Raw genomic sequence first — 57,671 nt, forward strand, 5'->3', positions numbered from 1 at the left:
GAATCATCGGGGCATGAATTCCTTGAAGAACCCACTGCCGAAGATTTCGTTGAGCAATTTAACTACGCTGCCCAGCTAATTTCACAAAGCGGAGACAATGTAATATTCGATAGATGTGTACTCGACATCTTAGCTTATCTGCATATTCTTGATCCAAAGAAAAATATTCAGTTCCTTTTTGAAAAAGCCTTTGCTGTATTGGCCGAAATTGATCTTTTGGTGTTTGTCCCCATTGAAGAACCCGATTTGATACCTTACCACAAGTCGGATCTACCCAAACTTAGATCTAAAGTTAATGATTTACTCCGCGATTGGATTGACGACTTTGGTATACAAGCTATTGAAGTAAACGGCCCATTATCGAGCCGTAATAACCAAATACTTGCTAAAATTAGGTCCTGAGATGTAAGACTTTTATACTATCGATGATAAACAATTAAAACCAGATTTTCCTGAAAAGGCAGGATTGGTTTTCGCTGGGCAACTTGACGAAAAAACCTTCAGCAGCCTTCAGCAAAAAGGCATAATAGCCAAGCGATTTGACTATTACGCGGATTTCAGGCTGGATACTGCTCTGATTAAACAAATTCGGCAAATTATATTAAAAAAGGGACTGAAAATGGATACTGACTTAAAGAGCTTCATCCAAATCCTTGGCATTGCAGCTGAAAAGCAACGTGGTTTAATTGCATATAGTGATTAAACATATCTTTTGCAGGAAGCGCGGTCTCTCCTTCGCTAAAACGGATCGTTTGAGCTCCCTATAAAGTTCATAAACTCAATTTTGGGCTCAACAGCAAGGTTTTTATCTCTTTGTCCCTGAAAATGGAGAAAGCTCGGTACTTTCAGCAATTGATCCTGTATCTCTTTATTCTTATACTGGGAAATATGTACAAAAGTATTGCTTTCACCACCCTGCAAAATAGTATACAGGAATTGTGTTCCATCTAACTTCCTGAAATCTTTGAGAAAGCTTTCAATCATTTTTTTATTCGTATGTACATAGTCATCATGGACACTATAGGTTACTTTAACAACGATCATTTCTTTTGTTAATTTATGTTTATAAATGCACAGCGGAATTTTCAATGCACAAAGGGAGCTTCTCGATTTCACGTAAACTGACGGTCGAAGAAAGCATTTGTGAATTGGACAGCAAGATATGAAAAATTTGGGTCATTGAATCTCGGAATGTACGCTCTATAAGAATATAAAAGCTGGCAGCTGGGTGTACCAGCAATAAAAATTGTGAATCCCCATAAACGATTCGGTACAGCACAAAAAATGAGACTAACCATCGGGATTTTGATACGATTTGATCAAATTTAAACCTGTTATTTCATTATTTTCAGCCGTTCATTCAATAACATTTATAAACAGTTAGCAAGTCCATAGACATCTTCGAAATAAAATCAGAAGCCATGAACAATAAAAACCTTTCTACAAAGGCACACTATCCCATTTTAGACGGACTACGAGGCGTCGCTGCGATTATCGTTGTAACCTTTCATCTCACGGAGCCATTGGGAACAGGACATCTCGATATCTTGGTCAACCATGGCTATTTGGCCGTTGACTTTTTCTTTCTTTTATCTGGATTTGTGATCGGCTATGCTTATGATGATCGTTGGCATAAAATGTCTATTGGTACCTTCTTTAAACGCCGTATTGAACGCCTTCAGCCGATGGTTTTATTAGGTATGACTCTTGGTGCAATAGGCTTTTATTTTACAGATTCTACAATCTGGCCACTTATTCACACCGTTCCGCTCTGGAAAATGCTTTTGGTCATGCTCATTGGTTATACTATTCTTCCCGTTCCCCTTTCTTTGGATATTCGAGGCTGGCAGGAAATGCATCCGCTCAATAGTGTCGGCTGGTCATTGTTTTTTGAATATATTGCCAATATGCTATATGCCATCGGTATTCGCAAACTATCCAAAACATCGTTAAGCATTTTGGTCTTTATTGCGGCTGTGGCACTCGCGCATTTGGCGATCACAAGTCCTACTGGAGATGTTAGCGGTGGCTGGACATTAAATACTGAACAAGTGCGCATAGGAATCACCCGCACCATGTACCCTTTTTTTGCTGGCCTCCTGCTATCCAGAATAACGAGCCCGAGCCGTATCCGACATGCATTTTTATACTGTAGTATTTTAATCGCCATTGTGTTTTATATGCCTCGTATAGGTGGAGCAGAACAGCTCTGGATGAACGGGATATATGAGTCGGTATGCATTATCATTGTATTCCCCCTGATTGTTTACCTGGGGACAGGCAGCATATCAAGCAGCAGATTAGAAAATAAGCTCTGTAAATTTTTGGGTGACATCTCTTACCCGCTATACCTCGTACACTACCCTTTCGTCTATTTTTATGTTGCCTGGATCAGCAACAATAAGGATATGACGCTTATAAAAGCTTTGCCTTATGCCCTATTGATTTTGGTGGCGAGTATTGCACTAGCCTATGTCAGCTTGAAATGGTATGACGAACCTGTCCGCAAATGGCTCAGAAAGAAACTGGGTTAATGTATAAAAAATTTGCCGGCATAAGGGGCAACCGCTAAAAATAGTGCTATTCAATACACCTGTTTAACGTCCCAGTATTCTCCGGATAGCTTGTTGCTCATGCCGTAACAATAAATTAAGCTCGTCGGGACTAACAGTCGATTTTGCAGCAATAAACAGTACATTTGGGTAGTCAATGAGTTTTTCTTGCAATAATTTCGCTCGCCTCATGTGAAAATCAGAGGTAATCACGATGAAGAGATCTGGAGAGATCCTTTTGATGATCTCTTTTGATAGCATAAAATCTTCGTAAGTATTTGTGGATAGTACACATGGAAGTAAATCTTTCTCTGCAACACCTCTTTCCATAAGATAAGCTTGAGCATAAGCGCCATGCGGCTTTTCTGTCCGATTGAAATGTTCACCCATGCCGCCGGTACACAAAATTGTAGTCCCTTCATTATGACAATAGAAATTAAAGGCACATTCATTTCTATCTAATGCCATAACGCTGAGATTCCCCTGCTCATCATTGGGTGCGCCCAACAATAATATCAGGTTTTTAATTTTTTCCATACGATTTAAATATTCATACAATCAAATGTAATAAGACCTGGATGAAAAGCAAGTAAGAAGTCGGTTAAATTTTATCCAGCCATTATTAACTCTCAATCATTTCATGCTCAAATAAATTAAAATGTTACAAAACATTTTTCAAAGTTGATTAATCAATCGATTGACTAAACTATTTGTGATAAAAGTTTATTTTTTTACACACCAATAAAAGATGCCTTATTTATATTTATTGATACACAATATAAACCATTATGAGAAAACTTTTAAATCTAATGCTTGCAACCCTCGCTTTAGGGGCTGCCTCCTGTAACAAGACCTTGGTAAACACCGAAGAAAGTGTCGAAACTCTAAAAGCAAAAACATCAACTAGCTCGGTAACAAATGAATGGAACAGTAATCCCTACAAGCTGAACGTCATCTATTTTGTTCCAAATGATGTTGATTCCATTCCCAACTTCAGAAAGCGTCTTAGCAAGATCCTGTTGGACGCCCAAAATATGTTTGCAAATAATATGGACCGCGAAGGCTTCGGCAGAAAATCCTTCGGATTGGATCTGCTCAATGACAGCCTGATTAATATCCATTACATCGCTGGAAAATATGGCAAAGCTACTTATCCGTACTCAGGGGGCAGCGGCGCTGTGAAAGCGGAAGTGGACAGCTATTTTAATCAAAATCCGTCAGGAAAAAAAAGCGAGCACAATCTAATCATTATTCCAACCTACAATACAGATCCAGCTAATCCGGGAGGTCCTCCATTCTATGGTACAGGTACCAGCTGCTACGCATTAGATTATGTAAATCTGGACGCCAAAAACTTAGGAATAGGCGGTGATATTGGATGGAAAGCAACTGTATGGATAGGTGGAATGATTCACGAACTGGGCCATGGCTTAAATGCCAGCCACAACAGAATGAATAAAACGTTAGCGCCAACTTTAGGTACGGCATTGATGGGTTCGGGCAATTCGACCTATGGAATCTCTACAACTTCTTTGACCAGTACCACAGCAGCAACATTTAACAATAGCCAAGTATTCAGCCCTGTGGTAAGAACTGACTGGTACGCGTCCGCATCTGCAGAAATAACATCCCTGTCATCAAGCTTTGTGAACAATAAGATTATCGTTTCCGGGAAATTTACAACAACAAAACCAGTCAATGATATTGTTGTTTGGCATGATAAAGAACCTTTCGGCGTGAACAACGATTATGATGCTGTACAATGGGCTACAAAAATAATTGGCCAAGATAGTTTTCGATTTGAGTGCCCATTAGCTGATTTTTATGATCTGACAGGGAATTACGAAATGAGAATAGGATTTCTCCATGTCAATGGAAGCCGTACAACCCTAGGATACACTTATAACTTCGTTAACAATGTCCCCGATTTATCCAAGGTTGTGACCTATAAATTGTTACCAACCACAGGTTGGTCAATTGTAGCTAGCGATAGTAATGAGCCTGGATCACCGGCAAGCAATGTATTGGATATGAATAGAAGTACAGTCTGGCATACCCCCTGGTCTTCCACTCAAACTCCGCAGCCACATTTCTTCTCCGTCAATATGGGCGCATTACGTACGATAAAAGGACTTGCTTTCCGTAACCGCGACAATTTAAATGGAGCGATGAAAGATGTCAATATTTACGTAAGTACAAATGGTGTAAGCTGGACACTGATCAAAACGACGCAGTTGAGCAAAGTTGCTGGTTCCTGGATCAATGTCGATCTTAATACATCCGTTAGTACCCAATACCTTAAAATAGAATCGACAAGTTCTTGGGGCGATTTCTTCTATTCGCATCTCGCTGATTTTGGAGTTTATTAAAACGAGTACAAACCTTTATGGATGGGTAGAACATCTCTTAAATAAGTGAAATAATAGGCCGGTATAGCAATGAATACCGGCCGTTTTTAGCTCTGATTGGCTCCGAATAAGTGAGATTCATAACTGAGTTTTGCAAATAATTTTATATTTTTAGTACATCATATTAACTTATCAATAAGCTAAAAAAAACGATCGAAATAATCCATTAATACTAAAAATAAGATGAATAGACAAGAATTGATCAAAACCTTTTCTGACAACCACCATACCGTTATTGCCTATATCGAGGTATTACCTGATCCCCACTTTTCATATCGTAATCATGAAAAATGGACGGCTGGTCAGCAGCTAAAACATATTCTCTTAACACTTCTACCCTTTCCAAAGGTACTTCAATCAAAAGATTTCATAGCCCAAAAATTCGGGTCTCTACAACGTACAACCTGGGATTACGATACAGTGCGTAACAATTATCTCAAAACAAGCCGACAGGCCCCAAGTCAATTTTTGCCTGAAGAAATCCTACCCGCACAGAAAGAGGATCTGATAGCGCAGCTGGAAGAAGTATTAGCAACAATCAATCAACTATTTGCACAGTACAATGAAGAGGAGCTAGATAGCCTGGTTTTGCCGCATCCTCTGCTCGGAAAACTCAGTATTCGCGAAATGTTTTATCTGATGAGCTATCATCCCCTACATCACCTGAATCAAATCAAGGAAAACTTGATCGTATTCAATCAATGAACTACATATTATTCGCCAGCTTGTCACCCGAATTAATGCTGCTATCTATTCCCTTGTATGGACCATATCATATAAATCAAAACCTTCAGCCCAATAGTCTTTATGGATTTCTCTTAGTATAAACCCATTTTTTTTATAGAATCCGAATGTAAATTGGGAGGTTCCAACTTCTATTTTTTCAACCTGATGATGGCTGTATAGAAAGCCAATGCGATAATTCAATAAGGCTTTACCAAAACCAAATCCATGATATTTTGGATTTAAAAAACTCCAACTTAAAAATCCTGTTTGCTCATCATCCGAAAATCCGACCCCACCACCACCAACAATTTGCCCATTAACCAGTGCGACAAAATAGGCTTCCACCTCCTTGTCAAGATATTCTTCGAAGTCGGCGACCTCACTCTCCGCAAAGTACTTCGGTATATTCATATAAAGAATATCAATCAGTTTATTTCTGTCCCGAGCATCATATTCTCTAATTTCCAAATACTTGTCCATAGTTGGTACGATTACAAATTCCTAGTTATTCCTTAACTTACAATCTCCCGTGAAGTTTATTAAATATAATCATATTTTGTTTTTTATTGAGTTTAAATAATGCGAAAAAAATTGGCACCTTGAATCGACCATTAGTCCTTAACTCATCTGTACCATTTATAGCTATTGTCTACAACCAAAACGTAACTTCAAATAACAACAAGAAATGCAAAAAAGCTAAATATTGGCTTGATCTTTGCGTATTTTTACCTTATTACTGTGGTAATAAACACTCATTCGCTCCAATATGCAAAAACCTCAAAAGAATGTTCCGATTTTCTTTGAAGCACTAAGTCAGATGCCTATTGCAACTGCCATTTATGATAACTCAAACCTCAATATCGCATTTGCTAATTCGCGTATGCTAAACATATGGCGTAGTGAGAATGAAATCTTTGGACATTCCTTTGCAGAGGTTTTTCCTGTATTTACTGAGGAAGGATTTACAGATATACTCCGTAATGTTTGGGATAGCGGTGTCACCTATAGGGCCTTTGATACACCAGCAACCATCATAGACCGTGATTTCAAAATGAAGCGCTATTTTGATTTTGAATATAAGCCTTTGTTTGATAAGCGGGGTCGAACTTATTCTATCCTACATACAGCCACAGATGTTACCCATAAAATACATAAAGATAAACCCACAGATCAAGAAAATATAACAATCAATCCGGCAACGAACCTTCGAATGATATCGTACACTCTTTCTCATGACGCCAAGAATCCTTTAGCGCTTGCTAAATTAGGAATAGGTGTACTGAAAGAACATTTAGATATGCAATCGAGCCGCCGGGTAGAACTCTATGATGTGATTGATCAATCTCTTGAGAACATCGCAGATATTATTGACAAAACAGTAGAGCTGAGTCTTGCTCCAATTAATAGCCTAAGGAAGCAGTACATTCGCTTGGATCTTACCCTTCCAAATTGGTGCCGAGAAGCTAAACTATTATATCGCAGTCATCATACAGAGCTTATCTTTGGTGATCTTTTCCCATTAAATAGTGATCAAAATGGAATATACCAAGTCTTCACCAACCTGATCAACAATGCCATTAAATACTCATCAGCCAATAAAAAGGCACAAGTATATATTTATAGTGAAAAAGTAACAAATGGCGTATTGTATTTTATCAAAGATAACGGTATTGGCATTCCACAGCATGAACTCGAAAATATCCGCATGGAAAGACAACGCGGATCCAACTCGACGGACTACAATGGTAAAGGCATAGGATTATTTATTGTCCAGGAACTCCTTGAAAGACTCAAAGCACAGATGGCCATCTTTAGCCGCGAAAACCAAGGGACCGAGGTGCGCTTATTTTTCCCCAATTAATACAGCTGCCCTAACGCAATTGTTATTCTTTCCATTTCCTCGTTTTCACAAGATATTCAATTCTTGAAAAATGATTGTTGGACTCCCGATTTATGGCTAATTTTGAATATTCAGACACTATTAGCAAATCAGATCTGTCGTTATGAATCAATTCCGTAAATATTGGATTTATTTTTCCCATATTGGTGCGCATACCGACATGTCGTACATCGATTTCAAGCGCGTGTATATGATAAACCTGATTGCATTATTATGTTTGTTTCCCACAATTTTCTTTTCAATTCTCAATCTTATTGACCACCGTTATATTTTATCAGCGATTAATTTCTCCAATTCAATATGTGCGATTACCGTACTTTTTCTTCAATATAATGGAAAGTATAACAGTGCAAAGGCAACATTATTGACAAGCAATTCTGTATTTTTCTTCGCCGGAGCTTTACTCTATAAAAATGGTGGTGAATACTTTTTATTATGTACACTTATCGTTTCGATGTTGATGTATGACAACCGACGGGTCCATATTATACTTTGTATTATAGTGGCTTTCCTAATTTCACTACTATATTTACTTCCAGATATACTTCCTCAGAGCCAACAGGTCCCGCGATCTCGATCTGTTTTCAACATTATCAATGCACTTATTTTTATGGTTGTTGCTGTAAATTTTTTCTTGGACATCATCTACAAGAATATGAAGAAGATCGAGCATCAGCGCCATAACTTGGAATCCATGAATCGCGACAAAGAAAAAATATTCTCAATTATAGCTCACGACATCAAAAGCCCATTTGCCAACCTGGAGGCTTTGGTATTTATGTTTCGTAACCAAATGCTCAATAATACTACTTCACAGGAATACATTCAACAAATCTATCAACAGATTACTCAGCAGAATCAGGCATTGGATGACCTTTTGCAATGGGGTAGCAGCAATATGCAGGGAATGGATACAAATGCCTCAACTTTATTGATCAAACCCATGATTCAACAAATAATTAAAGGCTTTAAAGACAACACGCTATCTAAACAGCTAAAAATCAATATAGATATACCTGATAACACTCAATTAATTGCCAATAGAGACCATACCATAATCATTTTACGCAACTTGATCAGCAATGCGATCAAATTCAGTTATGTTAATGGAAATATCAATATCTATTCAAGTATGGATGAGCTATATACGCATATTCATATTCAAGATGAAGGAATTGGTATTAACCCTTCGAAGTCTGCCGCTCTATTCAATGAAATTCAACAAAAGTCATTTGGTACAGAAGAAGAGCCAGGATCGGGTGTAGGCTTAGTTCTATGTAAAGATCTCATTGAACGAAACAAAGGCATTGTAAACATCCAAAGCACGCCCAATAAAGGATCAATTTTTACTGTGGGGCTACCTTCCTGTGCTGACCAACTCTCCCAACACAAGGAAAAAGTTCCCTCTTGCTGTTAGGACAAAACATGGGGTCAGAATTTAAAGGAAAGAAGCAAAGCCTTATGATCTGTCGGCCAAATACCTTTGGGCAGCAAAAAATGATCCTCGCTATCTCTTTCTTCTTTTTGTCCATATTTTATAGTTTCCACCGGTCCCACAATCTGTATTTCAGAAACTACCAAAGGTAATTTACTGCGAAAATATATGTAGTCTATCCGATCCCGATCATCGGCAGTTGGTGCCCACGCTAATTTACTAAGAGGCACATCTTTGTTGTATGTAGGATACGTAAAACCTGGATGACTGACCGGATTTGGATACTTTTGACGAAAACTGTCCATGAATCCGGCTCGCTGTAGAAGCACTGAACAATCCCAAGGGACCACGGCGCCCCTATGATCAAAAAGATCTTTTGTTTCATCAGTCCAATCCAGATGCGAAGGTTCATTGAAATCTCCAGCGATAACGAAAGATTGTAATTGGTCTTCCTTTTCTACATCTTTGATAACATCGCGAATCGCTTCGTCGCGTTTGCTTTTCCGATTTGCAGTAGTTATCGCTAATACATCTGTAATCGGACTCTCCAATTTCTCCCAGGTTACGCCATCATAGCCCCGCGGCAGATAGCAAGCATAATTCGTATAATCGAGATGCAAAGCGTAAAATACAAAATGGCGCTTTCCGACTTCTATCTTACTCTTAAGTACACCTCCCATATCACTGTTTCTTTCGTAGAGTGCGTGTTGCTCTTTTATAGGATATTTCGAAATAAAGCCTACATCCAACTTCTCATCATTTGACTCTCCAAAAAACTTTGCTCCTTTCCTACGTAGTTCGACCAATATACGCTGTATAAAATCTGTATTCTTATAATTTCGAACTTCACTAAATAAGACCACATCGGCCTGTTTTGCGATAATCTCTTCAGCAATAGCTGTAAAACCTTTAGGAACTACTGTACCTTCCTGCCAGATATTGATCTGTAAGATTTTAAGTTCATTTGTCCGTTTAGCAAACAAGCTTTCGCAAAAAATAGTCATCAGTAGCAGGATAAAAAGTTTTTTCATATTCAATAATATAGATCCGGTATAAAAATAGTAAAAAATCTATCTCAGTTGAGCTTGAACGGTAAAAATGAACGTCGATATAATTTGAAGCGTAAAATAGAAAAAATTTTGCGTCGCCGCTTTTGTAATTAATACTTTATCTTTATAAAAAGAATTTATACTGTCCAGATATGATTGAGAATACGTTTGGAATCGATATTTTACCTGAAAATGAACATGACCGACTAAATGCGCTCAGACGCTATAAAATTACTGGTACCCCTTCAGAAGCAAGCTTCGATGGGATAGCTAAATTAGCCACGCAAATATTCAATGCTCCTATTGCGTTACTATCGTTAGTTGATGCTGAATCTGTTTATTTCAAGGCAAATATTGGTATGGGTGCCACAAAAGAAATGAATCGAGGCAAAAGCCTATGTAGCCTTGCTATTTTAGACGAGAAAGTAACTGTGTTTGAAGATGCACTTCGGGAAGAGATATTACTCGCCAACCCAAATGTTATCGGTGATTTCGGCTTACAATTTTACGCAGGCGCGCCCCTTACTACGCACGACGGCTTCATGATCGGATCGCTATGTATTATCGATAAGCATCCGCGCACTTTCACCAACATTGACCGGAAGATACTGGAAGGGCTCGCACAAACGGCTATGGATCAAATTGAACTTCGGAGTTCCTCAATAGATAAAATTGATGAGCTTGAAGGGCTGAATATTACAATGGCAACGATGCAACAACGCCTACTCGAACTTAATGACGAGATGGAACTTGCCAATGACGAACTTTATCGTACCAATAGCCAATTAAACAAATCATATGATTTGACAGTCTTACTAAATAAAAATCTAAAAAAGAGCGAACGTCGGTTTAGGTCTTTTATCGATAAGGCTCCAATAGCGTTTGCGATTTTAACTGGCCGTAATTTATTCATAGAAGTAGCAAACGATATGATGCTCAAGCTTTGGCGAAAGACCGAAACTATCATCGGCAAGCCGCTTGCGCAAGCACTCCCCGAACTCCAAGGGCAGCCCTATCTCGGGATATTGGATAATGTCTTTACAACAGGCGAAAACTATATTGGAGACACCGTGCACGCTAGGCTTGAATCCAAAGGTATTTTAGGCGATCATTATTTCGATTTTACCTATGAACCTTTGAGAAATGATGAAGGTGAAGTAGAGTCTATTATTGTCATTGCCAACGAAGTTACCGAGCGTATCAAAAGAAACGAGCATCTCGAAGCGCTCAATAACCAGTTGGAAATCGCATTAAAGGCTGGTGAACTGGGTTCTTACAATCGCGATATCAGAACCGGGAAAATGGACTGTTCTGAAACTTGTAAACTAAATTTCGGACTCAGTAAAAAAGACCGATTTGACTACGAAGACCTTATGCAAAGCATCGTCCCTGAACATCGCGAAATGGTCTACAGAAAAGTTCAGGAGGCAATTCAAAACAAGACTACTTATCATGCTGAATATCTTATCTGTTGGCCAGATGGATCATTACATTGGATCAATGCCTCGGGTCTGCCGAAATACGACGCGGAAGGTAATGCCACCCACCTCATCGGCGTGGTAGTAGATATTACAAAACGAAAGAACTACGAATCTCAAAAAGATGACTTCTTGGGTATTGCCAGTCATGAACTAAAAACACCGGTTACCGGTCTAAAAGGTACCATTCAATTGCTGGAGCGATTCAAAGACAAAACAGGAAGCGACATCATTTCGAGACTTATTGATCAGTCCGCGGTCAATATCAAAAAAATTGTTACACTTGTTGATGATCTGCTTAACATGCATCGAATCAGTGAAGGCCAGCTACATTTAGAAAAGACAAGCTTCAAAGCATCAAAGATACTTACGTCCAGCTGTCACAACATTATATCGCAGGGTAACCATCAGGTTAACATGACTGGTGATCTTGATGCCGATCTCTTTGCCGACGAACAACGGTTAGAACAAGTTCTTGTCAATTTTGTGAATAATGCCGTTAAGTATGCTCCGGAATCGAAAGAAATCAATATTGTTGTTGAACAACAGCAGGATCATGTAAAAATAACTGTCACAGATAAAGGCGAAGGTATAAATCCAGAAGTACAACCTTTTATTTTCGATAGATATTATAGGGCCAATCATGAAGGCAAATCTTATTCAGGTCTTGGACTAGGTCTCTATATCTCTTCTGAAATCATAAAAAAACACAACGGTCAAATTGGAGTTGATAGTACTTTAGGTCAGGGAAGCAGTTTTTGGTTTTCTATTCCGGTTCCAACAGTAAAACAATAGTTCGAAAAGAGCCGAATAAAAACGCGGCTCTTTTACTATCAAATCCTATCCTACACTTCAGCAGATTACTCATATTTAGCAATCTGTAATTTCAGAGTAAGGTTAAGCAATTTCCTCAACTGGAGCATCGGGTGCGTTCTTTTTAACGGACTCAATACCATTCTCCATCCCACTTGCACTTTCATACATCTCGCTAGTTCCAATAATTTGGCCGTTGGTAGCCTTGAGATTGAAGTAGTGCTTACCATTCGTTGACGTTTTACGGTCAAATTTATTATCATCCTGAGCATTCTTTTTCACAGATTCAACGCCATTCAAACAGTTAGCTTTAGTTGTATAACCTTCACTGCTCAAAATTACCTGTCCGTTTCCAGCTTTTAAATTGAACTGGAATTCTCCATTTTTTGTTGTTTTTACTTCAAATTTACCCATTTTCTCAATTAATTAAATAAATACGTGGTTATTGGAATTAACTTCCATACTAAAGATAATAATTTCCAATGTTTTTATTGTAAAACAACGATTAATTTTTTTTAGCAACAAAAATAGAGCTTACAGTAGTTTTATATCCTATTTTTGCTATTTCCAGTTAAACTATGTCCTACTTATAAGAAAGTGAGTTTAAAAAACAAATAAGCGCTTTATTTATCCTCACGTATAGGTGCTAGATGTCATTCGAACTAAGTATACAGATTCATCCTGATTTAATCAAATTGTATTTCTTATCGAAAACAAGACAATTGCTCTTTTTTGTGGAATGCATGTGACGATGCAGAAATTATTAAGTTCCCTCCTTCTTTAAAATCAACTTGTATCTATTTTGCTTGGCAACTGATTATACTTTCTTTGAGCACCAAAACTGAACTGAAGTCAACTATAACCTAAGGTTATAACAACCCCTTTTACAAATTAAATATTTAATATAAATAACATTTATAAGACACTATATAACAAAGAACAATAGTCGAAAAAACAAAAGAAAATAACGCGCAGAATTTTAGTGTAAATCTAGATTTTGAGCAGGCTATTTTCTATCTATTATTCGTTCTCAGGTTTTCCCAACATGAGTCGGTTGAGCGTCAGTTTTACTTCTATCCATCACAAAAAATTATAATTTTAAAAAGCGAATCATTAATTTCGAAAACTACATTACGAAATCAAAGCGCTAACTTTGATTATATTCAATATGATTGACTAAACACCTAACCAAACTATGATACCGGATAGGACAGCAATTGAAAGCGACTACATTAAAACATGAAAAACAACATAGAAGAACAAAAAGAAACGTTGAATCAATTGGATCAAAATCCAACTTTGCTAGCTGAGCACCCAATTCTAGTGGAATTTAAAAACCTCATCCACCAATATCCTCAGAATCATTGGAATCTTCAATTCTACCTGAAAAAGTTAAACGTATCCAGAATAGCCTTGCATCGATTGACGGTTACCTGCAACGAAGCTTCCCCTACCATGATCGTCAAAGAAATTGTAGCAAGTGAAATTGCAAAAAAGCTAGCTTCTACCGAAATTCCGATTAAGGAATTAACCTCTCGGTATGGTTTCAGTTCATCAGCTTCCTTAACAAGATTTATAAAAAAACATACCGGATTAAGTCCGCGCAGATTTAGGGCATTAAACTCGCTAGATTATATTTAATCTAAACTGTTCATAACAGTTTAGATTAAGCTATACTATTTTTTAATTAATTTATAATTATTCAACAATTCATCTTTTTGTACGGTGTATTGATCTTTGAGTTTCCAATACCCACCCCGCTCCTTCTATTCTTACTCACTCAACTTTTGTGGGCATACGAACTGTTATCTTATCCCAATTGGGACTCATGAGTGCTCCACATTTGACTTCCAGAATTCTTCAATTATCGGTGTCCCTAATAATCGAATAGGCAGTCCCCAATCTAAACACTGGAAAACTATTGATTTTCTCATTATTATACACTTTTAAAAATTATATAAGGATCTTCTTCTCAATCACTCAAATTACAACCTTCAATAGTAAGAGTCCTATTTAAACAAAAAAGACCGGAATCAGTGTGCTTTTTTATTACATCTGAGTTTCCACACCACCTCTAGTTGACCTTAAGATAATATGCTGATTCTAATGGTACTCCGTCAAATTGGCTAATCTCCTGTTGTTTTATGAACCCTTTTTGTTCAAAAATTTCAATAAAGGAACTCCCTATAGGTTCATTGATCCAAATGATTTCATAAGAACTACACACCGCAAGACATTTATCCATTAATGATGCCTCTATTTGTGGTTGAACTTCATGTGGGCAAACACCAAAATCCGCAATTCGTATGGCACGTTTACCCCCTAGATTTGCTGGCTTTTGTCCTTTTGACGTTATTCTCGCATACCCCATCGGTTGATCGTCAACATAGGTCACCAACCATTGATTTGACATACTGTTTATTTCGTTCACAAGGGTATTGATGTTAAAATTTTCAACAATATAACGATCTAATTCAGCCGGTTTCAATAACTGAGCGAATTTTTCTACAGCCAATGCTTTGGTAAGCATGGATAGCACTTCAATGCCTTGTTCTGTAGCAACTGTAAATTTTGTGATTATATTCATTATTTGCATCTACATTTAAATACACAAATGTAAATGCTATAAATTGGGATTTTCGATACACATCGCATAATTACAACCGATACAGATGTTACGGGGCCTCACATACATATCGACCTACCTGCTGAATTGCCTCAATCCGTTTTTCAGTAAATTTATCGGCAATTACCAATCTAAAATAACGCCCAAAGTTATTTGAAAAAGAAAAGGTATATCCGGGAGTAAACCTTGCTCCTATTCTTTCACACTGTATGTAGAAATCATGCATATTGATTCCTTCAGGTATTTTCACCCAGAGATTATATCCCCCTTGAGGTGTAACAACTTCAGTTTTTTCAGGGAAACTGGAAGCAATAAGATTGATTGCCATATACGCATTTTTTGCCAATTGCATCTTCAAGGAGCGAATATGCCGATCGTAACTACTACTGCCAATCAAACGGTTCACAGTTTCTTGATTTAATGGTGAAACTGTGCTCCCTAATGCAAACTTAATCCGTTCAGCATCTTTTAGAAATTTTCCTGTACTTAGCCATCCCAGCCGAATACCAGGTGCAAGTGTTTTTGAATAGGATGAAAATGTCATCACTAAGCCACTTTTATCATATTCTTTTATTGTCGAAGGTCTACTTCCCTGAAAGTTCAGGTCGCCATAGACATCATTCTCAATAACAGCTATATTATATTGATAAGCAATTGCCAATAAAGTAATTTTCTGTTCGTTTGAAAGTAAAATGCCTGTTGGGTTATGAAAGTTGGGCGTAAGAACCACTGCTTTTACTGCATTTCCTTTACATGCCTGTCTAAAAATATCTATATCAAATCCCTCATTCTTACCAACTGGAATCTCGATAACACGCAATTTTAACACCCTAATGACTTCCAATACAGAAAATACACATGGGCTTTCTACCGCAATCACATCCCCGCATTTACATACAGCTGTTAAGGCAATATACAATGCCTGTAAAGCACCATCTGTTATCAATAATTCTTCGGTGTTTAACAGCGTCCGCTGCGACGCCGCTCGGCTAACAATATTGTCTCTCAGCAGTATTGAGCCATTTGTTGGATAATACCGTAATAATCCAGCTCCCTTTTCCCGAATAACTTGTTGCATCGTTCTAAGCAAAAGCTTTTGAGGAACAAAAAGATCGCCGGGAGCTGCAACATTAAATTCCGAAAAATGTCGATTTAATCGTGAGGAGGTTGTTAACCCAATGCCCTGCTCAAAGACCGCATCCCGCACGACCGGCGGACGTATGACCTGATTGGACTCTATTACTTTTTCATTTTTCACGCCAACATAATAACCCGATTTTGGAACACTTTCTACTACCCCCTTAATCATGAGATAATCATATCCTGCCTGTATTGTAGTCATGCTGAATCCATAATAATCCTTCAACTCACGTACCGAAGGAAGTTTTTGACCTGGCTTATAGATTCCTGATTTTATATTCTTCTCTATAATTTGTGTAAAGATTTCAAACTTGTAACTCTTCATCTGTATTGATCATTTTTACATATACTGTACCTGTACTACAAATCTAATCAATCTAAATTTGTGTAAAAAAGAAATGACAGGCAATTACCAAATCAACACCCCAACATACTTGCGAGATCTTCCGCAAGATGTTTTACCCGAATTGACTCATGAACTAAGAACTTTCTTAATTGACCATATCGCTAATAATGGTGGCCATTTTAGTTCAAGCCTTGGTGTCGTAGAACTTACCATAGCACTGCATTACGTATTTAACACTCCTATAGACAAACTCATTTGGGATGTTGGGCATCAGGCTTATGTGCATAAGTTACTCACTGGAAGAGCTCACCTCTTTCATTCAAACCGACGTTTAGGAGGTATAAGTGGATTTCCTTCCATGGAAGAAAATGAATTTGATGCCTTTGGTACCGGTCATTCCTCAACCTCGTTATCCGCAATTCTCGGTATGGCAACCGCTGCCAAATATAAGGGTGATCACGTTCGTCAGCATATTGCTGTGATTGGCGATGGTGCTATTACAGCCGGTTTAGCATTTGAAGCGCTAAATAACATTGGTTTCGAACAGGCAAACGTACTCATTATATTAAATGACAACAATATGTCTATCGATGCCAATACAGGAGCTTTACAAAATTATCTTACCGATCTGACGTCAGGGCAATCATATAATAGGCTAAGGTCTGTTGTTAAAAAGATTTTATCTACCAATAGACGCAGAGTCGGCTGGTCAATTGCTGCTATGCGGAAAGTCGAAAAATTGATAAAATCGGGACTAATCACTTCAAGTAATTTTTTCGAAGCCTTAAATATTCGGTACTTTGGTCCAGTAGACGGTCACAACCTGCACAAGCTTATCAAGGTATTTGAAAAGCTCAAACATATTCCTGGTCCTAAAATATTACATTGTATAACAGAGAAAGGAAAAGGTTTTGCACCTGCCATGCTAAATAAGTCACAATGGCATGCCACGGGAAAATTCGACAAGGAGACTGGTGCAGGTTTAGAAAACAATGTAACTCCAGCACAAAATGAAAGTTACCAGGAGGTGCTCGGCAAGACTTTGATACAGCTGGCGCGAAGCAATAGTCGCATTATGGCGATTAGCCCAGCAATGCTTTCAGGTAGCAAACTGACCGCTATGAAACGGGAAATGCCTAATCGCGTTTTCGACGTTGGTATTTGCGAACAGCATGCAGTCACATTTTCGGCTGGACTTGCGGCTGACGGACTCCTTCCATTTTGTGTGATCTATTCGACATTTCTTCAGCGCGCTTATGACCAACTCATTCACGATGTTGCTTTACAGAAATTAAAAGTAGTTTTTTGCATTGACCGATCCGGTGTTGTCGGCCCAGATGGTCCGACCCATCAAGGTGCATTTGACGTTGCTTTTCTCCGCTGCATTCCGAATATCATTGGAGCATCTCCAATGGATTTAAAAGATTTTAAAAATTTACTATTTACCGCTCAGCACGACACTACTGAAGGACCATTTGCAATCCGTTACCCAAAGGGTTCGGGTACAAAGGATCAACATTCCGACAAATTTACCAAGCTTCAAATCGGAAAAGGCAGAAAACTCCGTTCAGGTGAGGAAATTGCGATACTTTCCCTCGGCCCGGTCGGCCTATATGCGCAGAAGGCATGTTGCGAGCTATTCGATATGGGAATACATATCGCCCATTACGACCTACGGTTCTTTAAACCCCTCGATGAAGAACTATTACACGAAATATTCCAAACATATCCTCATGTTATTACTCTCGAAGACGGATGTATTACAGGGGGAGCTGGAACCGCTGTTATGGAATTTATGGCCGACCATGGTTATAAAGCTAGCGTGAAAAGACTTGGTCTACCTGATTCTTTTGCGATTCAGGGTAGCCAGGAAGAACTTCACAGGCTCTACAATTATGATAAGGACGCGATCATTAACACGATTAAGGAGTTATATGCTACTATTCACCCGTCAAATATCCATGTAAGATCCTATGAGAGCTAATCGCACGAATAAGCTTTCATGAGGTTAATGTGTATGGATAATTAGTTGGATTGAAAGAAATAGCCTGCCAAAAATTCCGCAGCCGATTGACTTGGTTAGTATCATTTTGTCAGGATTTTAAATTGATCCAGCTACTTGGTCTTGTAATTGTAAAAAGAATAAGTAAACACTGAGTATTTGTGTATCTAGCAACAAAACAATTTTGAAAGGTACGGTGTTTGTTGCCCAAATGATAGAAACAATTTTGTTTTATCAGATTAGCGGTACATATCATGAAACACTTAATAATTCTCCTTGCTTTAGCTACTGGACTATTTCTAATCAGTAAGGTGTGTTTTTCGCAAAAAGGAAAAGATTTAAAATCGTCAAAACAAGGAACTATGAATACTATAAATCAACAAGATCACGTTATTTATTTTGCCGGAGGTTGCTTTTGGGGAACCGAACATTTTTTCAAACAAGTACGTGGGGTCACAGCAACTGAGGTTGGTTATGCCAATGGAAACCTTCAGAACCCTTCATATACACAAGTTTCCACTGGAAAAACGGGGTTTGCTGAAACGGTAAAAGTTAGCTATGATCCTCAAATTGTGGATCTCAAACTGCTAATTGATCTTTTCTTTAAGACAATTGATCCGACTTCACTGAACAAGCAGGGTAATGACATCGGTACACAATACCGCACGGGGATTTATTTTACCAATACGGATGATGTTGCTATTATTAAAGAAAGAATCGCTGCGCTAGCAAGTCAATATAACAGCAAAATAGTCGTAGAAATAGAGCCTTTACAGAACTATTACGATGCAGAAGCTTATCATCAAAAATATTTAGACAAAAATCCAGGTGGCTACTGCCACATAAGCCCCGATTTATTTGAGCTGGCCCGAAAAGCAAATCCAGAAAAAGTGATTCAAGGGCAAGAGAAGACCTACAAAAAAGCGGACAAAGAGACGCTGAAGAAAGAGCTTACACCACTGCAATATAATGTTACACAAAATGCCGCTACTGAGCGCGCATTTGACAATGAATATAACGATGAGTTCAGAGAGGGTATCTATGTAGATATCACCACCGGAGAACCTTTATTTGTTTCTACTGATAAATTTGAATCTGGATGTGGCTGGCCCAGTTTTTCTAAGCCAATCAGCGATAGTCTGGTTCAAGAATTATCCGACAATTCTTATGGAATGCGAAGAACTGAAGTACGTAGCAGAACAGGCGATGCACATCTTGGCCACGTTTTCAATGATGGTCCAGCCGATAAAGGGGGATTAAGATATTGTATAAACAGTGCTTCACTCCGCTTTATTCCAAAGGATAAAATGAAAGCACAGGGCTATGAGAAATATCTACTATTGTTGGTAAAAAAGTAACGAAATAGCGCCTCGTAAAGAGGCGCTTATACTAAAAACTCTGGATTACAACTTCATTTATCATTACAATAACCTGTTGTTCAGCGCGATGACTAATGCTTCATTCATATTACTTACACCTAACTTTTCAAATAATTTTCGTCGGTGGAATTTCACCGTATCTATGGAAACGAAAATTCGCTCAGATGTTTCATGAATGGTAAGTCCGCGATGATAGAAACGCAATATTTCTATTTCACGTTCCGTAAGATTTACCTTACTTCGAGAAATCCATTTTCCCGTTAAGAGATCGAGCTCCCATAATAAATCAGCGTTAAGTTTTTCGATCGTCACATTTCCCGAAGACACATTGGTCGATAATGATACAATACAAATGGCTTTCCATATTTTCCCTTCTTCGGTTAAAAAGACAGGCGTCAATTTGTGATTAATCAAAATAGCTTTATTTGATGCATTCTGTATTTGAAAATCGTAAGATATAACGTATAGTTTTCTTTCTTCAATTGGTATTTTTTCATAAAAACTAAATCCCGCTTCGTTAATATTGATCAGCATCTTAAAATCATCAGGAGGAACATATTTCTCATAAAAAGTATACCCCATTTCCATCACTTCGGCAGCCGTTAAACCAGCTAAAAAAAGAGGATTATCAGACACATATTCAAAACTTTTACGCTGATAATCTATCAAGTAAATACTTTGATAAGTAATCCGTGAAAAAGCTTTTACAAACTCGAGATAGCCGTATGTTTGCAAGAGATCCTTTTCCGAAAGACGATCAACCGTATTTTTTTGTGAAAATAGTGCGTTAAAATCCATAAAGAAGTTCTAAAATTCGAAGTTAAATAAAACTACACTCAAGTGTAGCTTTTTTTAAAACAAACAGTAATATTTTTGAAAAAAATCGCGGCAAAAATAGCTGACGAAATAAAGCCGGAAAAACAAAAACTTTTTATTATACAATGCTTATAAACACCGCTTATTTTAGAAATTTCGGGATCATACTTGGAATTTTATTCTACGGAAATTGCTATGCACAGGAAAAGATAGACGTTTTAAACTTCGCGACATTCCATATGACTTATACACCAGATGCTCATAAAGTGAAGTTTGATGAAAATGATAATAAGAATAAAAATGATGCCTATCAAATAGCAAAACTATTGGCAGCGTTTAAACCTACAATCATTTGTGTCGAAATAATTCCTGCAAAAAATGAAGAATTAAACACCGACTATCACGCTTTTGTTGAGGATAAAGAATATAAAGCCAAATTTGGTGGCGAAATCGCTTTAATTGCATATGAAGTAGGTAAATTGTCAGGAGTAAAAAAGATTTACGGTATTGACGAACAGCAAACAGCTGCCTATAATTACAACATTAGCAGCGAATTAGACAATCCTATAGACAGTACTACAGCTAAAAACTATATGAAAAGAGTCATTGCAGAGTTTGCTAATATTGATAAACTATCGGTGTTAGATAAACTAAAGATATTTAATGACCGAGAGACCTTACAGAAGTTCATCAATATAAACGCTGATATATTAACCTATAGTAGTACCAAAGGTCATTTTGAAGGGGCCGATGAAGCGAGTAAATTCTATAGGAGAAACTTACGGATGTTTTCTAACATAAATCAAATCCCGGTCACAAAGGATGATCGAATCCTCATCATTTCTGGAGCTACACATGCTGCCTTTCTAGGAGAGTTTTTGGAAAGAAGTCCCAAATATAAACTTATCAACATTGATAATTACCTTAAATAGAAATCATTCATAGTAAAGCTCTTACTATTCCTCCTATCCTTTAAAAATATTGAATTTATCCCTTATTATCTCAATAAACATTTAACATGGTAAACTGTAAAAACTGCGGGACAAACATTACTTCAAAATTTTGTCCTGACTGTGGCCAGCCAGCAGCTCTTAAAAGAATAGATGCACACTACATAACACACGAAATAGAGCACGTTCTCCACTTTGAAAGAGGTATCTTTTATACAATTAAAGAATTAATCACAGCCCCGGGACAAAATGTAAAAAACTACATTTCTGATAATCGAAGTCGTCTGGTGAAACCGATCATTTTTATCATCGTGACCTCATTGTTGTACTCATTGGTCGCTCATTTTTTCCATACAGAAGAGAAATATATCAAGTCCGTCGACGCACGTACAATCGAAAATCAATTCGTTATAACATCCAAAATTTTCCAGTGGTTGCAAAATCATTATGGTTATGCCAATATTATCATGGGATTATTTATCGCTTTTTGGGCTAAACTATTTTTCAGAAAATACAATTACAATTTCTTCGAAATTCTCATTTTATTGTGTTTCATCATGGGAATGAGTATGTTAATGTATGGATTTTTTGCAATAATTGAGGGTATGACTCATACAAATTTACTCATGTATGCAACTGCATTAAATTTTTTATATTGAACTTGGGGCATGGGCCAATTTTTTGACAAGAATATAAAAATCAATTACTTCAAAGCATTTTCGTCCTACACACTAGGATTTATAACGTATTTTATTGTAATAATGACGATCGGTTTTACCATTGATTTATGCTTAAAATAATTGTCTTTTAAATACGCCTACCCTTTTAAAAATAACGAAAATATCAATTGATTCGAAAAATAGGATAAAGAAGGTGAGATCTTTCATAATAAGGTGAGTGTTTATAAATCCAGTCCAATTGTGCTCTGCCATTCTCGGCGAACTTAGGATTGCTCGTCTTTTCCCTTTCAAATGCAGTTCTTAATTCTCTATCCTCTTCTAGAAGCTTAGCTGCCGTATCCTCAAAAACATAAGCTGAATAATATTCTTTCTGTCCTAAAATTGCATCAAAGAAATTCCAATTGAAATAAGAGTCGATTGCTTCGGGTTCCAAGGTTTCCAATAGAAATTTCACTCCGTCTTGATTCATTGGTACCAAAAGATCTCCTACATTAAACTTTACTTTACTAGTTTCCCGAATAAGATCGGTATCAAAATGCAAATAATGTCCTTCATAGGGACTTGAAGTTGTCTTGAAGTCATTAATTCGATATTGCTCCACCATAATGACCGAGTCCTCCTTTAAAGGGATCATCTTAATTTGATTGAGTTTTAACAGATCAATAATTCTCCATTCGGATTGTGGGATCACATAATACTTGGGAACTGTAATTTCTTTGATTGGGATATAGGAATTATATAGTTTAACTTGCTTTGAAAACTTAGCCTCTCTATCGTACCATAACCTATCTTTCGAAGAGATGTCACTGGGTTTGTATTTAGCTTGGAAACCTTTGAAATCCATTAATTCATATTTTGAGGAATCCAGCTACCATGCAATAGCATATTTGTCCCCTATTTTATATTGATTTAGGTTTTCAGCTCTCTTCTGCTTTATCACATTGTAATTTTGTTCCATATAATCAATGTTACACAGCATATAATCATAGGTCGCTTTGACACGTTGTTTATAAGACTTTAACATATGTGTTTCCACAACCGTTCCTATTACATTAAATAGACTGGTATATCCTGTAGCGTATCTCGGCGAATCCATAAAGGTTGGAAAACCACCATCTGGTATATCGCCATGTATATTAACATATGGGACAGAAATGAATCCTTTTCCCTGAAGATCTTTTAGCAAAGTCTTTGCATTTGGTTGTTAAAATAGTTTCCTAAAATAGTTCCAAGACGTTCTTTATTTGTCGAAATATACGTGAATGTGTATTGATAATCTGCCCCATTGCTCACATGATTATCGATAAAAACATCTGGTTTGATCCATTGGAAAATCTGCTGAAAGCTTCGCGAATTTTTTGTATCTGTTTTTATAAAATCTCTATTTAAATCATAATTTCTAGCATTTCCTCGAAAACCATACTCTTCAGGGCCATTTTGATTGGCTCTTGAAAAGCTACCTCGATTCATCATTCCACTGACATTGTAACTTGCAAGCGCTACAACAATTACATTCTTAACTGGTTTAATTTTTTCCGACGCCAAATCTCGCATGAGCATCATAGTCGCATCAATGCCATCTGGTTCTCCAGGATGAATACCATTATTAACGAATAGAATACACTTCTCTTTCCTAGACTCTTCCAATGTACTTCCTGTGGGATTAAATATAACAACATCAATCGGCTTATTATTATCGTCGACTCCTTTTGTTTCATAGGTAATTGATGCATACTTCTGTGCCAATTCCCGATAATATTCACGCATTTCATCAAAAGTTGTAGACTGATTCCCATTGCCACGTTCATAAGGTGTGAGCACCTGAGCATAGCTTCTATCAACAACCAAAAAGAAAAATAAAATTAGGAGCTTTTTCATAAGATCAATTTAATAACCCAATTTACAATAAACTTATTAAAGTATATAAACCAAGCTTTCCGGTTCTCACCTATTGTTATACAGGAAGCCTATTAAAATATAAGTTTTTATATTCCTGTCAGTTTAAACAGAAAATAAAAAAATCTCCATGAAAGATGGAGATTTCAAACAATATTTTGGTATTAAAAAGAAATCATAAAATAACTACAAAATTGTCACTCATTTACTCACTTCGTCCAGCAATTCGATATCTTCCGTATCTAGTTGCAGAGACGGAGCCGCAAATAAGGTTTTCAACTGATTTTCACTAGTAGCACTTACAATCGGAGCCGTAATTAAGGGTTTGGCTAATAACCAAGCTAGCGCAACCGTCGCTTGTTTTGTTTCGTGTTTTTCGGCGACAGAATCTAACGCCTTTAAAACGGCTTTTCCTTTGTCGTCAAAATACTTCTTGATACCGCCTCCCCTTGCTGTTTTATCAAAATCAACCTCAGTACGGTATTTACCGGTCAAGAATCCTGCTGCAAGGGACCAATATGGAAATACACTCAAACCATACTTTTGAACCAATGAAGCATAGTCAGTTTCAAAACCACCACGCTCAACAAGATTATAATGTGGTTGCAGTGCAACATATTTAGGTAAACCATTTTTCTCCGCAACATTAAAACTTTCAATTAATCGTGCTGCAGACAAATTAGAGGCTGCAATATACCGAACCTTACCTGCTTTAATCAACTCATCATAAGCCGATAGTGTCTCTTCAACAGGTGTTATTTTATCATCAAAATGAGTATAGTATAAATCAATATGGTCTATTCCCAACCGTCTCAATGACTCATCAGCAGATTTCAAAATGTGTTTTCTTGAAATATCATAGCCGTGTTCCTTGGTTTCCGAACCAACTTTCGTTGCAACCACAATATCTTGACGATTACCCCGGCTTTTTAGCCACTTGCCAATAATTTCTTCAGATTGCCCTCCAATACCATTTACCCACCATGAATAAGTATCTGCGGTATCTATAAAATTAAATCCTGCGCCTACAAATTTATCTAAAATATCAAACGACTGCTGTTCGTCCAATGTCCATCCAAATACATTTCCACCAAAATTGATCGGTGCTATCTGCAAATCTGTGTGTTGTAATTCTATCTTTTTCATCGAAATTATCTATCTATTGTTCCATTGAATAAAAAACATGTATCACATAACATATGCAACAACTACACTAAAGTTACGTTATTCACGTCGAGGCAAGCCAAAGACCATCACATAAAAATGTCATAAAAAATTTAAGACGACATCACCATACCCCATTGAGCAATACTTTGGAGACGAAATGAGGATAATATGCTAAATTGCAAAACGATTTCTATTGAGGAACTTATAATATGCCCCCATCAACCAGACACAGAAGTCCTTGTTATTGGTTAATCTTAATCTGATATAACACCTAATGAAATTAAAAAGATTAAACGTTAAAACATCTTGATCATATGGCGCAAATAACATACAGAACAGCAAAGGAAAGTGATTTGAATTTTTGTTAAATCTAAGAGTAAAAACTATGAATCCGCATTTAACAGCATCTTCCCTCTCGACGTCCGTAGATTCGCACATGCAGAGAATTAAATACAAATTCGATTGCGCTTCCATCATTGAATATAATACAATATCAATTGGACTCTTAAAAATAGAGAAAAAACGGGATAGTATCGAGTTGATTCAAATTCAGATCGCCCCTTTATATCAAGGCCAAGGAATAGGAAAAAAAATCATTAAAGAGATTATAGATGGAGCAGTTTCCGAAGGGAAATCGGTTACACTAGATGTTCTAAAATCCAATAAAGCACAAAAATTATATTTAAATATCGGGTTCAACATCATAAGAGAAAATAAATACTCCTATAGAATGAAATATCAAAAAATAGTTAATTAAAAAAACAGATCGCCAAAAGTTGTCGATCTGTTTTTTAGTTACTTCTCAATAGTTGACATATCGATTACAAACCGATATTTTACATCACTATCCAATACCCGTTGATAAGCCTCATTGACATAATCAATGTCGATCATTTCAGTTTCGGGTAAAATGTTATGTTGAGCACAGAAATCAAGCATATCTTGTGTTTCCTGTATCCCTCCAATACTAGAAGCCGTTAAGATCTTATTCCCGCCCATAATCGAGCGTCCGTTAATCTGCATGGGAGCGGCTGGAATGCCAACACAAATATAAACACCTTTTGTTTTCAGTAATGCTAAATAAAGATTGTAGTCATGTGGTGCAGATACAGTATCAATAATGAAATCAAAATACGATGAAAACTCTTTTATCTCTTCTGCTTCATGAGTATTTAAGAACTTGTGCGCACCAAGCAATGCGGCATCTTCCTTTTTTCGGGGGGAATGACTGATCATGGTAACTTCTGCTCCCATTGCCACCGCAATTTTGACAGCCATATGCCCCAATCCGCCTAAGCCTAAAACCCCAACTTTATGACCTTTACTGATATTCCATCTTTTTAATGGCGAGTAAGTAGTGATCCCAGCGCAGAGAAGTGGCGCAACCTTTTTAATATCCAAAGATTCGGGTACATGAAGCACAAAATCTGCGTCTGCTACTATATTATTACTGTATCCACCAAAGGTATAGCTGTGATCATGCATAACATCTTTGCTATTATAAGTCCAAACGGTCTTCTTTTCTGAACAGAATTGTTGTTGGTCTGATTTACAGTTATCACACTGGCCGCAAGAGGCCACCATACATCCCACACCGGCGAGGTCACCTTTTTTAAACTTAGTCACTCCAGAACCAACGGCACTGATTCGACCAACAATCTCATGACCTGGAACAATCGGGTACTGTGTACCTCCCCATTCGTCATGAACTTGATGAATATCCGAATGACAGATCCCACTATACAAGATATCTATTAAAACATCGTTTGCACCAAGCTCCCGTCTTTCAAATTCCCAGTATTCAAGTGGAGAAGTACTGTCTTTTGCCGCATAACCTTTCGATTTAATCATATTATCTTTTTTTATAGACCACAATTTGGAGACGAAAATGTTTTCGATCCACAATTTAATTTGTGCTAAGTTAGCGGGTATTACCGACGGATAAAGAAGCTTAATCGTAATATTGACACTGCGCAAACAAAAAACGGGTTTCAACATATAGCGATCAACACAACACGACGTATATTTGGGTTTATATAATCATTTCAATGAAAAGAACCAGTTTAACGTTAGCAATTATTTGCCTAACATCAATGGCTTTTGCTCAAAAAGCAAGCTATAAGATCAATACCCAGACCTCCACAATCAAATGGAATGCTAAAAAAGTGGTGGGAGGACATGAGGGAACTATAAATCTGCAGGATGGTATAATCCAGATTGATAAAGGAAAAATTACTTCCGGGAATTTTACTATAGATATGAATTCCTTGGCATGTACAGATGCCCCTAAATTGACCGGACATTTAAAAAATGAGGATTTCTTTAATGTGCCAAGTTATCCGACTACGAAGTTTGTCATCAGTAAAGTTGACAACAGTAAGGGAAATCCAATCATAACAGGCAATCTTACGATCAAAAATAAAACAAAATCGATCTCTTTTCCCGCAAAAGTTACAACAACTGCAGACGGGCTCTCTGCCGAGGCGAAAGGTGTTAAAGTGAATCGGTTGGATTTTGATATACAATATCGCTCAGCGAGTTTCTTCTCTGACCTAGGTAATAAGGCCATTGAGGATGAATTTACTTTAGATATCCAGATTAGGGCAACAAAATAGCGATCCCACAGTCCTGAATCAATAATCAACTCTTCTTAGAAGTACATAAAAGACCATTTGATATAACAAGTGGTCTTTTAATATATTTATTCACCCTGTAAAGAACCAAAGGGATTTATTCGTTCTGTTTTAACAGACGGGTAACCTAATGGGTGACGTTGTCTTAATCAAGAGCTAGGCGTCCAAATAATTTGATTTCCCTTACAAATAGCGTCTTAACGCTGCAAAAATAAACTGAACAAAGATTCTGTTAAATTAGATTTGATTCAAATTGCACTTAGCCACCTCTAAGATTAACAAAAGTAAAGTTTTAAAATTATCTTTAAAGTCCCTAAAGTAAGGTTAGACAGATTATACATGGAGAAAATAAAAACTTTTCAACAGCACGAGCTTAATAGAATTAGAAAACATTGGAACGATAGTGGCCTTGCATTTGAGAAGTTGGGAAGATCTTCTAATATATCGGATTATTCTGACAGGGAAATCAACGAAATGCTATTAGGAATATATAAAGATAGTAAGCATTTGATGGTTGATGAAGGCTATTTTATTGATGTTGCGCAAGCCCAAAAAGCGAGTTGCACTTTAGTTGATGTATCCTATTCGAGACGTATTAAACCCGACCCAAACAGTGCGCTCAAGCTTCAGGATATCCGTAATTTTTATGTTGAGGATTATTTCGTAGAGACAAAGGAACCGTTCTCCGACAAACAAATACATAAAGTAACGGGTTACTTGAAGAAAATTGGCGGTATCAGTTTAGGTAAAGGACAGTACAGTCACCTGTATTCTATTCCGAACGATTTTAAAACTTTCTTCGGTGATAGCCCCGCCGATTTGTTCTACCCTATACAGCGATACATAAATGGACTATTTTTTGACGACGATTATCGAATCTCAAATTTTGAGGTCATCAGTAAGATTTCTATTGCCAAGACATAAGAGCCGGTTATTATAAATAACCAGCTCTTCAACTAAGTTGTTTTATTGTATTCAATACCTCTCAAAATGGAATTGAACGCGTATACAGTGAATAATCAAAGTTAAAAACAACTCTTAAAATACAATATTTCCTTTATGTACCAAAGAGCTTACTGTTGAAATTCGCGAGACTGCTTCAGCAGAACAACTAGCATCAACAAAAACCATGCTTGCTTCATCACCTGCTTTTGGCCATTCCTGATTCCCATTATTATCCAAAGGCAATCTATAACGTGTTGCAAAAGCTAATGTTCTTGATAAGCCAAATTCCGTTCCATAACCATACAGCTGGGCAATAAGATTTGCTTTTTGAAGCATGTTTCCAGATCCAAAAGTATTCCAGTGATCTTGGATGTTGTCGTTCCCGACCAAAACCTCCACACCATATTTCCGAAGTGTTGGAATAGGCATAATCATCGTGCCAAATGGCACCGACGAAACGATTCCCACACCCGCTTCAGCTAGGCGCGCTGAAATTTTTTCAGTTTCGGCTTTGTCAAGTCGACTCAGTGCAAAAGCGTGGCTGACAAACGCCCTCCCTTTTAATTGGGGGTTTTCTAGTGTTCGATCGATCAAGAACTCGATTGTCCTCATACCACTTTCCCCCATTTCATGGAGATGTATATCAACACCTTTATCGTTTTCGAGAGCTAAATTCGTAATTTGCTCCATGGTTCTTTCAATACTTCCATCTAAAGAATATGGATCTACCCCACCAATAAAACTAACAGCATCCAATTTTGCAACATCTTTTAAAATCGGTAAAGTATCCGTATAATAAAGGCCATGCTGTGGAAAGGCTACCAGCTCTGCTTCGACGGTATCCTTTTTTAATGCCAGCGCACTTTCTAAATTTGTTAGGGATTTTAGTCCTGATGTTGGATCAACATTGAAATGTGAGCGAATAAAATCTGTTCCATATCCCTGCAAAAAATTCAACATTTTACCAGTTCTCTCCACAGAAGTATTTAGCCAGGTTGGAATCATTTTTTGCTCATAAGCGATCATGTCCTTTACAGTATGCCGCCTTGGAGAAACAGCTTCCCAGGGCAAACCAAATAACATTTTATCCAAATGGGCATGCATATCCTTAAAAGCTGGCAACATTAAATGTCCTTTTGCATCAATAGCATTTGCTTTAGGGTCATTAGGTTTAATTCCTTTTATCTTACCGTCTTCAACTTCTATACAGAATAAAGCAGTACGTGTGCTTATCACTTCTTTTCCATCGTACTCAAATCCTATCTCAAGCAGTACGTTTTTTAAAATATATGTTTTAGCTTCCATATTTATTTTGATCATGTTCTTCTACTCAGCATGTAAAATTTACTAGACAATAGAACAGGAATTAATTCCTTACATTGTTATTGGCTAGAATTTCTAGTACAAAGGTCGCCATGATTCTTTGGGATGCTTTGCAGAATACATCTCGATATTTGAACAATTTATTACTGCCCACATTTTGCCTACAAATTAATTACACAACAGGTACAAGACGAATAATGATGACGATATAAAAAAGAAATAAGGGATTTCCCAAAATGTAAGCCTAGAATAAAATATCCAAAGAATGGAATGAAAACCACATTGTAAAAACAGCCTTAACTACTATTTTTGTATTAAACATCGAAGTTTCTACGGCTTTATCGAAAAAATTACAGCACAATAAAATGATGAAAACAACTTTAATACTCCTGATAATGATGAGCATAACAAATTCGTGCCGATCGGCATTAACAGAAAACATATATACCGAAAATTCGTCCCAGGAAGAGCTTATTAAATTGGTCGCCAAAAATGACCTACAGGGAGTGAAAAAGGCGCTCGAAAATAATGCCAACGTAAATAGTGAGGATACGAATAAACGTTCTATTCTACTTATCGCGACAAACAATGGAAATATTGAAATGGCCAAATTATTGGTAGAGTATGGTGCCGATGTCAACCTTCAGGCCGACAATATGGACAGCCCATTTTTATACGCAGGAGCAAGTGGGCAAGTTGAACTCGTCAAACTTTTCTTAGATCACGGCGCTCGCTTCGATTTATTTAATCGATATAACGGCACAGCTTTAATCCCGGCATGCGAACGTGGATATGTTGAAACGGTAAAATTATTGGCCAATACCAAAAATTTCCCTTTGGATCATGTCAATCGTTTAGGATGGACTGCTTTGATGGAAGCCATTGTACTCGGTGACGGAAGCAAAAAATATCAGGAAATTATTCAGATTCTAAAAGATGCTGGCGCAAAATTGGATATTCCTGATTTCAATGGCACAAGCCCTTTGCAACACGCAAAACAAAGAGGCTTCAAAGAAATTGTTAAGATACTAACATCAGGAATATAAAGATTCATCTTCCTTTAAATACTCAAATTTGAATATAATTTCAAGCAGTATTTCACTATGCTATCTGATTTTTCATTCTCAATGGCTAGTTTTGCAATATGCAGCATAAAATAATAGACAAAGTTGCTTTAATTAGCATTAAAGATAAGAAAATTTTGAGCACGCGTTCCAAAACTAAAACAAAATTTTACTTTCCCGGTGGTAAACGAGAGAATAATGAATCCGATATTACCTGTTTAAAAAGAGAAATACTGGAGGAGCTTTCTGTACATATCGTCGAAGAATCAATGCGCCTTTTGGTTATCTTTGAAGCAATCGCCGATGGACGAAATCAAGATACGCTCGTAAGAATGACCTGCTACTTTTCTGATTTCGAAGGAGTATTGCATCCGGCAAATGAAATCGAGACATTTGAATGGTTAACCTATAAAGACAAACATAGGACTTCTGCCGTAGATCAGATTATCTTTAGCCGGTTAAAGGAAATGAATCTTATCGATTGATAGAACAGATAAGCGTTGTTTCTCATAGCAAAATATCAGACAACGCTTTTCCGTAATGTAATAACCGTAATTTCAGGCCAAACGCCTATCCGACCTTTTAGACCGTGAAAACCAAAACCACGGTTGACATAAAGATATTTTCCTTGTTTTTGATAGAGTCCAGCCCACTGTTTATAAAAATATTGAATTGGACTCCATTTTAACCCAAATAGTTCTATCCCAAACTGCATACCATGCGTATGTCCTGCCAGGGTCAGATGAACATGTTGGTTATAGTCCAAAGTAACATGATCCCAATGTGAAGGATCATGAGACATCAAAATTTTGAAGGTATCCGCGTCCAATCCAAGGGTTGCTTTAGCAAGATCACCATATTGATGAAACCCTCCTTTCCCCCAATTTTCAACTCCAATTAACGAAATACGCTCACCTTGCTTTTCTATCGCTATCGATTCATTTAGCAGCAATTTAAATCCCATTTCATGATGAATTTGCTTAAGCCTATTCAAATTTAAGGCTTTTGATTCAACACTTTCCCATTGCACATAGTCCCCATAATCGTGATTTCCAAGGACTGAAAACTTGCCCGAAGGAGCTTCTAATCGGTTGAAGTCCGAAACCCAAGGTTCCATTTCGGAAGCTTTATTATTGACTAGATCGCCCGTAAACAATACCAGATCACTGTTTTGTGCATTGGCCAATTCGATACCTTTACGTACCCTTTTGATATCAGATAAACTACCAGAATGAATATCCGATAGCTGTGTAATTTTAAAACCGTCGAACGCCGTAGGTAGATCAGGAAAACTCAATACTTCCTCCCGCACTTTATAAAAATAACGACCTTTCGTTAATCCGAAAAAAATAACCAATAGCATGGCCCCCGCCAAAAACAATACAATCTCACTCAAAAATATACTACGTGGGGGAAAGGAACGAAAAATACGCATCAGATCTTCAACAAATAAAAAGGGAACAGCAAGCAATTTTGGTATAAAAACAATTAAAAATGCCGTGATCAGACTTGTCGCTGTCTCCTGGACATCATAACCCGCTCTCCGCAAAAAAATTAACGTAAAAACACCAAAAAACAACAGGATATCAATCCCCCAATACATGTTCTGCCAAATCGAACCACGAATAACCGTACTGAACGCCTGAAAAAAATAGATATCCCCCAAAACAAATAAGAATACTATCAGTAAAAGTCTCTTTGCCATATTAACTAAAATATTGATTTTAAATTGCTAATGATATGCCAAAAGAGATTTTTTAACTGTTACAGCCCCTATCGTCGTGAATAGTGATGTCTATGTGACAATTGCCTCTTCTTTGGCATGGATTGATAAAAGGTCTGCGTGCTTGGTTTCCATACCTGCCAATATGTCTTACTATCCTCCACAGTCTCGAAAAGACCAGGTCCATTGTGAGATTTGAGTATCTTATTATTTTTAAAAAATACGCTATTTAAATAATTAATTACCGTTTTACGGTAATTAATTGTAGCTTTACAGTATCAAACAAAATTATACATCATGAACCGAACAAAAATAATCGGCGGTGTCTTATTCTATATAACTTCATTTTTAGGGAGTTTATATTTAATCATGACGATTTATTCGTTGATATGCCTACTGACAAGCTGGAATACGGTTTCCTATAGCGATGGAATGTATCTTCATATCAACTATCCGTTTACCAAAACACCCTTAATGAGTGTGGATAATAACTTATCGTACAAAGTATTTTCATTCTTACTACCCCTGTCATGCTATGCTCTCTTTTTTTTGTTGTCTGCGCAAATATTTAAATTGTTTACCCGAAGAAAGCTTTTCACCAAATCCCACCTCCTTTTACTCAAACGGTATTACTGGTTAAACATTTTGCTACCAACCATTTGTACGGCTATTGCTACAATATTTGTTACAATTGAAGGGGGAATTGCCATACTCATTGCTGTACATTTCATTTTGGGAATTTTTGTCTTTTTTCTCGCGGAAATCTTCCGACAAGGCCTCCACTTACAGGATGAACAAGATTTATATATTTAGTATATGGCTATTGTTGTAAATATAGACGTGATGTTGGCTAAAAGAAAAATGCAAAGTAAGGAACTTGCAGAATTAATCGGCATTACACAGGGTAATCTTTCGGTATTAAAAACCGGAAAGGCAAAAGGTATACGTTTTGAAACGCTACAAGCTATATGTAATGTATTGGAATGCCAACCAGGTGATATATTGGAATTCGTACCCGATTAGCATATAAAACTAGGATTTAACCATTTATAGGGCCCACATGGTAATGCGGGGTAAAGACAAGTCTATTATGAACCAGCTACACATCCAGAATCTTTCGAAAACCTATCCTAACGGGGTGAAAGCGATTACGGAGTTTTCATTACATATCGGTCAAGGCATGTTTGGGCTGTTAGGTCCAAATGGTGCTGGAAAATCAACATTAATGAAGATAATCGCTGGCTTAGAACAGGCAGATACCGGCTCAATCGTATTGAATGAGGTCAATATTTTAAATGACCTCTCTTTTATAAAAAAACAGCTCGGTTACCTACCGCAAGATTTTGGGGTATATCCGCACCTATCCGCCTATCAGCTCATGCATCATCTTGCCGTACTTAAAGGAATTAAAAAAGAAGGACGAAAGGAGCATATATTGGATTTACTCGCACGAGTAAATCTTTACGAATTTCGGGACAAAGAAGTTCACAATTTTTCGGGAGGAATGCGGCAACGTTTTGGCATTGCACAGGCAATGTTAGGTTCGCCTCAAATCATCATTGTAGACGAGCCTACGGCTGGCCTCGATCCCCAAGAGCGCAATCGTTTCAATAATCTACTCAGTGAAATCGGCGAACAGATTATAGTAATCCTTTCAACACATTTAGTGGAAGATGTACGAAGCCTCTGTGCGCAAATGGCGATTGTCAATAACGGAAGATTAATTGTCAATGGTGCACCGAACGACTTTCTAAAATCGTTGGAAGGCAATATTTGGGCAAAAACGATCAACAAAAACGAATTACAATATTTTAGCGAAAACTTTCACATCTTATCAACACAATTACATGGAGGGCGTCTTGATGTCCATATCTATGCCGCAGTAAGTCCGGAAACTGGTTTTGAGCAAATTAAACCTGATCTGGAAGATGTCTATTTCACACATTTATCTCAAATTGTATAGCCATGTTTATCGACTACTTTCTATTGGAAGTCAGCTTTTACTTTCCAAAAAAATGGTTCCTGGCACTATTATTCAGTTTTGTAGCATTTGGTTATTGGGTTAGTATTATAGGCTCTTTTTCGCTTACCGGAGTTTACTCCAATTCGCCCTTTGTATTAACTTATACCATTGGACTTGTGTCGCTATTGAATATCTTTACCATTGTTATTTTTTCATCACAGGTATTTTTACGAGAAATAGATGCACAATTTTCATCACTCCTATATACAACGCCGGTAAATAAAAGTATTTTTCTACTAAGTCGTTTTGTGTTGGTGCTTTTAATTACAGCCCTCACATTTCTATTGTTTATTATTGGATTGATGCTCGGTCACACATTACAGGGAGGTCAACATGAAAAGTTTATGTCATTCCGTCTGCTCAATTACGTAAAGCCCTATTTCCTGCTTGTACTTCCAAATATCTTTTTCTGTACCGCAATTGTTAGCGCGATTGCTTGGAGCAGCCGAAGCAAGACACTTGTTTTTCTTTCGGGGATTTTTATCTACATTCTTTATTTCATCGTTTCTCTATTTTCAAATTCGCCATTATTTGCCAATGCATCACCCGTTTCCACCGAAACCATGAGATTGATGGCGATAATGGACCCTTTTGGTCTCGCAGCTTTCTTTGAACAATGTCAATCATGGAGTCCAGCCTTGAAAAACTCGAAATTGCTGCAGCTCAAAGGAAATTTTTTAATAAACCGCCTTGGTGTATTTGTATTTTCAGCCGCGCTTATGCTTTTTGCTATTTATCAAGCACGTTTTCAACACTCGCAAAAACAGAAGACAAAACCGCAGTTGCGAGAAACGGGACAGCGCCCCCCATCTGCTAAGGTTGAAATAAGCGTTTCAGACAAGGGTTTTTCTTATAAATGGCATACGTTTTATAGCTTCTTAAAGATGGACATTCGCTTTCTAGTGAAAGGCATACCCTTTGTCATTATCATTGCCTTATGGGTGTTTTTTCTTGGTATGGAAATATACAGTGATATCGATGCAGGAATGCGCTTGCCCCAACGTTATGCTAGTACTGGATTGATGATTCGGAACATCATCAATAGCTTTCCTTTTTTTTTGCTTTCCCTCTTATCTTTTTATGGTATGGAGACAGTCTGGCGCTCTCGAACTACGCGGATGAATGTACTCGAAGACAGCACTCCTGTACAGACCACTGTTATCTCACTGGCCAAATGGATCTCGTTATGCTGTATTGCATTATTGCTTATTACAATAAGCATACTGCAATGCATTGTTCTTCAATTTATATTCCAATATCCAAAAATTGAATGGAATCTATATATAAGTCTTTTCTATATTCTTGGTATTCCGTCATTCCTGTATGCTTCAGTTATTATCAGCATACAGTCGATTGTTGGAGTAAAATATCCAGCATTACTTTTGACGGTCTTGTTTTTTGTATTGACCAATTCATTTATTGGGATCATGCTTGGCTTAGAACATCCAGTTTTTCGTTTTGCGAAATCTCCCTTACAATATAGCGGCGACATGAATCAATTTGGTGCCTATCTGCATGCATTCAGCTTTAAGATGGTCTATTGGACATCCTTTTCAGTCCTTATAGCTATATATTCTATTCATAAACGAAACAAGGCGAAGCATATTTCTGCCGTCTTAAAATCAGATTTAAGCTTAAAGGTCTTCTCATTACTGATGTTTGCCATTCTGTCAGTTTCGGGTTATCGTATCTATCAAAAGACTCAGGTTAGCAGCTCTGAGGCGAAAATCGAATGGATGCAACATTATGAACAGAAATATAGACCCTATCAAGATATAGCTCAACCGACAATCGTCTCAGTCAAAACCGAGATAGATCTTTATCCAACATCAAATGAATATGTCATTAGCGGTCGGTATAAGCTTGTCAATAAATCAGGTGCTCCGCTGGATAGTCTACTGCTCTACACAGATCCCTCGATGGAATTAGTACAGGTCAAAATAGACCGTACTTTACAAAAAGCGAACGACAATACCTATGGCCATCGCCGATTTAAACTTACAAGCCCTTTCATGCCTGGAGATTCTATTACGATGAAATTTGCCCTAAAATACAAATGGACACCTTTCAACCGTCACGACCCCATGAATGCCATCTTAGCTAATGGATCTTTTATGCGTATTAGTCGCTATTATCCCATATTCGGTTATCAGCACCAAAATGAAATAGAAGACCCGCTTGAGCGTGAAAAACGAAAACTCGGAAAAGCAAGCGCTTTAAAAAAGTTAGATCAACCTGATGCTCTTCCTTACGATTATGGATATGTCGACCTTGAAACAATTATTTCCAGTGACCTCGACCAAACCTGTATCGCGACCGGGGAATTCATCAGAAAATGGCGGAAGGGGAATCGAAACTTTTTTCATTATAAATCAATAGGGCCGATTCCCTTTCGTTTTGGAATTTCTTCTGCTGTATATGCAGTTGAAAAATCCACTTACGACGACATATCCGTCGAGGTATATTATGACAGTAAACACCCTGAGAATGTTAAACAACTTATAAACGACTCAAAAAGAACTTTAGCCTATTGCCAAAACAACTTTGGAAAATATCCATTTAAAAGCATACGTTTCGTTGAAATATCTGGATTTGTTAGTGGATTTAATGCGACAGCTTATCCCGGTACGATTTTCATGAATGAAAACACGACTTTTCATTCAGACCTACGTCGTGAAAAAACAAGAGATGTCATTAATGAACTTGCCGGACATGAATTATCGCACCAATGGTGGGGTAACAGTCAAATCGATCCCGATGACCGGCGAGAAGGTGCTACGATGCTGACAGAAACGCTCGCTATGTATACTGAGTTGATGTGTTATAAACACAAACATGGCCCCGAAGGAATTAAGAACGTGGTCAAAATGTATCAGGATCTTTATGAAATTGGAAAAGCAAACGGTGCAGATGAAGCTTTAATGAGGGTATCTCCCGGAAATACAAATGTAGCCTATTATAAAGGCCTGCTAGCCATGTATCAATTACATGAATTAATAGGTGAAGAAAAAATAAATACTGCTTTGAGGAGATTTTTACAGCAATATGCCTTTCCACATCGGCCGCCCACAAGTGAGGATCTTATTCATGAGTTTCTCAAAATCAGTAAGCCTGCATTGCACGAGAATATCCGTAAACTATTTATGTAGAAAAAGGTCAAAATAGTTACGGATCTCTTCTATTGTCGTTGACTTTTTGCTCAACCAATGGCGATTAATTCTACATTATTTTATAATTCCAGTCTTTTGCATGCATGCTCTCATTTTTTGGTAGGTACGCTCAATGTCTTGATCTAGACCAATTGAAAACCTGATCAATCCATCGGAAATACCCATCTTCAAACGATCTTCCTCAGGAATTTCTGATGACGTAGAGCTACCTGAACAGGAGAATAGCGTCTTATAGAATCCTAGGCTGACAGCTAAATACCCTAAATTTTCAGCCTGCATCAGTTCCATTAGTTCATTGGCTTTTTCGGTTGTTTCCACATCAACTGTCATTAAGCCACCAAAACCATAGGTCTCATGCATCATAGTTTTCATTAGTTCATGATCTCGATGCGACTGTAAGCCCGGATAAGATACTTTTAATCCATCTTTCTCAAACCGTTCGGCAAGATACATTGCATTATAACTATGTTGCTTCATCCGTATATGAAGTGTTCTTAAATTCTTCAATATACTTGCCGAACGTAAGCTGTCCATCGTTGGCCCCAATAACATACAGGCACCTGTGTTCACATTTTTCGTTTCATTAATAAACTCCTGATTTCCACAATAAACCCCACCGACTGTGTCACTGCTGCCATTGATAAATTTCGTTAAACTATGAATGACAATGTCTGCTCCCAAAAGTGTTGGCGAGATGGACAATGGAGAAAACGTATTGTCGACAATCAGTTTTAGCTTGTGTTTTTTACAGATGGCCGAAAGTTTTCTTAAATCTGCGACACGCAATAAAGGGTTGCTCACACTTTCACAATACAACACTTTTGTGTTAGGTCTTATCGATCTTTCGAGTTCTTCGACATCATTAATATCCAAAAACGTCGTCTCAATCTGGAAAGGCGGGAGAAAATTTTTAAGAAAGGCGTAAGTACCACCGTAGATTGTTCGGCTGGAAATGATATGGTCACCACTTTTACATAGTTGTAAAAGAACTGTTGTAATCGCTCCCATCCCCGAAGATGTTACATTGGCCGCAGCGGTGTCCTCCATTTTTGCTAAGGCTTGTGCCAAATACAAATTCATCGGCGACGAATGCCTTGAATAGAGATAACAACCTTCCGCATTCCCTTCAAATGTGTCGAACATTTTTTTAGCCGAAAGAAAAGTATAGGTGGAGCTATCAGAAATTGACGGGTTCACTCCTCCAAACTCACCAAAGTATTGCAAATCTTGAATTTCATTTGCTGCATTAAAATTTTCCATGTTTTTATCTTTAAAATTGAGATATTTCAAATTATATTACAAGTAATTTTACTTATCTTAGAATATAAATCTATCATATAAACAATAATTAGTTAAAACATCTAGCTAATTTAAAACGAGCTAGTAAAAACCAAAAAAAAATCTATGCAATTTGACGAGATTGACCGTAAGCTATTGCGTTTTCTACAGGAAGATGCCAAACAAACGACCAAAGAACTCTCCTACAAACTGAGCTTGTCTGTAACAGCGGTCTATGAAAGAGTCCGTAAACTCGAGAATACTGGAATTATCGCTGGCTATGTCGCCATACTTGATAAAAAGAAAATAGCAAAAGATTTCCTTGTATTATGCCACGTAAAATTAACACAGCACAAAAAGGAGTATATTTTACAATTTGAAAAAGAGGTCATGAACCTTCAGGAGGTAACCGAGTGTTTCCACGTAAGTGGCGACTACGACTATATTCTAAAGATTTGTGTCCATGATATGGCAGACTATCGGAGCTTTATGTTAACGAAATTGACAAGCCTACAGCATATCGCCAGCACCCATAGCTCATTTATGATCGCCGAGGTAAAGAATACAATTGCAATAAATGTATAAGAAAATTTAAACCAAAACACCATTTTTCGATGCAATTGCTTCCGGAAGATCCTCATCTCCCACCATTTGCAACACATCAATTTCTATGGTTCGACAAATAGAAAGCATAGGCACATCAAACATGAGTCCTCCAAAAGGATTTTCGGTATAATCGCCGACCAATTCCATCACGATATAAATCCATCCAATTACCACACAAAAAGGAATACTCGTCCATATCCCCCAGTCTCCCAATTTCGCAAATTCGTTTACTAGGCCCAATGGGAGCAGAATGATGAGAATAACATTAAAGACAAATGCTGTACTGGCAAACTGTCTCGGTGAAGGAAATTTTTTGATTCTTTCCGCCTGACCTTGATAGTCGTAAAATTGATTCAGACAATTCTGCAGTTGGGTTTGGTTAAAATCCGAAATGATTTGATCATTTTTCAATGCATTAACTTCCTTTGCTTGTTTAGAAATCAAATACGTTGCAAAATTTTTATAGGTGCTCTGCAACTTAAACTCATCTGTAGAAAGGTATTTGCGTAAAAAAATCGATGTTCTACTATAATCAGGAAAGCCAGCCTTTATCAGCCTGTTCCGTTTAACATTCATTGAACCAAAGTGTTTTTTCAAACTGACATGCTCCCATTCTGTCGGGATCAACAACTGCTCACGAAAAGTATATAACCAAGCGATATGGCGATAAGCAATCCTTTTCCTCCGCTCCTCCAAATCGGTATGATCACCATCCTGGGTATCAAAGGCATATAACATTGCCGTGAAAGAACGACTTGAATTGACAATCCCACCCCAGATTTTCCGGGCTTCCCAAAGTCTATCATAGGCCTGATTATTCTTAAACCCGACGTAAAAAGCCTCAGCGGTTCCAATCAAAGCCAATGGCACCCAGGGAATTATCATCCACTGCCAATTAAAAAAATAATAAATGACCGCCACCAGAGAGCACCAAAGCGTCAGCCATATTAAATGGGCACCCGCTAAATTAAATATTTGCCGATAGTTAAAATACTTGGTTGTGATCATAAAAATTAAATATCTTCCTTTATTAAAACGTTATGAAAGTACAATTTAAATTGTAACTGTCCAATACGCTAAATTGTTTTCTGCAGAATGATATTTTATCTCGCTCATTTTTATAACAATAAACGCTGTTGCTTTAAATAGCTTATCCCTAAATTTAGCGCTTCCATCCCTAATAGTTTCCATTATCATTGCAAGCAATAAAAAAGATCTCTTATACGCGCTTTTAGGATTAAATTAGATCGATTATAGGCGATACGCATGCTGAAAACTTTGGTTGATCCCGCTATCAAAACAAGTATAAAGCACTATTGTATATTTTTACTCGTTTGATTAATTTTAATCTAGCGGACATAAACAACTGCCAAACATATAACAAGGATATGATGAAGATAAAAGCATTTACATTAAATATAGGTCTTTTCCTTTTTGCTGCAACGACTTTCGCGCAGAACAAAGCGGAGTTAAAATCATTGTTAAATAAAAACAGTGAATTTGTATTTCCCCAGACAATAGATAAAATAGCGGCTACATTAAACGTAAAAACAGTCTTCTATGAAGATGCCAACGAAGAAAAGTATGCAAAATGGATCACAAAATCCGGCTTGGAACTCTATAGCAATTATGGGGCTGATAAATCCGTCAATGAATTATTTTTTGATATCCCTGAAGACAAGTTTCTGGTTGTCGAAGGATTGCCTTTTGATCTAGCGATCAATAAAACAACAGTCAAAGAGGCGCTCTCAAAATTCAGCCGACACAATGTTAAAAAGGAAAAACTTGATGCTGGAAGCTCTTTTCCGGGCGGTACCAGACTGACGATGAAAACAGGGACACATTTTACCACTTTACTTTTCGATAGCAAAAATCTTTTAAAGTTCATAGGCTTGACAACCTCTATAATTGACCCCGCTGCCAATTAAAGACAAGGGGTCAATATACAATTTATTAGCTAGGTTGCCCAGGCATGATCACCCTTTTGATAAGGGAAATCGCCGTTATATTTTCCTGGGATTTTCACATAACGGAAAACTTCCGTGGCGCCTAATTTCGAGCTAAAGAATGTAAGGAGTGTAAGCTGTTTAAACAGTGTGAAAAAATGGGGCAGTTCATTAACTGCTTTCTTTTCATCGTAATCTTGCGCTTCCTTGTCCAAAACATCAACAAAAGCAGTTTGATCTTTTTTGTCGAGTTGCTGAAAATTACGTCCGAATTCTTTCTTGGCACGTTCGTCAATTCCGGCTGTTCCAGTCAAAAAAACCTGTTGTTCTTCAAGTTTATAGCAGTCTCGCACTAGAACGGGAATTTCAGAACCTACACCAGCTTCTTTCGCCCCTGGGGTAGTAGTTTTAGGAAGAATCGCCTCCGCGAGATCTCCCAAAAAATCGATTGATTTTGGATCAAAGAGCATTTCTATATCTTTCGAAGCCGACCTCTGGCATCCTTCCAAAAATAACGAAGCACCAATAACTGTTGCTCCCATGAGCATGGCTACACGTTGTATTGCCTCTCGTCTATTCATAATTATTGCATCATAAAATATTAAAGATTCCCTTTTTTTAACTCATTAACAGCAAAATCTACTGCTCTTGCTGTAAATGCCATATAGGTAAGCGATGGATTCACACAGGAAGACGAAGTCATAAAGGCCCCGTCTGTCACAAAAACATTTTTAGCATCCCATACTTGGTTAAATTTGTTTAATACCGAGGTTTTCGGATCATTGCCCATCCGTGCTGTTCCCATTTCATGAATTCCCTGTCCCATACTAAACCCGTTGTCATAGGTTGTTACGTCTTTGACACCAATAGATTCCAACATTTCCTTCATTTCATTGCTTGCATCAATCCGTATTTTCCGCTCATTATCCTTAATCTCTGCATCTATAGCCAATACAGGAAGCCCCCACTTATCTTTTACAGATGAATCTAAAAGGACTTTATTTTCGTGATATGGAAGTATTTCGCCAAATGAAGTAAAACCAACTCCCCAACTTCCGGGCTCGGCTATAGCATCTTTCCAAGCCCCGCCTACGCTCTTATTATCGACCTTACCTGACCATTGTCCCCTTGAAGCTCCGCCCTGATAGCCAAAACCACGTATGTAATCTCTCTTTTTGGTATCGCCGACAATATTGGCAAATCGGGGTACATATAATCCATTCGCGCGTCGTCCAAAAATATATTTATCCTCAAATCCTTCAACTCTTCCCCCAGCCCCACTATTTAACATGTGATCCATCAGATTATGTCCCAGTTCACCACTGCTGCTCCCAAGACCACCTTCCCATACATCAGTAGCTGAATTCATTAACACCCAGGTGGAATTTAAAGTCGAAGCACATACAAAAACAATCTTAGCAAAATACTCGTAGGTTTGATTCGTCTCCGCATCAACAATTTCGACTCCTTTAGCTTTCTGCGTATCCCGATCGTAAATAATGTTCTTTACAATTGAAAATGGCCGTAGGGTAAGTTTTCCAGTCTTCACTGCTGCGGGCAATGTTGCAGACTGTGTGCTAAAATAAGCGCCGAAATTACAACCCAGCCAGCATTTGTTCTGGTATTGGCAATTAACACGGCCGTGGTGGGGCACTGTTATGTTGGCTACCCGACCAATTATAAAGTGTCGCTTTCCCTGATAATGCGATTTCAAGCGCGCAGCAAGATCTTTTTCCACAATATTCATGTCCATTGGCGGCATAAATTCGCCATCCGGAAGCACCGCTATACCGTCTCTGTTACCCGAAATACCCGCAAATTTCTCAACGTGACTATACCAAGGTGCTATATCTTTATAACGTACGGGCCAGTCAACCCCATGGCCATCTTTGCTATTTGCTTCAAAATCAACATCCGACCAGCGATAGCTTTGCCGCCCCCACATAAGCGAGCGCCCACCAACGTGATAGCCCCGGAACCAATTAAAGGGTTTTATTTCCTTATATGGACTTTCTGTCTCATTAGTCCAAAAGTCGATGTTTCCTTCGTTCATCCATTGATTTTTAATTCCAAAAGGTAAGTAGTGCTGGGCCCGATCCAGAGGTACCCGACCCCGATGCGGAAATTCCCAAGGATCTTTTTTTGGTGATGGGTAATCTTTGATATGCTCAATATTGCGTCCTCTTTCTAACATGATGGTTTTCAATCCACGTTCCGTTAGTTCCTTGGCTGCCCAGCCACCTGTGATCCCAGACCCGATGACAATTGCATCATAAACATTATTTGCCATTTATTTATACTTGGTTTATTTGGTTATTACTCAAAGGGAAGTTTCCCTTTAAAATCAAGTCTCCTCCACAATCAAGTGCCGCAAAGATGCCTGACAGTTATACCTGGTTTAGACGTTCCATTCTTATATTTTGGAAAGCGTAAGCATGAATCGTCTAAACAAGTTTAAGGTTTTTTTTTGATTTTATTGCAACCGGTTGCAAATTTTTGTAATATTGTATTAAACAAGCAGGTAGCTTGGATAACCAAATTATAATAGTATAAACGACAGACTGAGTCATTTCTTCAAACACATTGGAATATTGATCTGTTTTGTACGTAATATAGTCTTTTTCAAAACGCAATACATATGACAACAATTAAAGGTCCTGCCATCTTTCTTGCACAGTTTATCGGTGATGAAGCTCCGTTTAACTCTTTGGACTCAATCTGCCAGTGGGCAGCAGCGCTTGGCTATAAGGGCATACAACTGCCAACTTTGGATGCCCGTTTTATCGATCTAGAAAAAGCAGCGCTCGATAAAAGCTATGCACTTGATCTAAAAGCTAAAGTACAGTCATTTGGATTGGAAATCACCGAACTTTCAACCCATCTCCAAGGGCAATTGGTGGCTGTGAATCCAAGTTTCGATGATCTATTTGATGCTTTCGCACCACAGCATTTACATGGTAATCCTCAAGCAAGACAACAGTGGGCGATCCAGCAATTAAAATATGCCGTACAAGCTTCCCATAACCTCGGACTTAAAGCGCTAGCGACCTTTAGTGGCGCCTTTCTATGGCCATTTATATACCCTTGGCCACAAAGACCAGCTAACCTGATCGAAACGGGTTTTGCTGAACTTGCAAAATTATGGTTACCCATTCTCGATGAATGTGACTTGTATGATGTCGACCTATGTTATGAATTACACCCTGGAGAAGATCTCCATGACGGTGCTACTTTTGACTTATTTCTCGAAAATGTAAATTACCACAAGCGGGCAAACATTCTCTATGATCCCTCCCATTTTGTTCTTCAATGTCTTGACTATCTTCAATTCATCGACATTTACCATGAGCGAATTAAAATGTTTCATGTTAAAGACGCTGAGTTCAATCCTTCTGGTCGTCAGGGTGTCTATGGTGGCTTCCAGAACTGGCAGTCAAGGGCCGGTCGTTTTAGATCAATTGGTGATGGCCAAGTGGATTTCAAATCCATATTTACCAAACTCACACAATATGATTATCAAGGCTGGGCAGTACTGGAATGGGAATGTGCATTCAAAAATGCTGAAGATGGTGCGCGGGAAGGCGCGCAGCATATTAAAGACTATATTATCCGTGTTACTGACAAGGCATTCGATAATTTTGCTGCCGTCGAAACCAATGATAGCCTTAACCGTAAACTATTGGGTTTGTAATTACAAAAGATATCGTCATTAAAAATTCAACTTTATGCGCAATACAAAACTAAAAATGGGCATGGTCGGCGGTGGGAAAAATGCATTTATTGGGGCTGTACATCGTATGGCTGCAGGAATTGATGGTCAGATTGAATTATGTTGCGGCGCACTGAGCGCTGATCCCCTTGTTGCAAAAGAATCCGCCGCGCTTTTAGGTCTTCCAAAGGAAAGGAGCTATGGAAGTTACCAGGAGATGATTATCGAGGAAAGTAAACGTTCGGCGGATGACCGCATGAACTTTGTCAGTATAGTCACGCCGAATTTTGCTCATTTTGAACCAGCAATGATGGCTCTGGAACATGGCTTCCATGTCGTGCTTGAAAAGCCGATGACGCTGACAACAGAACAGGCCGAATTGCTCCACCAAAAAGTAGCTGAAACAGGATTGATACTCTGTGTTACATACACCTACTCGGCCTATCCGATGGTAAAACAAGCTCGCCATCTTGTCAAAGAGGGCCAATTAGGTTCGATTAGAAAGATTATGGTAGAATATCCGCAGGGTTGGCTCAGTAAGATGATCGAAAATGGTCTTTCTTTGGCCTTTTGGCGGACAGATCCCGAAAAGAGTGGAAAAAGTGGTTGTATGGGCGATATTGGAACACATGCCGCCCACCTAGCAGAATATATTTCAGGTTTAAAAATCACTAAAATGTGCGCCGATCTTCAAACATTTGTGACCGGAAGAAAACTTGAAGATGACGGCAATATATTACTTGGATTTGAAAATGGAGCCACAGGCGTACTATCGGCATCTCAAGTTGCCGCTGGAGAAGAAAACGCATTAAAAATTAGAGTATATGGTGAACTTGGGGGATTGGAATGGAACCAGCAGGATGCAAATACACTCATCTTTAAACAGCTCGATGCGCCGACCCAGCTATTTCGTGCAGGTCAACAGTACCTTTCACCAATCGCCAAACATAACATCCGTCTACCGGCCGGTCACCCCGAAGGATATATAGAAGCATTTGCCAATATTTATAGAAATTTTGCAGCCACACTATTGGCTTCTATGCAAGGTATAGAGCCGCGAGAAGAAGATACTGATTTTCCTACTGTAGCTGATGGTCTGCGTGGCATGAAGTTCCTAGAAACTGTGATTGCCTCTGGAAAATCAACACAAAAATGGACCGATTTTATTCGTTAGATATATACTTACCATAAGTGGCCAATGTCATTTGCTCCCTGAACAAACGACATTGGCTGCACACTTTAATTTTTCTGCATTGACTGAGACATCTGGTTCAAATATCCCTCATAGTTTGAATAAGGTTCCTTGATCCTACCATTTGGTTTCAGATAAAGAAATCCTTCCTGATTATCCAAAATGACATTAAAATGGTTCAGAATCTGATTTCCGAATAAACTTGTTCTGCCATTAGGCTTGGCCGGATCAGCGGCATTCGTCACAATATCTTTAAATTCAACACCAGCTATTGAAGCATTCAAACGGATAATCTTTCGGTTACTGATCATGGTAAGTGGCTCTAGATTGTCCCAATTGTGCCCTATACTGGTAAAATCTTCCCCCAACAGCATAGTGCCATCACGACCTGTGTCAAAAAGGAACCAAAAATCGTAATGTCGTTGGTTATGGCTAAAAGCGGCTTTAAACTTTGGTCGATTTTGTTCGTAAAATATCGGAAGCTTTGTATACTCCTTTGCTTTGGTGGGGAGATCGCGATGAATTACCAATTCCATTTTGTCATAATCGATTTCAATAATGTGATTTCGAAAGAAACTGTTACCAATAATAAGATCTTCAAAGGACTTCATATTACCGACCTCTGTCATTGACACATTTTTCCAAACCATCGGCCCAATACGCAATTGATTGTCTAGGCTTGTCCGCTCGCTATTGACCCCGTCGGTATTCGAAACTGTCGTAAACGATGAAAATAATAAATCCAGCTGCTTTGAGTTATTTCTATTGACAACACCTGTTCCTGCTCCTAAATCAAACTGTATCGAAACATTTTTCTTGTTAATTGTTCCATTCAGGAAAATCCTTGAGCCAATAAGACGAAATGGTATTCGCATAGGAAAGGGATCATTTCGATCTAATACAGGTAGATTAGGTGGTAGTTGAGCCTTTATACGAATGTGACAAGAATCCGCCCCATTCAATAGTACGATGAAATCATACATTGCTCCGGGTTTAGTCATAACAGTTAATTCCTCCTGATCTGTTCTAAAAACGACTGTGCTTTCTTTCGTTGGAATATTCACGAAATAGACATCAGGGTTTGCTCTAGGATCTAATTTCCAGTCGACATGGCAATAGGCGCCGTCTTTAATACTGACTTTCTCAGATGAAGCTTTGATCAAAGGTATCTTATTTTGTGGAAAGACGTTCGTCATCGTAAAAAGAGAAAGAAAAATGACAAAGGTAGTCAAGGCCATATGGCTTTTCCTTTTTTGATAGTGTGTTTTCATAATTTTGTATTTTTTTTCAAGATCAAAGAAAAAAAATACTGGACGAAGAGTACACTTTTACGCCCCGACAATGCCCCGACAGTTACCCGACAATTGTATAATAGTCGCTATAAAATACTAATATCGGGCAAGATCCGTGAATTTTCACCTTTATTTAATCCGATCGCATTTCGTAGTATAACGATTATATTCATAAAGATCCAACATAGCGGAATAAGCAATTTCACATTGCTTTTAACACCTAGCCAATCGTTGAGTATAAAAATAACAAGCATCAGTAACACCGCGATTAAGGTAGATACGATTTGTATTGAGATTAACTGACGGACCTTATACGAATGCTGTTTTTTTAACAGCATGATTGCGATAGGCACCAAAACATTTAGTGGAGGCAATATAGAAAAGGGTAAGGAAGAAAGGTTGATAATTTTGATCCATGTGAGATTTTCGGATTCAGCAGGCATATCATATGCAGAAAACTCCGATTCGTCCACATTCAATGCCTGTGCAAGTGCACGAAGGGTGTAGCCCTTTGGCGACTGCCCCGCTTCAATCCGCTGAATTGTTCTAACTGAAATACTTGATTTTTGTGCTAGTTCCTCTTGGGTTAAATTGAGTTTCTCACGTAATGATTGTAATTTGTTCATAAACAATAGATCGATTTTACCATCAAATTTACAGAATTTGGTGGTAAGAATTCAGTAAATCTAACGTTTATGGTTCCTTGGGAAAGTTGGCACCCTCTTCGGTAACCGTCTGCTCCTCAGGCGTTAAAGGAGCTGGAGGTATTTCGGTTACATTACGCTCAATTTCCTGCGTTTCAACATGCACGGCATATTGCGAGGGTTCAATAGGGATTCCCATTACAGTAGCATACTCCCTTGTGTAGATTGCACCAAAATATAAAATGGCTGCTGTGTAGTAGACCCAAAGCAGGATCAGCACAAATGAACCTGCCGCTCCATAGGTATCTTGGGTTGCAGAATGCTCCAGATAGACTCCAATTAAATAACGTCCCAATACAAATAAAATCGAAGTAAATAAGGCCCCCGCCCTTACTGTCCGCCAATGTATATTGACATCCGGAAGCGCTTTGAATATGACACTAAATAATAAGAATATAATTCCGAAGGACAATGCAAAGTTAATCCCATCCATTAACATCACCGTTATTTCCGGGAAATAATGCTGTAGCTGATCTGTCAATGCTAATATTACACCATTTACAATCAATGTAACAACTAACAAGAACCCCAATCCAATCACCAAAGAAGAAGACAATAATCTATCCTGAATCAATTTTAACCAGCCTTTTTTCGGCTTCGCCCTTACATGCCAAATCTTATTGATCGAATTCTGTATATCCCCAAAAACAGTCGTTGCTCCTAAAATCAATGTAATACCACTGACAAGCAATGCCAGGTTTGATTTTCCTGAAAGTTGCAAATTCTGAATAACCTCTTGAATCTGTCTTGCGGCACTGCTTCCCACCAATCCACGGAGTTCCAAGAATACTTTCCCTTCAATTGCATCCTCACCATAAAAAATTCCGGCTAAGGCAATCATTAAAACCAATATTGGACCAATAGAAAAAACAGTATAATAGGATAATGAAGCACTATACTTCATCGAATCCTCATTCAAAAATCCCGAGACCGTACTTTTTAAAATTCGCCAATAGGTTTTCACCTTACTTCTACTTTTAGTTCGTTTATCCATGTTCTTGTATTTTGTACTCAAGAACAAACCACTGAGAAGCGAAGAAAGTTTGTAATTAGTGTGTTTTAATGCGAGTAGTCCGCTATAGTTCCCTGGAGAACCAAGCGATTGTGGTCTACAACTTTCAGACTCAGCGTAATATCTGAAGCGATGGTTTTCAATAATAGAATCGGTGATATTTTAGCTTCATTTGGCCAATCTACCAAATGAACTGCAACATGGGATAGCTCAGCTGTCTTACCGTAAGCCACATTAAGTTTATCAATATCCTTTGACGTGGTCAGCAAACTAAACTCCTTATCTTGTTTTTGAAACCATTGATAAAATAATTTACTGGGAAGGAATCTGCGCATGTCGTTATCTCCACGCATCGCTAATCTTACTTCGGGAACTTTCGTTTCGTAGGGTGTTTTCTCTTCGATCGTTTCGAAATTTTCGTCAACCGCATAATTAATAATGGTATCTGTTTGAATGACCTTGTTTTTCAAAATTTCAATATCGACGTAATTTCCATCCAAATGTGCTATAATAGAATCAGCGGCTATAGGAAGTTCGCTAACTAATTGCTTTAGCTGATTTTTAAATTGACTATTGGGGATATTGATCCAAGCTTTACCAATGTATTTTGCGGAAACGAGTTCTCTAACAAGATATTCCTTCGGAAAGTTCCAATCTGTTGAGAAAAATTCGCCAGACACATCGAGATGGTCTCCTTTCAAATCAAGCTCAATAAAATTATCCGTTGAAATATCACTATAACGCAGTGATTTACCTGTCAATGTACTTGGACGGTTAATAAATTGTTCGATGGTAACACGGTCTTCTTTTGATTGAATTAGCTGAAGCATTTCTTCTTTCTTTGTATCAAGATCAAAGCCTAGACTTAGCAGCAGGTCATCCCCTTTCCAGATAAATGCGATTTTGCTCGGTTGATGATAGGCATAGTTCACATCAGGGGCTAAATTACTTTCCACTGCACCAACCTGTATCACATCTTTTAGAAAGGTCAAAAATTGTTGCTTATCCTTTAGCTGAAAAAAAGCATAAAAGTTTTTGGGGTGGGGCTCCAAAGCAAAAAGAAATACATTCGCTTTGATATCAATTCCATTGTCTTTGAGTTTACTTAGTTTTTGACCAAAATCTTGCCCCTCTTTCGGCGCTGACTGCCATTTATTAAAAAACTGATTCAAAAGAATATCATCTAATGATACGGTCAACAAAGCCTTACTTTTTTTATGGACCAATGATTTGTAGGATTCTTGCTGTCGTAGTATGTAACCGCCCCAGGCAACGATCGCCAAAAGTACGAGGACAGCTATCGTCCAAAGTATTATTTTTTTAATCATATCAATTGAATCAGTAATTTTTGGTTGTTTATCTCCTAAAAGCTTCTCTGAAAGGTCCCTCAAGCTGGAAAAAGTTATATTTCGCAGTATTAGGCGCTCTAAGAAAAACCTAGATTTGAAATTTTGTTCTGAAACAGATTCTATTTAAAATAGACCGATGAATCTTAAAATAGATCAATGAATCGAAGACCGAAACAATGTCTTCTCTTGAAATAGCGCAAAATACTAGTTTTCAACAATGCACTTGATACCTTCTATTTTAAATCAATAATAGCAAAAGTATCAAATGCCTGGAGATCTTTTCATCCCTGAAATCAGGGAATTGGGGAATTTAATTAGTTTTCCCGAATTAATCCGTATTCAATAGCCGATTTTACTGCAGCAGTAACACTTTTGGTTTGAAATTTCTCCATTAGATTCTTGCGATGGCTTTCTACCGTATGTGAACTGATAAACAATGAATCTGCAATTTGGTTTGTTGTCATTCCTTGCGCTACGAAAGTAAGCACTTCTTTCTCACGACGTGTCAATTTTGGTACTTGCTTAAGCCCCATTTCCACTTTCTTATTCAAGATAGCCTGAGTTTTTTCACAGAGATATCTTCTTCCAACAAGAACAGCGGAAATGGCAGCAAGTATTTCATCACCATTTGCATTTTTCTGTAAATAGGCATTGGCGCCCTCATTTAAAATGCTGTTGATCACTGCAAATTCATTGTGGACACTAAACGCAATAATTTTTAAATCCTTATTACTATCCTTCAGGCCTTTAACCAAATCGATACCGTTAGCATCCGGTAGATTGATATCAAGTAGCAATACCAATGGCATATCAGTAGCAATACGATGGAACAGTTCAGTTGCACTGGAATACATACCCACTACTTCAAAATCCTCATGCGCATTTATAATGTTTTTCAATCCCTCAAGTAGCAAAGGGTGATCGTCTGTAATCGCTATTTTTATCATTTTTCCAAAAAGTTAAATCATGGGTAATTCCAATTCAATGGTTGTACCCGCTCCATTCTCCGACATAAACTTCATTTCCCCGTTTAGAAACGAAAGTCTTGATCGCACATTATGCATTCCTGCAGAATGCTGCAAATCGACACTTTCCATATCAAAACCCTTGCCATCATCTTCAATTGTAATATGTAAACGTTTATTATGTGAAGAAAGCTGTATTAAAATGTTGGTCGCATTAGCATGCTTCAACGCGTTATTCACCAATTCTTGAATAACTCTATACAAAGAAATCTCCTGTTCCGTACTTAGGGTTGATTCGAATTGTAAAAATTCACATTCAACTTGACATGTAGATTGACTCATTCGGCTTGCATAGTCTCTTAAAGTTTCTTTCAAACCATATTTTACAATTAAATCTGGCATAAGATTATGCGCAAGCCGGCGAAGTTCATCGACAGCCCCGTCCAGCAAATCAATGCTTCGATCGATTCCTGCTTTCATGGTTTCTTGCTCCAAAGCATTTTTATTGATGGCTGATAATCCCAATTTGGTACTTGACAGTAAACCTCCCAATCCATCATGAAGGTCGCGAGCGAGACGGGTACGCTCTTTCTCTTCCCCTGCCAACATCGCAGTCAGGTTTTTAATGGCATGTTGTTGATTATTCTTTTCTATCTCAAGCTCATGCAAATGTTCCTTTTGCTTCAATGCCTTTGAACGTTGCCAGTAGGCGTAAAACAACAATACGATCACAATCAAACAACTGATAAATAACCAGATATAGATCGAATTCATCCGTGACTTGAAAGCAATCTGTTTTTTGGAAACATCAAGCTCCTGTAAGCGTTGTTCATTTTCCAGTCGGCTTAATTGCAGATCCTGCTCCTTCTTATCCCGTTCGAGCTGCAATACTTTAAGTTGCTGGCTTCGATTCAGTTCATTTAACTTCAAATTCTCCACCAGTTGATGCTGCCTATCATTCAAGGCTTTCATCAACTTGATCTGCTGTTCCTTTTTCTCCCCTTCCAATCGAAGCCGCATTAACTTTTGGTTTTGCAGTTCACGCTCATACTTCAGCTCCAGCTGCTTCGTTTTATCGAGTTTATCCGAATTAAAAGCTTTTTCAAATACATCTATGTAGCTTTTTTGATAATTGAAAGCCTCTTCATATTTACCTTCTTCAACACTTACTTCAGCCAGTCTACTAAATAGGCTTAGCCCCACTTGATAATCGTAATGGGCCTCTCTTTGAAGATTGTACAGTGCCTGCTGCAGATATTTTTTTCCTTCCTCGCAATGCCCCACTTTGAAAGACTCATCAGCGAGGATACCATAAGCAGGTATTGTAATGGCATATTGCCCCGTTTCAGCTGCGATATCTAAAGCCTGTCTGGCGTAGAATATCGCTTTCTTACCGCCATTATCAGGATAAAACTCATGGTACAGATTCGCTAGATTAACTGAAACATACGCTAGATCAGTCGGATTAACCAGATGCTTCTCATTCTTATTGATCAAATTATAAGCCTCAAGATAGTGTTGTTCAGCTTTCCTCAATAGATCACGATCTGCATTATTCGATCTATACTCCTCTTCAAATAGATAACCAGCCTGCATGTAGGCGTCAAATAGGCTATTGACATTCTTCCCTTCTTTAGCCGTTTCTAACAAAAGAGAAGTATACTTCTCCTGGAAATCATAGTTACGCTGATTTGCATAGATAGCTGTAAGCTCTTTATAAACCGCCAATTTTCGGGCGATATTTGCCTCAGTCTGTGGCGCCTTCTCCAAAAATGGAATCGCTTTATGGAATTGGGAAACGGCTTCATCCTCCTTATTCTGCCGCGTCATAACCCATCCATCACAATAATGAACATAACCCTTTATTCCATTATCGGTAACTATGGGGAGTACGGATTTAGCATGTTCTAAATAATACCGTGATTTTTCATATGCATGATCGTTAAAGCTGTTCATGGCTGCAATACAATTCAAATAAGCATAATATTGCTTGTCTGGATAATTTCTTGCCAACTGAATATTATCATTAAGCAGTTGACTGGCCAACGCTTTCTCATTATTAAAATATAAGGCCTGCGCATATTTTCCAGTCAATACAAACCGCTCCTTGCTTCCTAAAGGAAGACTGTAATACGATTTCTTTAACTCCTGCAGTTGCTCTTGGCCAAAAACAGTAAAACAGACACATAAAAAAGTAAAAAATATCAGTACCGATCTCCAAAAATTTTGAATATGCCCCATAAAAAAATAATTGTTCTAGCTATGTGAATTGGCCAAACTTAGATAAATTTACCCTTATACGCAATTCACTATCTCTAAAACAACTTAACTTCTCGCTGTTATTGACCTAATTAACCGAACCTTACCAAACAAAAAATTGTACCTTTGTAACAATGAAATACATTTATCTATTTCTTGCCATAGCCGCTGAGATATTTGCAACCACTTTTCTAAAGAAGTCTGCAGGTTTTACCCTTATAAAACCTACCCTTATCTGTATTGTAGGTTATATTATTGCCTTCTATTTTTTAAGTATCACACTTAAATACCTCCCCGTCGGAATATCCTATGCAATTTGGTCTGGCGTTGGTATCGTTGCCATTACACTGATTGGTATGTTCTTATTCAAACAGATTCCCGATACAGCAGCCATTATCGGCATGGTATTGATTGTTGTTGGAGTCATTATTATCAATCTATTTTCAAAAATGGGCGCACATTAGCTGATCTAAGATCTAAATTTGTATTTTTGTAACTTACATAAATAAAAGGATACGTGTCGTTAGAGAAACTAAAACTTAGCAAAAGATTGACTGCTACGATGACTGAACTCGGTTATCTGGCTCCAAAGGAAATTCAAAGTAGATGCATTTCCAGAATTCTTGGTGGACAGGATGTGATTGCCATCGCTCCGGAAGGTGCTGGCAAAACCACAACTTATGTCTTATCTACCTTGATGAAGTTGAAATTCACAACAGATGAAGCTCCGAAGTTTTTGATCTTGGCGCCTAATGAAGAACGTATCGACGAAATTGTTGAGAGATTCTACCAATTAAGCAAAAATAAAGGTCTACGCATCATTGGATTGCGGGCTTCAGGTAGCATGGAAGAAGAAATCGAAGAACTGGTTGATGGAAAAGATATTGTTGTAGCTACTCCAAATCGTGCAAGAGCGATCTATCTTAAATTGGCCTTGAATCTCAACCGTATTCAGACATTAATTATTGATGATGCTGAAGAGATTATCAAACAAGGAATGCAAAATACAGTAAGGGAATTAGCCGAAAGCTGTGGAAAGGTACAACATTTGGTTTTCAGTACTGTTGAACACCAAAAACTTTATGACATGATCGACAATTTCATGAATGAAAATTGTGCCTCAGTCGAAATAGATGAACTTGAAAATGACACTGTCGACACCCTAGATCTATTATTATATCATGTTCCTAATTTCACAACAAAGATCAATTTATTAAATCTTCTGTTGCAGGATAAAGAAGTATTTCAAAAAGTAGTCGTCTTTGTAAACTCGAAACTTACTGCCCAAAAGTTGGCCAGCAGTTTGTTCAGTAGCAATAAAGAAGAAATTGCTATCCTCAATCCATTGTTCTACGATGATTTTGGCTATGAAACCATGGAAGATTTCAAGGAAAATAATCAATCTCGTGTCTTGATTATTGCACGGGAAAATACAAACGATGTGGACCTTTCCGCTATTCCATTCATTTTTCAATTTGAGTTACCGAATGAAAAGGAGGAATTCTTAAATCATCTTGTTAAAAATGACGATAATGAAGAATCGGTCGTATTGACTTTCACAACAGATCTGGAATTACCAATGGTTAAAAAAATAGAACAGGCCGTCGGTAAAAGAATGGATGTTTTGGAATTGCCTGAGGATCTTGCAATCTATAATCCCATCACCGACAAAAAGAAAAAGTCGAGCAAAGAGGAAGATAAAGAAGATCTGTCCCGTGGCGGTGCTTTTCACCAAAAGAAAGAAAGCAATGCCAAGACCTTTAATTATGGAGGCGGCGAAAAGGCAAAAATGACGATGAAAATGAAAAAGAAATAAAATAGAAAAGGGAAGTTTAAAACTTCCCTTTTCTATTTTATTATTGTGCTGACGGATGTATGCTAATCCAATAAATCTGTTTCATATACGATGCCCTATTATTGAGTCAGTGAATTCCGAACGCTCATATCCAGAGCGTCCCCATTAAGAATAGCCTACTTTAGAATTTTCTTCAACAATTTAATATACGCATTTGCGATTCTTTCCATACCTTGATCATTTGGATGAGCATAATCTACAGTCGAATTCAGATCCAGATTAAGCTCTTGGCTCGACAATAAGAAAAGCTGACGAACCCCTTTCGATTGTAATTTTTCAAACGCAGCTTTCAGTACACGGCTGCTTTGCTGATACTCTGCATTTTTGTCTTCATTGAAAACCTCTGCTATACTTCCCGAACTATGCTGGGTCAAAATGATAGGCGTTGCGGGATGTTCTTTTCTTAAAAATGTCACCGCATGGACCAACAAAGAATCCAATTGTGTTTCTGTTAACGATTTCGAAATAGCCAGATTGGGAATACAATCGAGAATATAACAAGCGGCATCTTCTTGGTTCATCATATTTAAAATAGGCTGTTCAAGCCGACCATTTCCAGAGAAACATAAATTGATCACTTCGTTATTAAATGCCCTTCCTACCTGACTGGTCCAAGCCAAACCAGGACGGCTTGTACAGGCCCCCTGTCCAATCGAAGTTCCATAAACAACAATAGGTTTTGCCGTTGTGATATGAGTATATGTTAATTTAGCCGTATTAGGCACACCAATCTTTAACCACTTAACAGTATTGTAGAGCGGAAGATATAAGCGGTAATTAAATTTTTCATTGCGCCCAATATTCTTCCACGTATAAGAAATAGTATCCGAAAAATCATAACTGCCATAAGCCCACTTCCATTCTTTCTTTGCCGTATCATAAGCATAAAGATCCAGCCCACTAACACCTGTTGTTGGCATATGGGGCATATTTAAGCCTCCGACAACTTGGTATTGAACTGTAATCTCAGGCGAAGAAGTTTGAAAGTCAATATAGAATCCTGCGCTATTCTTACCTAGCTCCCATACAGGTTTACGTACCTGACTTTCCAATTCATCCGGAAGTCTGTTGAAGGCTGAAAGCTTCTGATTCTCCAACCTACCTTCCACATGTTTATCTTCTAGTGGAGAAAACCAACTATAATTCTCCTGCGCTTTAATGGCAGAAAAAGACAACAAAAAAAACGCTGTCAACGCAACTTTTGATAACATATAATAATTTAGCTTTAAGTTTGATATAATTGATTATAAAAAAGGAGCC

The 57,671-nt window shown here is 37.9% G+C and carries 53 protein-coding genes and 1 pseudogene (1 of these 54 running past the window's edge); 28 read left to right on the forward strand and 26 right to left on the reverse strand.

All coding sequences use genetic code 11. The features are described 5' to 3' along the window. On the forward strand, positions 1-402 hold the 3' portion of the coding sequence (locus ACLCDV_RS14815; RefSeq protein WP_411971511.1) for an AAA family ATPase. 111 nt of this gene lie to the left of the window's left edge; 402 of the gene's 513 nt are visible here — the last part of the coding sequence; the start codon falls outside the window, past its left edge; its stop codon occupies positions 400-402. A 336-nt stretch (positions 403-738) separates the two neighbouring features. Here ACLCDV_RS14815 and ACLCDV_RS14820 read toward each other — a convergent pair whose 3' ends face one another. After that, a complete protein-coding gene (locus ACLCDV_RS14820) occupies positions 739-1,044 on the reverse strand; it encodes a hypothetical protein (RefSeq protein WP_411971512.1) in 306 nt (101 codons plus the stop codon). A 377-nt stretch (positions 1,045-1,421) separates the two neighbouring features. Between ACLCDV_RS14820 and ACLCDV_RS14825 the strand changes: the two genes are divergently transcribed. Beyond that, positions 1,422-2,534 (forward strand): acyltransferase, encoded by a 1,113-nt coding sequence (locus ACLCDV_RS14825; protein WP_317666213.1) that lies wholly within the window; start codon positions 1,422-1,424, stop codon positions 2,532-2,534. 63 nt (positions 2,535-2,597) lie between these two features. On the opposite strand, the gene ACLCDV_RS14830 is transcribed toward ACLCDV_RS14825, so the two are convergent. Beyond that, positions 2,598-3,089: a YdcF family protein gene (locus ACLCDV_RS14830; protein ID WP_411971513.1), complete on the reverse strand. Its 492-nt coding sequence runs from the start codon at positions 3,087-3,089 to the stop codon at positions 2,598-2,600. Between the two features lie 251 nt (positions 3,090-3,340). Between ACLCDV_RS14830 and ACLCDV_RS14835 the strand changes: the two genes are divergently transcribed. Together ACLCDV_RS14835 and ACLCDV_RS14840 are read left to right on the forward strand one after the other, a co-directional pair. Then, positions 3,341-4,921 (forward strand): discoidin domain-containing protein, encoded by a 1,581-nt coding sequence (locus ACLCDV_RS14835; RefSeq protein WP_411971514.1) that lies wholly within the window; start codon positions 3,341-3,343, stop codon positions 4,919-4,921. Between the two features lie 222 nt (positions 4,922-5,143). Beyond that, on the forward strand, positions 5,144-5,665 hold the full coding sequence (locus tag ACLCDV_RS14840) for a DinB family protein (RefSeq protein WP_317666209.1): 522 nt from the start codon (positions 5,144-5,146) through the stop codon (positions 5,663-5,665). Between the two features lie 45 nt (positions 5,666-5,710). On the opposite strand, the gene ACLCDV_RS14845 is transcribed toward ACLCDV_RS14840, so the two are convergent. Further along, positions 5,711-6,166 (reverse strand): GNAT family N-acetyltransferase, encoded by a 456-nt coding sequence (locus ACLCDV_RS14845; RefSeq protein ID WP_317666207.1) that lies wholly within the window; start codon positions 6,164-6,166, stop codon positions 5,711-5,713. A 286-nt stretch (positions 6,167-6,452) separates the two neighbouring features. Here ACLCDV_RS14845 and ACLCDV_RS14850 point away from each other — a divergent pair, with 286 nt between their 5' ends. Then, entirely contained in the window at positions 6,453-7,547 is a 1,095-nt protein-coding gene (locus ACLCDV_RS14850; protein WP_317666206.1) for an ATP-binding protein, read from the forward strand. Between the two features lie 142 nt (positions 7,548-7,689). Beyond that, positions 7,690-9,003: a HAMP domain-containing sensor histidine kinase gene (locus ACLCDV_RS14855; protein WP_317666205.1), complete on the forward strand. Its 1,314-nt coding sequence runs from the start codon at positions 7,690-7,692 to the stop codon at positions 9,001-9,003. A 14-nt stretch (positions 9,004-9,017) separates the two neighbouring features. Here the strand turns inward: ACLCDV_RS14855 and ACLCDV_RS14860 are convergent, their stop codons facing one another. After that, a complete protein-coding gene (locus ACLCDV_RS14860; RefSeq protein ID WP_317666204.1) occupies positions 9,018-10,052 on the reverse strand; it encodes an endonuclease/exonuclease/phosphatase family protein in 1,035 nt (344 codons plus the stop codon). 170 nt (positions 10,053-10,222) lie between these two features. Here ACLCDV_RS14860 and ACLCDV_RS14865 point away from each other — a divergent pair, with 170 nt between their 5' ends. Continuing rightward, positions 10,223-12,343, forward strand: a complete 2,121-nt coding sequence (locus ACLCDV_RS14865) for an ATP-binding protein (RefSeq protein WP_411971515.1) — start codon at positions 10,223-10,225, stop codon at positions 12,341-12,343. Between the two features lie 102 nt (positions 12,344-12,445). On the opposite strand, the gene ACLCDV_RS14870 is transcribed toward ACLCDV_RS14865, so the two are convergent. Beyond that, positions 12,446-12,775, reverse strand: a complete 330-nt coding sequence (locus ACLCDV_RS14870) for a YegP family protein (RefSeq protein WP_317666200.1) — start codon at positions 12,773-12,775, stop codon at positions 12,446-12,448. A gap of 825 nt (positions 12,776-13,600) precedes the next feature. Between ACLCDV_RS14870 and ACLCDV_RS14875 the strand changes: the two genes are divergently transcribed. Further along, a complete protein-coding gene (locus ACLCDV_RS14875; RefSeq protein WP_317666199.1) occupies positions 13,601-14,002 on the forward strand; it encodes a helix-turn-helix domain-containing protein in 402 nt (133 codons plus the stop codon). A 433-nt stretch (positions 14,003-14,435) separates the two neighbouring features. On the opposite strand, the gene ACLCDV_RS14880 is transcribed toward ACLCDV_RS14875, so the two are convergent. After that, a complete protein-coding gene (locus ACLCDV_RS14880) occupies positions 14,436-14,948 on the reverse strand; it encodes an N-acetyltransferase (protein ID WP_411971516.1) in 513 nt (170 codons plus the stop codon). Positions 14,949-15,036: 88 nt separating this feature from the next. Next, the gene (locus ACLCDV_RS14885; RefSeq protein ID WP_411971517.1) at positions 15,037-16,452 is read right to left on the reverse strand and encodes a PLP-dependent aminotransferase family protein; all 1,416 of its coding nucleotides are present in this window, start codon (positions 16,450-16,452) and stop codon (positions 15,037-15,039) included. Between the two features lie 73 nt (positions 16,453-16,525). Between ACLCDV_RS14885 and dxs the strand changes: the two genes are divergently transcribed. The 3 genes and pseudogenes from dxs (at position 16,526) to msrB (ending at position 19,833) form a co-directional block, all read left to right on the forward strand. Beyond that, on the forward strand, positions 16,526-18,457 hold the full coding sequence (gene dxs / locus ACLCDV_RS14890) for a 1-deoxy-D-xylulose-5-phosphate synthase (protein ID WP_411971518.1): 1,932 nt from the start codon (positions 16,526-16,528) through the stop codon (positions 18,455-18,457). Positions 18,458-18,837: 380 nt separating this feature from the next. Next, positions 18,838-19,305, forward strand: a pseudogene (msrA, locus tag ACLCDV_RS14895) (peptide-methionine (S)-S-oxide reductase MsrA); the annotation flags it as partial. A 108-nt stretch (positions 19,306-19,413) separates the two neighbouring features. Continuing rightward, positions 19,414-19,833, forward strand: coding sequence for a peptide-methionine (R)-S-oxide reductase MsrB (gene msrB / locus ACLCDV_RS14900; RefSeq protein WP_411973947.1), 420 nt, complete (start codon positions 19,414-19,416; stop codon positions 19,831-19,833). A 63-nt stretch (positions 19,834-19,896) separates the two neighbouring features. Here msrB and ACLCDV_RS14905 read toward each other — a convergent pair whose 3' ends face one another. Further along, positions 19,897-20,652 (reverse strand): helix-turn-helix transcriptional regulator, encoded by a 756-nt coding sequence (locus ACLCDV_RS14905; RefSeq protein ID WP_317666188.1) that lies wholly within the window; start codon positions 20,650-20,652, stop codon positions 19,897-19,899. Between the two features lie 257 nt (positions 20,653-20,909). On the opposite strand from ACLCDV_RS14905, the gene ACLCDV_RS14910 reads away from it, so the two are divergent. Next, positions 20,910-21,602 (forward strand): DUF5694 domain-containing protein, encoded by a 693-nt coding sequence (locus ACLCDV_RS14910; RefSeq protein ID WP_411971519.1) that lies wholly within the window; start codon positions 20,910-20,912, stop codon positions 21,600-21,602. A gap of 86 nt (positions 21,603-21,688) precedes the next feature. Further along, the gene (locus ACLCDV_RS14915) at positions 21,689-22,279 is read left to right on the forward strand and encodes a DUF3667 domain-containing protein (protein ID WP_411971520.1); all 591 of its coding nucleotides are present in this window, start codon (positions 21,689-21,691) and stop codon (positions 22,277-22,279) included. 184 nt (positions 22,280-22,463) lie between these two features. On the opposite strand, the gene ACLCDV_RS14920 is transcribed toward ACLCDV_RS14915, so the two are convergent. The 4 genes from ACLCDV_RS14920 to ACLCDV_RS14935 form a co-directional block, all read right to left on the reverse strand. After that, on the reverse strand, positions 22,464-23,144 hold the full coding sequence (locus ACLCDV_RS14920) for a hypothetical protein (protein WP_411971521.1): 681 nt from the start codon (positions 23,142-23,144) through the stop codon (positions 22,464-22,466). 24 nt (positions 23,145-23,168) lie between these two features. Then, the gene (locus ACLCDV_RS14925) at positions 23,169-23,486 is read right to left on the reverse strand and encodes a hypothetical protein (RefSeq protein WP_411971522.1); all 318 of its coding nucleotides are present in this window, start codon (positions 23,484-23,486) and stop codon (positions 23,169-23,171) included. Then, positions 23,480-24,178: a M14 family zinc carboxypeptidase gene (locus ACLCDV_RS14930; RefSeq protein WP_411971523.1), complete on the reverse strand. Its 699-nt coding sequence runs from the start codon at positions 24,176-24,178 to the stop codon at positions 23,480-23,482. Before ACLCDV_RS14930 ends, ACLCDV_RS14925 begins: the two co-directional genes overlap by 7 nt. A gap of 219 nt (positions 24,179-24,397) precedes the next feature. Next, positions 24,398-25,342, reverse strand: a complete 945-nt coding sequence (locus ACLCDV_RS14935; protein WP_317666180.1) for an aldo/keto reductase — start codon at positions 25,340-25,342, stop codon at positions 24,398-24,400. A gap of 457 nt (positions 25,343-25,799) precedes the next feature. On the opposite strand from ACLCDV_RS14935, the gene ACLCDV_RS14940 reads away from it, so the two are divergent. After that, positions 25,800-26,120, forward strand: coding sequence for a GNAT family N-acetyltransferase (locus tag ACLCDV_RS14940; RefSeq protein ID WP_317666178.1), 321 nt, complete (start codon positions 25,800-25,802; stop codon positions 26,118-26,120). Between the two features lie 38 nt (positions 26,121-26,158). Here the strand turns inward: ACLCDV_RS14940 and ACLCDV_RS14945 are convergent, their stop codons facing one another. Continuing rightward, positions 26,159-27,214 carry an NAD(P)-dependent alcohol dehydrogenase gene (locus ACLCDV_RS14945; protein ID WP_317666176.1) on the reverse strand — a complete coding sequence of 352 codons (1,056 nt, stop codon included), beginning with the start codon at positions 27,212-27,214 and terminating at the stop codon, positions 26,159-26,161. 197 nt (positions 27,215-27,411) lie between these two features. Between ACLCDV_RS14945 and ACLCDV_RS14950 the strand changes: the two genes are divergently transcribed. Together ACLCDV_RS14950 and ACLCDV_RS14955 are read left to right on the forward strand one after the other, a co-directional pair. Next, positions 27,412-27,978 (forward strand): YceI family protein, encoded by a 567-nt coding sequence (locus tag ACLCDV_RS14950; protein WP_317666174.1) that lies wholly within the window; start codon positions 27,412-27,414, stop codon positions 27,976-27,978. A gap of 357 nt (positions 27,979-28,335) precedes the next feature. Then, complete coding sequence (locus tag ACLCDV_RS14955) at positions 28,336-28,920, forward strand: hypothetical protein (RefSeq protein ID WP_317666172.1); 585 nt, start codon at positions 28,336-28,338, stop codon at positions 28,918-28,920. Between the two features lie 114 nt (positions 28,921-29,034). Here ACLCDV_RS14955 and ACLCDV_RS14960 read toward each other — a convergent pair whose 3' ends face one another. Then, on the reverse strand, positions 29,035-30,246 hold the full coding sequence (locus tag ACLCDV_RS14960) for an amidohydrolase (RefSeq protein ID WP_317666170.1): 1,212 nt from the start codon (positions 30,244-30,246) through the stop codon (positions 29,035-29,037). 413 nt (positions 30,247-30,659) lie between these two features. On the opposite strand from ACLCDV_RS14960, the gene ACLCDV_RS14965 reads away from it, so the two are divergent. Both ACLCDV_RS14965 and ACLCDV_RS14970 read left to right on the forward strand, forming a co-directional pair. Beyond that, positions 30,660-31,310, forward strand: a complete 651-nt coding sequence (locus ACLCDV_RS14965; protein WP_411971524.1) for an ankyrin repeat domain-containing protein — start codon at positions 30,660-30,662, stop codon at positions 31,308-31,310. Between the two features lie 98 nt (positions 31,311-31,408). Beyond that, complete coding sequence (locus ACLCDV_RS14970) at positions 31,409-31,813, forward strand: NUDIX hydrolase (RefSeq protein ID WP_411971525.1); 405 nt, start codon at positions 31,409-31,411, stop codon at positions 31,811-31,813. A 35-nt stretch (positions 31,814-31,848) separates the two neighbouring features. Here the strand turns inward: ACLCDV_RS14970 and ACLCDV_RS14975 are convergent, their stop codons facing one another. After that, positions 31,849-33,033, reverse strand: a complete 1,185-nt coding sequence (locus ACLCDV_RS14975) for a metallophosphoesterase (protein WP_317666167.1) — start codon at positions 33,031-33,033, stop codon at positions 31,849-31,851. A gap of 492 nt (positions 33,034-33,525) precedes the next feature. On the opposite strand from ACLCDV_RS14975, the gene ACLCDV_RS14980 reads away from it, so the two are divergent. The 4 genes from ACLCDV_RS14980 (at position 33,526) to ACLCDV_RS14995 (ending at position 38,223) form a co-directional block, all read left to right on the forward strand. Further along, entirely contained in the window at positions 33,526-33,864 is a 339-nt protein-coding gene (locus ACLCDV_RS14980; RefSeq protein ID WP_411973948.1) for a DUF2975 domain-containing protein, read from the forward strand. 3 nt (positions 33,865-33,867) lie between these two features. Beyond that, entirely contained in the window at positions 33,868-34,074 is a 207-nt protein-coding gene (locus ACLCDV_RS14985; RefSeq protein WP_317666165.1) for a helix-turn-helix transcriptional regulator, read from the forward strand. 67 nt (positions 34,075-34,141) lie between these two features. After that, positions 34,142-35,014: an ABC transporter ATP-binding protein gene (locus tag ACLCDV_RS14990; protein WP_317666163.1), complete on the forward strand. Its 873-nt coding sequence runs from the start codon at positions 34,142-34,144 to the stop codon at positions 35,012-35,014. A gap of 2 nt (positions 35,015-35,016) precedes the next feature. Further along, positions 35,017-38,223 carry a M1 family aminopeptidase gene (locus ACLCDV_RS14995; RefSeq protein ID WP_411971526.1) on the forward strand — a complete coding sequence of 1,069 codons (3,207 nt, stop codon included), beginning with the start codon at positions 35,017-35,019 and terminating at the stop codon, positions 38,221-38,223. A 75-nt stretch (positions 38,224-38,298) separates the two neighbouring features. Here the strand turns inward: ACLCDV_RS14995 and ACLCDV_RS15000 are convergent, their stop codons facing one another. Beyond that, positions 38,299-39,504 (reverse strand): aminotransferase class I/II-fold pyridoxal phosphate-dependent enzyme, encoded by a 1,206-nt coding sequence (locus ACLCDV_RS15000; RefSeq protein WP_317666159.1) that lies wholly within the window; start codon positions 39,502-39,504, stop codon positions 38,299-38,301. A gap of 144 nt (positions 39,505-39,648) precedes the next feature. On the opposite strand from ACLCDV_RS15000, the gene ACLCDV_RS15005 reads away from it, so the two are divergent. After that, positions 39,649-40,107 carry an Lrp/AsnC family transcriptional regulator gene (locus tag ACLCDV_RS15005; protein WP_343566750.1) on the forward strand — a complete coding sequence of 153 codons (459 nt, stop codon included), beginning with the start codon at positions 39,649-39,651 and terminating at the stop codon, positions 40,105-40,107. 6 nt (positions 40,108-40,113) lie between these two features. On the opposite strand, the gene ACLCDV_RS15010 is transcribed toward ACLCDV_RS15005, so the two are convergent. Continuing rightward, a complete protein-coding gene (locus tag ACLCDV_RS15010; RefSeq protein ID WP_317666156.1) occupies positions 40,114-41,136 on the reverse strand; it encodes a bestrophin family protein in 1,023 nt (340 codons plus the stop codon). Positions 41,137-41,516: 380 nt separating this feature from the next. Between ACLCDV_RS15010 and ACLCDV_RS15015 the strand changes: the two genes are divergently transcribed. Next, positions 41,517-42,056, forward strand: coding sequence for a hypothetical protein (locus tag ACLCDV_RS15015; RefSeq protein ID WP_411971527.1), 540 nt, complete (start codon positions 41,517-41,519; stop codon positions 42,054-42,056). Between the two features lie 29 nt (positions 42,057-42,085). On the opposite strand, the gene ACLCDV_RS15020 is transcribed toward ACLCDV_RS15015, so the two are convergent. Both ACLCDV_RS15020 and ACLCDV_RS15025 read right to left on the reverse strand, forming a co-directional pair. Then, entirely contained in the window at positions 42,086-42,655 is a 570-nt protein-coding gene (locus tag ACLCDV_RS15020; protein WP_317666153.1) for a gluconate 2-dehydrogenase subunit 3 family protein, read from the reverse strand. Between the two features lie 20 nt (positions 42,656-42,675). Beyond that, the gene (locus tag ACLCDV_RS15025; protein ID WP_411971528.1) at positions 42,676-44,364 is read right to left on the reverse strand and encodes a GMC oxidoreductase; all 1,689 of its coding nucleotides are present in this window, start codon (positions 44,362-44,364) and stop codon (positions 42,676-42,678) included. A 348-nt stretch (positions 44,365-44,712) separates the two neighbouring features. Here ACLCDV_RS15025 and ACLCDV_RS15030 point away from each other — a divergent pair, with 348 nt between their 5' ends. After that, positions 44,713-45,765 (forward strand): sugar phosphate isomerase/epimerase family protein, encoded by a 1,053-nt coding sequence (locus ACLCDV_RS15030; protein ID WP_411971529.1) that lies wholly within the window; start codon positions 44,713-44,715, stop codon positions 45,763-45,765. Between the two features lie 34 nt (positions 45,766-45,799). Beyond that, a complete protein-coding gene (locus ACLCDV_RS15035) occupies positions 45,800-46,957 on the forward strand; it encodes a Gfo/Idh/MocA family protein (RefSeq protein ID WP_411971530.1) in 1,158 nt (385 codons plus the stop codon). A 65-nt stretch (positions 46,958-47,022) separates the two neighbouring features. Here the strand turns inward: ACLCDV_RS15035 and ACLCDV_RS15040 are convergent, their stop codons facing one another. The 6 genes from ACLCDV_RS15040 to ACLCDV_RS15065 form a co-directional block, all read right to left on the reverse strand. Next, positions 47,023-48,246, reverse strand: a complete 1,224-nt coding sequence (locus ACLCDV_RS15040) for a retropepsin-like aspartic protease (RefSeq protein ID WP_317666146.1) — start codon at positions 48,244-48,246, stop codon at positions 47,023-47,025. Positions 48,247-48,353: 107 nt separating this feature from the next. Continuing rightward, the gene (locus ACLCDV_RS15045; protein WP_411971531.1) at positions 48,354-48,893 is read right to left on the reverse strand and encodes a helix-turn-helix domain-containing protein; all 540 of its coding nucleotides are present in this window, start codon (positions 48,891-48,893) and stop codon (positions 48,354-48,356) included. 67 nt (positions 48,894-48,960) lie between these two features. Beyond that, positions 48,961-49,965: a YihY/virulence factor BrkB family protein gene (locus ACLCDV_RS15050; RefSeq protein ID WP_411971532.1), complete on the reverse strand. Its 1,005-nt coding sequence runs from the start codon at positions 49,963-49,965 to the stop codon at positions 48,961-48,963. Positions 49,966-50,030: 65 nt separating this feature from the next. Beyond that, positions 50,031-51,311 (reverse strand): hypothetical protein, encoded by a 1,281-nt coding sequence (locus ACLCDV_RS15055; protein WP_411971533.1) that lies wholly within the window; start codon positions 51,309-51,311, stop codon positions 50,031-50,033. A gap of 335 nt (positions 51,312-51,646) precedes the next feature. Further along, a complete protein-coding gene (locus tag ACLCDV_RS15060; protein ID WP_411971534.1) occupies positions 51,647-52,279 on the reverse strand; it encodes a response regulator in 633 nt (210 codons plus the stop codon). 12 nt (positions 52,280-52,291) lie between these two features. Beyond that, entirely contained in the window at positions 52,292-54,538 is a 2,247-nt protein-coding gene (locus tag ACLCDV_RS15065; protein WP_411971535.1) for an ATP-binding protein, read from the reverse strand. Between the two features lie 152 nt (positions 54,539-54,690). On the opposite strand from ACLCDV_RS15065, the gene ACLCDV_RS15070 reads away from it, so the two are divergent. Beyond that, a complete protein-coding gene (locus ACLCDV_RS15070; protein WP_075992835.1) occupies positions 54,691-55,020 on the forward strand; it encodes a DMT family transporter in 330 nt (109 codons plus the stop codon). A gap of 53 nt (positions 55,021-55,073) precedes the next feature. Further along, the gene (locus ACLCDV_RS15075; RefSeq protein ID WP_343566740.1) at positions 55,074-56,372 is read left to right on the forward strand and encodes a DEAD/DEAH box helicase; all 1,299 of its coding nucleotides are present in this window, start codon (positions 55,074-55,076) and stop codon (positions 56,370-56,372) included. 155 nt (positions 56,373-56,527) lie between these two features. Here the strand turns inward: ACLCDV_RS15075 and ACLCDV_RS15080 are convergent, their stop codons facing one another. Continuing rightward, positions 56,528-57,622, reverse strand: a complete 1,095-nt coding sequence (locus ACLCDV_RS15080) for an SGNH/GDSL hydrolase family protein (RefSeq protein ID WP_411971536.1) — start codon at positions 57,620-57,622, stop codon at positions 56,528-56,530. Positions 57,623-57,671: the final 49 nt, after the last annotated feature.

The organism is Sphingobacterium sp. Lzh-3, assembly GCF_046764375.1.
Taxonomy (GTDB): Bacteria; Bacteroidota; Bacteroidia; order Sphingobacteriales; family Sphingobacteriaceae; genus Sphingobacterium.

Coding starts and splice junctions, on each gene's coding strand:
- ACLCDV_RS14820 (WP_411971512.1), bottom strand. CDS start 1,044: ATGATCGTTGTTAAAGTAACCTATAGTGTCCATGATGACTATGTACAT.
- ACLCDV_RS14825 (WP_317666213.1), top strand. CDS start 1,422: ATGAACAATAAAAACCTTTCTACAAAGGCACACTATCCCATTTTAGAC.
- ACLCDV_RS14830 (WP_411971513.1), bottom strand. CDS start 3,089: ATGGAAAAAATTAAAAACCTGATATTATTGTTGGGCGCACCCAATGAT.
- ACLCDV_RS14835 (WP_411971514.1), top strand. CDS start 3,341: ATGAGAAAACTTTTAAATCTAATGCTTGCAACCCTCGCTTTAGGGGCT.
- ACLCDV_RS14840 (WP_317666209.1), top strand. CDS start 5,144: ATGAATAGACAAGAATTGATCAAAACCTTTTCTGACAACCACCATACC.
- ACLCDV_RS14845 (WP_317666207.1), bottom strand. CDS start 6,166: ATGGACAAGTATTTGGAAATTAGAGAATATGATGCTCGGGACAGAAAT.
- ACLCDV_RS14850 (WP_317666206.1), top strand. CDS start 6,453: ATGCAAAAACCTCAAAAGAATGTTCCGATTTTCTTTGAAGCACTAAGT.
- ACLCDV_RS14855 (WP_317666205.1), top strand. CDS start 7,690: ATGAATCAATTCCGTAAATATTGGATTTATTTTTCCCATATTGGTGCG.
- ACLCDV_RS14860 (WP_317666204.1), bottom strand. CDS start 10,052: ATGAAAAAACTTTTTATCCTGCTACTGATGACTATTTTTTGCGAAAGC.
- ACLCDV_RS14865 (WP_411971515.1), top strand. CDS start 10,223: ATGATTGAGAATACGTTTGGAATCGATATTTTACCTGAAAATGAACAT.
- ACLCDV_RS14870 (WP_317666200.1), bottom strand. CDS start 12,775: ATGGGTAAATTTGAAGTAAAAACAACAAAAAATGGAGAATTCCAGTTC.
- ACLCDV_RS14875 (WP_317666199.1), top strand. CDS start 13,601: ATGAAAAACAACATAGAAGAACAAAAAGAAACGTTGAATCAATTGGAT.
- ACLCDV_RS14880 (WP_411971516.1), bottom strand. CDS start 14,948: ATGAATATAATCACAAAATTTACAGTTGCTACAGAACAAGGCATTGAA.
- ACLCDV_RS14885 (WP_411971517.1), bottom strand. CDS start 16,452: ATGAAGAGTTACAAGTTTGAAATCTTTACACAAATTATAGAGAAGAAT.
- dxs (WP_411971518.1), top strand. CDS start 16,526: ATGACAGGCAATTACCAAATCAACACCCCAACATACTTGCGAGATCTT.
- ACLCDV_RS14905 (WP_317666188.1), bottom strand. CDS start 20,652: ATGGATTTTAACGCACTATTTTCACAAAAAAATACGGTTGATCGTCTT.
- ACLCDV_RS14910 (WP_411971519.1), top strand. CDS start 20,910: ATGACTTATACACCAGATGCTCATAAAGTGAAGTTTGATGAAAATGAT.
- ACLCDV_RS14915 (WP_411971520.1), top strand. CDS start 21,689: ATGGTAAACTGTAAAAACTGCGGGACAAACATTACTTCAAAATTTTGT.
- ACLCDV_RS14920 (WP_411971521.1), bottom strand. CDS start 23,144: ATGGATTTCAAAGGTTTCCAAGCTAAATACAAACCCAGTGACATCTCT.
- ACLCDV_RS14930 (WP_411971523.1), bottom strand. CDS start 24,178: ATGAAAAAGCTCCTAATTTTATTTTTCTTTTTGGTTGTTGATAGAAGC.
- ACLCDV_RS14935 (WP_317666180.1), bottom strand. CDS start 25,342: ATGAAAAAGATAGAATTACAACACACAGATTTGCAGATAGCACCGATC.
- ACLCDV_RS14940 (WP_317666178.1), top strand. CDS start 25,800: ATGCAGAGAATTAAATACAAATTCGATTGCGCTTCCATCATTGAATAT.
- ACLCDV_RS14945 (WP_317666176.1), bottom strand. CDS start 27,214: ATGATTAAATCGAAAGGTTATGCGGCAAAAGACAGTACTTCTCCACTT.
- ACLCDV_RS14950 (WP_317666174.1), top strand. CDS start 27,412: ATGAAAAGAACCAGTTTAACGTTAGCAATTATTTGCCTAACATCAATG.
- ACLCDV_RS14955 (WP_317666172.1), top strand. CDS start 28,336: ATGGAGAAAATAAAAACTTTTCAACAGCACGAGCTTAATAGAATTAGA.
- ACLCDV_RS14960 (WP_317666170.1), bottom strand. CDS start 30,246: ATGGAAGCTAAAACATATATTTTAAAAAACGTACTGCTTGAGATAGGA.
- ACLCDV_RS14965 (WP_411971524.1), top strand. CDS start 30,660: ATGATGAGCATAACAAATTCGTGCCGATCGGCATTAACAGAAAACATA.
- ACLCDV_RS14970 (WP_411971525.1), top strand. CDS start 31,409: ATGCAGCATAAAATAATAGACAAAGTTGCTTTAATTAGCATTAAAGAT.
- ACLCDV_RS14975 (WP_317666167.1), bottom strand. CDS start 33,033: ATGGCAAAGAGACTTTTACTGATAGTATTCTTATTTGTTTTGGGGGAT.
- ACLCDV_RS14980 (WP_411973948.1), top strand. CDS start 33,526: ATGAGTGTGGATAATAACTTATCGTACAAAGTATTTTCATTCTTACTA.
- ACLCDV_RS14985 (WP_317666165.1), top strand. CDS start 33,868: ATGGCTATTGTTGTAAATATAGACGTGATGTTGGCTAAAAGAAAAATG.
- ACLCDV_RS14990 (WP_317666163.1), top strand. CDS start 34,142: ATGAACCAGCTACACATCCAGAATCTTTCGAAAACCTATCCTAACGGG.
- ACLCDV_RS14995 (WP_411971526.1), top strand. CDS start 35,017: ATGTTTATCGACTACTTTCTATTGGAAGTCAGCTTTTACTTTCCAAAA.
- ACLCDV_RS15000 (WP_317666159.1), bottom strand. CDS start 39,504: ATGGAAAATTTTAATGCAGCAAATGAAATTCAAGATTTGCAATACTTT.
- ACLCDV_RS15005 (WP_343566750.1), top strand. CDS start 39,649: ATGCAATTTGACGAGATTGACCGTAAGCTATTGCGTTTTCTACAGGAA.
- ACLCDV_RS15010 (WP_317666156.1), bottom strand. CDS start 41,136: ATGATCACAACCAAGTATTTTAACTATCGGCAAATATTTAATTTAGCG.
- ACLCDV_RS15015 (WP_411971527.1), top strand. CDS start 41,517: ATGATGAAGATAAAAGCATTTACATTAAATATAGGTCTTTTCCTTTTT.
- ACLCDV_RS15020 (WP_317666153.1), bottom strand. CDS start 42,655: ATGAATAGACGAGAGGCAATACAACGTGTAGCCATGCTCATGGGAGCA.
- ACLCDV_RS15025 (WP_411971528.1), bottom strand. CDS start 44,364: ATGGCAAATAATGTTTATGATGCAATTGTCATCGGGTCTGGGATCACA.
- ACLCDV_RS15030 (WP_411971529.1), top strand. CDS start 44,713: ATGACAACAATTAAAGGTCCTGCCATCTTTCTTGCACAGTTTATCGGT.
- ACLCDV_RS15035 (WP_411971530.1), top strand. CDS start 45,800: ATGCGCAATACAAAACTAAAAATGGGCATGGTCGGCGGTGGGAAAAAT.
- ACLCDV_RS15040 (WP_317666146.1), bottom strand. CDS start 48,246: ATGAAAACACACTATCAAAAAAGGAAAAGCCATATGGCCTTGACTACC.
- ACLCDV_RS15045 (WP_411971531.1), bottom strand. CDS start 48,893: ATGAACAAATTACAATCATTACGTGAGAAACTCAATTTAACCCAAGAG.
- ACLCDV_RS15050 (WP_411971532.1), bottom strand. CDS start 49,965: ATGGATAAACGAACTAAAAGTAGAAGTAAGGTGAAAACCTATTGGCGA.
- ACLCDV_RS15055 (WP_411971533.1), bottom strand. CDS start 51,311: ATGATTAAAAAAATAATACTTTGGACGATAGCTGTCCTCGTACTTTTG.
- ACLCDV_RS15060 (WP_411971534.1), bottom strand. CDS start 52,279: ATGATAAAAATAGCGATTACAGACGATCACCCTTTGCTACTTGAGGGA.
- ACLCDV_RS15065 (WP_411971535.1), bottom strand. CDS start 54,538: ATGGGGCATATTCAAAATTTTTGGAGATCGGTACTGATATTTTTTACT.
- ACLCDV_RS15070 (WP_075992835.1), top strand. CDS start 54,691: ATGAAATACATTTATCTATTTCTTGCCATAGCCGCTGAGATATTTGCA.
- ACLCDV_RS15080 (WP_411971536.1), bottom strand. CDS start 57,622: ATGTTATCAAAAGTTGCGTTGACAGCGTTTTTTTTGTTGTCTTTTTCT.